This is a genomic window from Pseudomonas svalbardensis (genome assembly GCF_030053115.1).
GTDB lineage: Bacteria > Pseudomonadota > Gammaproteobacteria > Pseudomonadales > Pseudomonadaceae > Aquipseudomonas > Aquipseudomonas svalbardensis.
In genome coordinates this window covers 4,823,119-4,878,484 of sequence record NZ_CP125619.1, presented here as the reverse complement: position 1 = coordinate 4,878,484, position 55,366 = coordinate 4,823,119, and the positions used below count along the sequence as shown (strand labels likewise).

Here is a 55,366-nt window from a genome sequence, read left to right as displayed (position 1 = left end):
CCGCCGAGTTCGCCATGGGGGAAACCTTCCCGAGCGAACCAGTTCAGGTATTGGCCGGGGAGGTCGGCAATGATCCGACCCTTGTATTTGCCAAAGGGCATTTCACGGGTAATCAACAGTTCGAGCTTTTCAGGGTTCATCAATCAGTCGTCTTGATTCAAACAGTCTGGAAAATACAGGCATTCTGCATGCAGGCCAAATGACAGATCATGCAAATAAAGCGGATACAGTTTTCTTGTTAATCGATAAGTAATTGAAATATAAGGAATAACTCATCAATTCAAAGCTGGCATGCAGGATGCAACACCTATTGCATCTTTCATCAACCCGCGAGGAATTGAAAATGACCGACATGAATAAAGAAGCCATCTCTGTACTCAACGACCTGATTGAAACCAGTAAAGACGGTCAGGAAGGGTTCAAGACTTGCGCTGAAGACATCAAACACCCGGAACTCAAAGCCATTTTCGTACAGCGCTCGGCTGACTGCGCCAAGGCTGCTTCTGAATTGCAGGCCGCTGTACGTTCCATGGGTGGCGATCCGGAAACCTCTACCAGTGTCAGCGGTGACCTGCACCGTCGCTGGGTCGACGTGAAAGCGATGTTCACCGGCAAGGATGAAGAGGCCGTACTGAACGAAGCAGAACGGGGTGAAGACCATGCACTCAAGGCTTATAAAGAAGCCATCGAAAAAATCAACAAATACAACCTGGTGGGCATTCGTGACCTGGTTGAACGTCAGTACCACGGCGTGCAACGCAATCACGATCAGGTAAAAGCCCTGCGTAACCAGGCTCGCGCACGCTCGTAAGCGTTCGTTGTCTGTCAAAAACGCCAGCCAGTCTGGCGTTTTTTTGTGTCCGGGAATTAGCACTGGACGGATGTTAGTTAGCTAGCTAATAATTTGTTTATCAAGTGACTGAACCGATCCCGACTATCGTTAAATCGTCTTTCCAAGAGTCCATTACGTGCCTATCACCCTGCAGGCTTTGTTTGCGCCTGACCGCCGCGCCTTACAGTTCGCAATCAAGACCTTGATCGGTGGCGGCCTGGCGCTGTGGCTGGCATTACGCTGGGGCCTGGAGCAACCGGCATGGGCGCTGATGACGGCGTTCATCGTCGCCCAGCCCTTGTCGGGGATGGTGGTGCAGAAGGGCCTGGCGCGGCTGTTGGGGACTTTGGTCGGGACGATCATGTCAGTGGTGTTCATGGGGTTGTTTGCCCAGACGCCTTGGCTGTTTTTGTTGGCCTTGGCGTTGTGGCTGGGGTTGTGTACGGCGAGTTCGACCTTGCTGCGCAGCGCCTGGTCCTATTCGTTCGTGCTGGCGGGTTATACGGTGGCGATCATCGCGCTGCCGGCCATCACCCATCCTTTGACCGTGTTCGATCAAGCCGTGGCTCGCTGCACGGAAATCTCCCTGGGCATTCTTTGCGCCACCGCCGCCAGTGCGCTGCTCTGGCCGATGCGGGTTGAACGGCAATTGGCGGATCAGGCGCGAGCAGCGTGGCAAAGCGGCATGAACGCCGCGCGTGCGACCCTGGCTGGTGATGGTCAGGCGCGTAAAGGCTTGCTGGAAATCCTCGGGAAAATCGTCGCCGTCGATGCCCAGCGCGAGCATGCCTGGTTTGAAGGAAGCCTGGGGCGGCAACGAGCACGCGCGATCAGCGGCTTGAGCCAGAAGCTGTTGATGCTACTGCGCATCGCCCGTTCGGTACGCCGCCAGTGGAAGCAATTGGAACCCCAGGAAGCCGAGCAGCTGTTGCCCTGGATGACCGAGGTTCAAGAGGCGCTCAACAGCCCGGATACCGCGACCCTGCAAGCGCTGCGTCCAAGGTTGCTCGACGCTTCCCACGACCCGCACATCAGCTCCGCACAGAGTTACTGCCTGGCCCGTTTCACCTTGTTGCTCGATACCGCCATGGCGGCCAGCGCCGCGTTGAACGCCGTTGAGGAGGGCAAGGAAACGGTCGATCCACCGAGAACCCTGACACCACACCGTGACCTGTCATTGGCGCTGATGTTCGGTACCCGCAGTGCCCTGGCGTTTCTGGTGGTCTCGTGCTTCTGGTTGGCGACCGCCTGGCCCGCTGCCTCCGGCGCGCTGCTGTTGACGTGCGTGGTGTGTAGTTTGTTCGCCAGCCGCGAGAACGGCGCTCAGATCGGCATGAGTTTTATGCGCGGGATCTTCCTGGCAATTCCGGCTGCGTTTATCGTCGGGCAGATTCTGCTGCCACAATGGAGTGGTTTTGCATTGCTGTGCATGGGCATGGGCGTGCCGTTGTTCCTCGGCGCACTAGGCATGGCCAAACCGCAGATCGGTGCGACGGCCACCTCATTTTGTCTGCACTTCATCGTGCTGGTCTCGCCGCTCAATGTGATGAAATTTGATGTCGCGGCGTTCTTCAACAGCGCTCAATCCATCGTGGTCGGTGTCGGCGCCGCCGTGCTGGCGTTCCATTTGTTGATCCTGCGCAACCCGACGTGGCATGGCCGACGTTTGCTGGCGGCAACCCTCGACGATCTGGTGCGCCTGACCCGGCGCAATCTGCGTGGTGCCGAAAGTTGGTTTGGCGGACGCATGGCCGACCGCTTGCTGCAATTGGCGCGGCACTATCCCGAGTTGCCGGAACCGGCGCGCAGTCGCTGGGACGATGGCCTGCTCGGCCTGGACATCGGCGACGAATTGCTGCATTTGCGTTTGAGTCTGGCGGTGGCGCAGGCACCGGTCAGTGCGCCTCAGCGGCGCTATCTCGAACAGCTGGAAAAAATCCTCGAGCAAGGCCCGACCGGCAGTCGCGCTGAGGCGTTGGCGCAGCCAAGCGAAGAATTCTTGAAGACCTTGTACGCATTGCCCCCCAGCGATGCGGTGAAACTGGCTCAAGGTGCGGTGCTGCAATTGCAAAGCAGCTGGCGCGCCTGGTGCCGTCAACAGGAGCAAAGCCATGGGCTTGCGTGAGTGGTCGGTGGGTGGCGTGCTGCTCAGTCCGTTTCTGATTTATGTGCTGCTGGCGCTGCTCGTCACTGGTGCCTTGCGCATGCTTTTGCGCCTGACGCCGGTGGGCCGCTGGATCTGGCACGAAGCATTGTTTGATTGCGCCTTGTACGTCTGTGTATTGACCTTGATAACCGTCGCCCTCGGACCTTTATAAGGAGTTGAAAATGCGTACATCGATACGTGTCGCGGTGACCTTGTGCCTGGTGGTGGCGGCGATATTTGCCGGCTTCCATTTGTGGCAGTACTACATGCTCACGCCTTGGACTCGGGACGCGCGGATCCGCGCTGACGTGGTGGTGATCGCGCCGGACGTCTCGGGTTGGGTGCGTGAGCTCAAGGCTTTTGATAACCAGCAGGTCAAGGCTGGCGATTTATTGCTGAGCATTGATCGTGACCGTTTCGTAGCGGCGTTGGAGAAAGCCCAGGCGGTGGTTCAGACCCGTCAGCAGCAACTCAATCTGCGTGAGCATGAAGCCAGCCGCCGCGCTGCCCTCGGGCCGCAGGCAATCAGCGCCGAACTGCGGGAGAACGCGCAAATCAACGCCGGAGTCGCCCGTGGCGAACTGCGTGAAGCCCAGGCCGAAGCCAAGGTTGCGGAACTCAACCTCGCGCGCAGTCAGGTCCATGCGCCGCGCAATGGTCACATCACCAACCTGCGCCTGGCTGAAGGCAACTACGTGAATGCCGGGCAATCGGTGATGGCGTTGATCGACGATTCGACTTTCTATGTGCAGGCGTATTTCGAGGAAACCAAGCTGCCACGGATTCGTGTTGGCGATCCGGTGAAGATCTGGTTGATGAGCGCGGGGGAGGCGTTGCAGGGGCATGTGGAAAGCATCAGTCGCGGGATTACCGATCGCAATACCACGCCGGATGGGCAGTTGCTGGCGGAGGTGGAGCCGACGTTTAACTGGGTGAGGTTGGCGCAGCGGATTCCGGTAAGGATCAAGATTGATCAGTTGCCGGAAGGGATGAATTTGAGTTCGGGGATGACGGCGAGTGTGCAGGTGCAGGAGGGTTCACAATGATCGTTCCCACGCGGACGGTTCGACGCCTCGACGTGGGAACGATCAGTGTCAGGTATCAGCCGATGCTGATTGCCGGCAGCTTAGGCAACGTCACGGTCTGTTGCTTGCGCGGCGCCAGAATCTCCGCCTCGCCATCGACCACCAATTCATCGCGCTGGTTAAACACGCGAGTGGCAATCCGCACACGAAACTTCGGCAGCTTCTCGAGAATCTCCAGGCGCACGGTCAGTGTGTCGCCAATTTTCACCGGCTTCTGAAAGCTCATTTGCTGACCGATATAAATAGTCCCCGGCCCAGGCAACTCGCAGGCAACGGCAGCGCTGATCAGCGCACCGCTGAACATGCCGTGAGCAATGCGCTCCTTGAACATGGTGCCAGCGGCGAATTCAGCGTCCAGGTGCACCGGGTTGTGGTCGCCGGACATCGCGGCAAACAACTGAATGTCGCGCTCTTCGACCGTCTTGCTGTAGCTGGCGGTCTGGCCGACTTCAAGGGCCTCGTAAGGGGTGTTGGTAACCTGGGTCATCTGTTTCAATTCCTGTCACGAATAAATAAATTCAAAAAAAACTATTCCGCTCTGGGTGGCCGACGGTGGCTCAGCGCCTGGGCGATCCAGCTCAACACGTCATTGATCACTTCATCGCGGTTGCTCTCGTTGAACAGTTCATGCCGTGCCTGCGGGTAAACGGTTAGTTGCAGGCTTTGGCTGCCGGCAGCGCGCAGCGCATGGGCCAGATCTTTCAGACGCTTGCCTTCGCTCACCGGATCACATTCACCGCCAATGATCAGCAACGGCAGGCCCGGATCAATCTGAGCGAGATTGGACGCTTTGCTGATTTGCTGCAACCCACCGAGTAAATCGATCCACAGCTGATTGGTGCAGCGAAAGCCGCAGAGCGGGTCGTTGGCGTACAGGTCGACCTCCGCCGGGTCGCGGCTGAGCCAGTCGAACCGCGTGCGTACCGGTTTGAATTTCTTGTTGAACGAACCGAACGACAGCCATTCGATCAGCGCGCTGCGACCCTTCGGGCCCTGGCGCAAACGTTCTAACCGCGCAATCTGCCGCGCCGCGCGATAGAGCGCCACCGGTTGGAAGTTCGACCCGCTGAGAACGGCCCCATGCAGGCTGGCGCTGTGGTGCAGCAGATAAGCCTGGGCGATGTAGCTGCCCATGCTGTGACCGAGCAACACAATCGGCATTCCCGGATGTTGTTGGCCGATGTGCTGGTTGAGGCTCGCCAGGTCGCCGACCACCTTGCACCAACCGTCATCGTCGGAGAAATGGCCCAGTGTCCCGTTTTCGGCAGTTTTGCCATGTCCACGCAGGTCCGGCGCATACACACCGTAGCCCTGATCACAGAGTTTTTCCGCCAGACGGGCGTAGCGGCCACTGTGTTCCGCCATGCCATGGGCCAGCAGAATCACTGCTTTTAAAGGCGCGGCGGGCAGCCACTGGTTGACGAAGAGGCGGCTGCGGTCACTCGCGTTCAGCCAGAAAGTGTCGTGGATCATGGCGGTTCCTTTGCGCTTGGTCGTTGCATTGTATAGCGCATCCATGGCGTGCCGTCTGATCAGGTCACGCCGCTGCTGCAAGATTCACACGGTCAATGACGCCTGTTGGCATATTTGCCTGATTCGCCATAGCTGCTAGTGTCCGTAGAGCCCCGCTTTTTCGCTCTTTGTTTTGAAGAAGGACAGAAAAGCGGCCCCGGATAGGTTCAGGTAAAGAGGACAAGAACAATGCAACCTGATTTCTGGAATGACAAACGCCCGGCCGGCGTGCCCCTGGACATCGATCAAGGGGCCTATAAGTCGGTAATCGAGGTGTTCGAACGTTCCTGCAAGAAATTTGCTGACCGCCCGGCATTCAGCAACATGGGCGTAACCCTGACCTACGCCGAACTGGAACGCCACAGCGCAGCGTTCGCCGGTTACCTGCAAGCCCACACCGACCTGGTGCCCGGGGATCGCATTGCGGTGCAGATGCCCAACGTCCTGCAGTACCCGATTGCCGTGTTCGGTGCCCTGCGCGCCGGGCTGATTGTGGTCAACACCAACCCGCTGTACACCGCGCGGGAGATGCGTCATCAGTTCAAGGACTCCGGTGCCCGGGCGCTGGTGTACCTGAACATGTTCGGGCAGAAAGTCCAGGAAGTGCTGCCCGACACCGACATCCAGTACCTGATCGAAGCGAAAATGGGCGACCTGATGCCCACCGCCAAAGGCTGGCTGGTCAATACCCTGGTGAGCAAGGTCAAGAAGATGGTCCCGGCGTACTCCTTGCCGCAGGCGACTTCCTTCAAGAGCGCGCTGCGTCTGGGCCGGGGCCTGGGCATCAAGCCGCTGAACGCCAGTCTCGACGACATCGCCGTGCTGCAATACACCGGCGGCACTACCGGCCTGGCCAAAGGCGCGATGCTGACCCACGGCAATCTGGTGGCCAATATGCAGCAAGTGCGGGCATGCCTGGAGCAGTTCGGCAATGACGGCCAGCCGCTGTTGCGCGAGGGGCAAGAGGTCATGGTCGCGCCGCTGCCGCTGTACCACATCTATGCGTTCACCGCGAATTGCATGTGCATGATGGTGTCGGGCAACCACAACGTGCTGATTACCAATCCGCGGGACATCGGCGGTTTCATCAAGGAGCTGAAGAATTGGCGGTTCTCGGCCCTTTTGGGACTCAACACGCTTTTCGTCGCGCTGATGGATCACCCTGATTTCAAGACCCTGGATTTCTCCAGCCTCAAACTCACCAACTCTGGCGGCACCGCGCTGGTCAAGGCCACCGCCGAGCGTTGGGAACAGCTCACCGGTTGCCGCATCACCGAAGGCTACGGCCTGACCGAGACCTCGCCGGTGGCCTGCACCAACCCGTACGGCGACAAGTCGCGGCTCGGTACAGTCGGCCTGCCGGTGCCGGGCACCACGCTGAAGGTCATCAACGATGAAGGCGTCGAGCAGCCGCTGGGCGAGCGCGGCGAACTGTGCATCAAGGGCCCGCAGATCATGAAGGGCTACTGGCAGAAACCCGAAGCCACCGCCGAAGTGCTGGATGCCGAAGGCTGGTTCAAGTCCGGTGACATCGCGGTGATCGACCCGGACGGTTTTGTGCGCATCGTCGATCGCAAGAAAGACATGATCATCGTCTCGGGTTTCAACGTGTACCCGAACGAGATCGAAGATGTGGTCATGGCTCACCCGAAAGTCGCCAACTGTGCGGTGATCGGTGTGCCGGACGAGCGTTCGGGGGAAGCGGTGAAGCTGTTTGTGGTGGCCCGTGAAACGGGTGTCAGCCTTGAAGAGCTGAAGGCCTACTGCAAGGAAAACTTCACGGCGTACAAAGTGCCCAAGCACATTGTCTTGCGTGAGTCGTTGCCGATGACGCCGGTGGGCAAGATATTGCGGCGGGAGTTGCGTGATATCGCGTAATGAATTGTTAGCGACGCAGCATCAAAAAGGGGCGGTCAATTATGGGCGCCCCTTTTTTGTCTTCGAGGTTTGGCTGTAAGGCCTGTTCTAGAGCGTTTAATGCCTGTATAGAATTTTTGCTCTAAAAAAGACCATTGCTTGGTCTTGAGTCACGAATGTGACTGTAGAGGCTGTTTTTGGCTCTAGTCGGCCTCTGGCAAAGCTGCTACTCTCGGCGCGCTTTGTGACTTCTCGGCCTATATAAAAAGCCAGACTCACCAACAAACAGATACCAATAAAAAACATACACCAATAATAATCGCATCAAATGCGGTGATGAATTCGCGTTGCTGAGGAGTGGGCTTCCATGATCGAAGACTTTTGGAAGGATAAGTACCCTGCCGGGATTGCTGCCGACATCAATCCAGACGAGTATCCGAATATTCAGGCAGTGTTGAAGCAGTCCTGCCAACGCTTTGCCGACAAACCGGCATTCAGCAACCTGGGCAAGACAATCACCTACGGTGAACTGTACGAATTGTCCGGTGCCTTTGCCGCTTACCTGCAACAGCATACCGACTTGCAGCCGGGCGATCGAATCGCCGTGCAGCTGCCCAACGTGTTGCAGTACCCGGTCGCCGTCTTCGGTGCCATCCGCGCCGGGCTGATCGTGGTCAACACCAACCCGCTGTACACCGCGCGGGAAATGGAACACCAATTCAACGACTCCGGTGCCAAAGCCCTGGTCTGCCTGGCCAACATGGCGCACCTGGCCCAGCTCGTCGTGCCGAAAACCGGCGTCAAGCACGTGATCGTCACCGAAGTGGCCGACCTGCTGCTGCCGCTCAAGCGCCTGTTGGTCAACAGCGTCATCAAGTACGTGAAGAAGATGGTCCCGGCGTATCACTTGCCCAAGGCCATCAAGTTCAACGACGTACTGAGCAAGGGCCACGGCCAGCCAGTCGCTGAAGCCAACCCGGCCAGCGGCGACGTTGCCGTGCTGCAATACACCGGCGGCACCACCGGCGTGGCCAAGGGCGCGATGCTGACCCATCGCAACCTGGTGGCGAACATGCTGCAGTGCAAGGCACTGATGGGTTCTAACCTCAATGAAGGTTGCGAGGTCCTGATCACGCCGCTGCCGCTGTACCACATCTATGCCTTCACCTTTCATTGCATGGCGATGATGCTGATCGGCAACCACAACATCCTGATCAGCAACCCGCGCGATTTGACGGCGATGGTCAAGGAACTGTCGAAGTGGAAGTTCAGCGGTTTTGTTGGGCTGAACACGCTGTTTGTCGCCCTGTGCAACAACGAAGGCTTCCGCAAACTGGACTTCTCGGCGCTGAAAGTCACCCTGTCCGGTGGCATGGCCCTGCAACTGGCCGCGGCCGAGCGCTGGAAAGCGGTCACCGGTTGCGCCATCTGTGAAGGTTACGGCATGACCGAAACCAGTCCGGTGGCCACTGTGAACCCGATTCAGCACATCCAGATCGGCACCATCGGTATTCCGGTTCCGTCGACCCTGTGCAAAGTCATCGACGATGCCGGCGTTGAACAGCCGTTAGGCGAAATCGGCGAGCTGTGTGTGAAAGGTCCGCAAGTGATGAAGGGCTACTGGCAGCGTCAGGACGCCACCGATGAAATCCTCGACAGCGAAGGCTGGTTGAAGACCGGTGACATCGCGCTGATCCAGCCTGACGGTTACATGCGCATCGTCGATCGCAAGAAAGACATGATTCTGGTCTCCGGTTTCAACGTGTACCCGAACGAACTGGAAGACGTGCTCGCGACCCTGCCGGGCGTGCTGCAATGCGCAGCCATCGGCGTGCCGGACGAGAAGTCGGGCGAGGCGATCAAGATCTTCATCGTCGCCAAACCGGGCGTGACACTGACCAAGGAACAGGTGATGGAGCACATGCGCGCCAACGTCACCGGATACAAAGTGCCGAAAGCCGTGGAATTCCGCGATGCGCTGCCGACCACCAACGTCGGCAAGATCCTGCGCCGCGAGTTGCGCGACGAAGAGCTGAAGAAGCTCGGCGTCAAAAAGGTAAGCGCGTAACAAACAAAAGCCCCGCAGATGCGGCAATGCTGTTCACTTAAGCGGAGCAGCCTTGCGGTTAACCGGATACCGGGTTTTTGACATCTTCACCGCCCTAGGCCTCGCAGGCCTGGGGCGTTTTGCTATGAAGAGCACACCAATGCTGCCGCGAAGCTCGTCCAGGCGTCTTGGCGTGTGTGAGGGCGAGACCGCTCCGGCCATGACCACCAGATGGCTGGCGATGTGCTGACAGGCAAACTTGAAACTCACCTCGCTGGGAGCCCGCTTATGAGCTACAGCCGCCTGACTGGCTTCTCGACGCACTACGTTATAAGCCAGTAACAGCCCCCATAATTCTTGATACACCAGGTCTACAGTCTTGCTGCGAAGGGTCAAGGCATTGTCTTGCATTGAGCTTTTGATATCCCTGAAACCCAGTTCGATTTCCCATCGCTCGTGATAAAGGGTGGCGACCTGCTCAGCGCTAAAGTGCGAGGCTGGCAGGGAGGTGAAGACGGTTTTTTCTTTCCCGGCGACCTCGTAGGTGACCGCCCGTACTTGCCAGTACTCAGGCAACAGTGGGTTCTTTTTACGCGCTTGCTGCGAGACCTTCATCTGGACTAGGTAATCACCATCGCCGTAGTGTTCAATTTCCGTGCGAACAGTACCCTTACGCTCCGGGATCATCCAATGCCGGTTTTTTTCAGTACTTTGGATACTCAACAATAGGTCCGCACTGAAAAACCCTTTGTCCAGCAGGGTCACTGAGTGGTTGGGTATGCTCTCGATGAAGTCCTTGGCCAGCGGGATCTCCCCTTTGCGGTAAGGGCTGATGGCCGCGTTGGCGATGATATGAGAACGGGCGTTCATCAACGCAACAAGGCGCAGCACCGGATAAGGGGTTTGACGATCGGAGGAGGTATTGCCGGAGCCAAAATGGTCCCGCAATGACGACGTTTCCGGGGTTCGAAACAAGGCACCGTCGACGGCAAAGACTTGAAGACCGTGCCAGTCATCTTGCGGGTAGCGCTCGTATCCCCAGACATTGGCGCACTGTTGAAATAACCAAGCGACAGGCTGATTCCCCAGACGCTGGCGCGCCTGCGACAACCCGCTTTTGGCTAACAGCACCTCATTAGCAAGACCGTCGGCACAAATATTCAGTCGGCGAGCGACCTCGACTATTGGCTCACCTCTGAAAAGTGCCATCCCGACTACCAGCCAAAGGACTATGTCCGAAGGCAAGCGCCGACGTCGGATCGTGGCTTTATCCGCCAGAGCGGCCGCTGCGGTGATCCAATCATGAGGAATATGATCGGTGAACACCTCAAGGCGAGAGAGCGGTTGCTTAGCAAAATCCAAAACCGCGCTTAAATCCTGAGCAACAGACATAAAAAATCCGGAATCCTTATCAGATTCCGGATTTTCCGGCTGCCTGAGGATTAGTCAACAATCCTTAAGTGAACAGCATTGCGCAGATGCGGGGCTTTGTTTGCCTGACCGATCGTTCCCACGCTCTATTCAGAGGCGGAACTGCGCGAAATTGACGTTGGTACCCGCCGGTCGCATGTCCTGAAGGTACGAGTCCTTGTCGGCGCTCAGTTCCAGGCTCAAGGCTGCTTTACGCTTGCCTTCGTTGCGCACCACCAGGCCTTCGAGCTTCTCCCGAAGGAATACCGTCGGCACTTTCAGGTGCAGCAGTTCGTCGGTATCCGGGGTGTGCATCAACAGGTGAACCCACTCGTACTGACCAATGGCCAGGCGCGCGACCGGAATATCGAACCACCAGATGTTGCGGTTGCGGTTCAATTCGGTGAAATGGCAGTTGTTGACGCCAAGCACAGCACCGCCAAGTTCCTGGTTTCTGCGGGCAATGGCCTGCTTTTTATCGAGTTTCATAACATTCCTACGGGATTGGATCTTCAGCGCCATGGCCTGAATACGTTGCGCATTCTCGGGGGTTGGTCGGCAAACATAAAGCCCAACCTGCACTGAACGATGAAATGTTGCGGTGAAAATAAATGAAACTCCGCGCAAACGCCTCCGGTCAATCTTTGTGTAACAACTTTCCCCGTTGAATTGTTCACAGGAGAAACACCATGAGCAGCACTGGCGATAAAGTAAAAGGCATGGCCAACGAAGCCGCCGGCAACGTCAAGCAAGGCGTCGGCAAGGCCACCGGTAGCGACAAAATGCGTGCCGAAGGCGTCGTGCAGGAAAAGAAAGGCGAAGCCCAGCAAGCGGTCGGCAAGGCCAAGGACGCGATCAAGAAAGGCGTCGACAAGGCTTGATTCGGCCTTTGATGAGCAACATGAACGGCCATCCACGGATGGCCGTTTTTGTGTCAGCCTGAACTTGCGCACGGAAATTGTTTCAAACTCGCCAAGTAGGCTACTTTGATGTAGAAAACGGCCCCTGAGTCGCCAGACTTCGACCAAATTTGCGGCGAAAGGAGACGCTAATGTTTTTCCCACACATGAAAGGTCTGCGCCTGCACCGTGTGATGGTGCGCACGATCACCGAGTTCGTCGACGACGAGATGTCGACCTATGCCTCGGCGTTGGCCTATCAGATGCTGTTCTCGCTGTTCCCCTTCATTCTGTTCCTGATCGCCCTGATCGGTTTCCTGCACCTGCCGGACTTCTTCTCCTGGCTGCGCCTGCAATCGGAACTGGTGCTGCCGCCCCAGGCGCTGGAACAGGTGAACCCGGTCATCGACCAGCTCCAGCAATCCAAGGGTGGCTTGCTGTCGGTCGGTATCGTGATTGCCCTGTGGACCGCGTCCGCCGGTGTGCGGCTGATGATGAGCGCGATGAACGCCGCCTACGACGTGGTCGAAGGTCGGCCGGCGTGGAAGCGTTTCCCACTGTCGATTTTCTACACCATCGGCATCGCCGGCATGCTGCTGGTCGCCGCCGCGCTGATGGTGCTCGGGCCGCAGGTGATGGGCTGGATCGCCTCCCAAGTCGGCCTTGAGGACTTCATCGTGACCCTCTGGACCATCGTGCGCTGGCCGGTGGTCGTGATTCTGTTGATGATGGCGGTGGCGCTGATTTATTACGTCATGCCCGACGTCAAACAAGAGTTTCGCTTCATCACCCCGGGCTCGGTGCTGGCGGTGGTGGTGTGGATCATTGCGTCGCTGGGTTTCGGCCTGTACGTCAAGATGTTCGCCAACTACAACGCCATGTATGGCAGTATCGGCGCGATCATCGTGCTGTTGCTGTACTTCTACATTTCCGCCGCAGTGCTGTTGCTCGGCGCAGAGATGAATGCGGTGATCGAGCACATGTCGACCGAAGGCAAGAATGATGGCGAAAAAGTCCCCGGCGAGCTCGATCACGAACCCAAACAACACGTTTCCGGGCTGGGTCGGGATCACTCGATCAAGCCGACCACTGACGAAGTCATCAAATGATCCGTGAAATTCTGAAAATGGGCGACGAGCGCCTGCTGCGCATTGCCCCGCCGGTGCCCGCCGAAATGTTCGACAGCCCCGAGCTGTGGCAACTGATCGACGACATGTTCCAGACCATGGAAAGCGTCGGCGGGGTCGGCCTGGCCGCACCGCAGATCGGCATCGACCTGCAACTGGTGATCTTCGGTTTCGAGCACAGCGAACGCTACCCGGACGCCGAAGCCGTGCCGCAGACGATTCTGATCAACCCGCTGATCACGCCGTTGAGCCCGACGCTGGAAGAGGGTTTCGAAGGCTGCCTGTCGGTGCCCGGTCTGCGCGGCGCGGTGGATCGCTATCAGCACATTCGGTACGAAGGTTTCGACCCCAAGGGCAATCCGATCGTGCGCGTTGCCGAAGGCTTCCATGCGCGGGTTGTGCAGCATGAATGCGATCACCTGATCGGCCGGTTATACCCCTCGCGCATCAGTGACTTCAGCAAATTCGGGTTTACCGAAGTAATGTTCCCGGATCTCGATCCGAACGCCGACGACTGACGCCTTCCTGAATCATCCAGAGGCTTCCAAACCCATGGCGATCATCGGTTTGCTCCGCGCATAACGGCTCAAGCGTTCCGCCATGGCGTAGGGCAATGGCGGATCGAAGGTAAAACCGCGACGTTCATAAAACCCGCGCAAGTCCGGATGACAAAACAGCCACACCGGGCCTTCAAGCTCCTTGAGCGCCTCGGCGATCAGCGCCGCAGCGATGCCCTGTTCACGGCAGGCCGGATCGACAAACAAACCCGTCAGCCAATGCCCGTCCGCCACCGGTCGCAAACACAGTGCGCCAATGATCTCCTCGCGCCTGGCCACCCAGAGTTGAGCGTCGCGGACGGCTTTCATCGATGATTGGTGCGCGCGATAAAACTTGTTCATCAAGGGCCACAAAGGCTCGGCGAGCAAGGTGTACTGGGTGTTGGGCATGGTCTTCGACTGTCGGTGCGCAAAGCGGGCGATTATAAAAGAACGCGAGCGCGGGGATAGGTGTATACCTGAGCTCACATCCCGTATGAGTGGAGTACGTATCATGGCCAAAGGCATGGATTCAAAAAAAGCGGCAAAGAAAAAACCGGCAAAAACCGCCGATGAAAAGCGTGCGGACAAGAAGGCCAAGAAGGTGGATGTGTTCGGGCATTGATCCGACGCACTGTAGAAATGGAGTAGATCATTCCGGTTGAGTCCGGAATGATCGGGTCAAAGGTTTTATGACTGTGCGTTTATGGAACATATCTCAGACGAAATTCGTCTATTTTTGAATTGCCATTCGAATACCCATATGCATCACCCAATTGGAAATACAGTGCCATAGGCGAGGCGGGGGAAGTGTTTTTTGAAGGGAAGGTTATGGAATGAGTTCTCCATGTGCTTGACGCTGGAATAGTTGCGTTGTGAATGACAACGTCGTCTCGTGTGACGTACAGCGTTGTGGCAATAGGGTATTGGTATTTAAAGCTCAATTCGTAAACTTCACCAATTTCGATGTCGTCGTAGCTTTTAGTAAATATCAAATAGTTATAAACATTGGTCGATTGAACAAAGTACTCACCCTGCTCCAATACGATCTGAGACGGATAAGAAGGGTCTGGAACCCAGCCATCCCAATTGAACCGATCGAAAGTTGTTAGTTTGTCCAACCCCGCCCTGACCGTATAAACCCTGGCCTGACACTCCACCGCATCATTCACCGTAGCCTCTTTAAACAACCCCACCTTCAAAACAATCGCCAGCTTCGAATCCGCCTTGCATTCACGCAGCCACTGCACCTCGGTCGTATAACTCAGTCCCGCCCCCTGATCATGTGGCGTGCCCACGAACTGATCTCTGGAGCGCGTCGTTCCGTCGGTGTTACTTTCCACATAACTTACCCAAATCGGACGGCCGGAGCGCTGGAACGGCCACTTGTCGCTCAGCACCTTGGTGTTGTCCTTGATTGAACCGATTTCCAGAAGTTCTCCGACGAACCCCTCGATCAACGGTCTCGGCATGTTCTGCTGCAACAACGCGCCAATGCTCAGGTCCAGGGTTTTCGACGGCGTTTCCTGCCCCAACCGAATCACTTTGTAGCTGATATTCACCACAGTTTTCAGATTGGCGCCGGTAATGACGGCAGGAACATTGAAATCCACAGATGCCTGACCGTTGACCATCTTGCGTTCCGGAATCGTCGAGCCATCTCCCGGACGTCCGTGAACAGTCAGCTCGATGGCGTCATCCGGTTCGAACGTCGAGGTGATCACGCGAACGGTGAATCCGTCCTGATAGCGGTTCGGGTCGAGAATGCGACCCGGCGCCTCTAACACGGTTGGCTCCAGCAGCGTCGGCAGCGGGGTGCCAATGCGCACTTCGCGGTAATCAGAGTAAATCACCCTCCTGTCACGCGTCAGGTTGTAGAACATCCGGATGGTATGCCCCTGATTGAGGTCGACGTAGTGGCGGGCCAGCGGGATGCGGATGGCCCTGGCGGACGATCCGGGCGTCAGTTCGAACTTGCCCTGAGTGCTGGCCGCCTGGTTCTGGCCCTGGAAATACCACAAGCCTTTATCCTTGGTGACGGTCAGGATCAGCGGTATCTGAAAAATCACTTGGCGATCTGGGACTGGATCGAACACGCCTTCTGGCGTTGTGCCTTCCAGAATCGGCGCCGGCAAGTCTTTCCTCGGCTCGCCGACGGTCAGTTTCAACGCATCGGACGTTCGCACGCTGGCGGTGTGTACCTCATACAGAACCGTGATGTTCAGCCCGTCGAAACGATCGAGATCTGCTTTCTGGATATCCCGGAAAATCGGCAGGCTGGGCGGTAAGTCACCCACCAGTTGCGCGTCCTCATACAGCTCGGTACTGCCGCCGGGCCGCACGGCGGTGATGAATAGAATCACCAGATCGTTGGAGGTACGCCCAGGGTAGGACGGGATAGTGGCGGTGGCTTTGCTCAGGTTCGGCGGCAAATAGTTGCCGTTGGCCTTGTCGATGGTGGGGGCGAGCACGGTATTGAGCGGACCGACGACGCGCACGAAGGTCTCTTTCGAATAGAGCCGATCTTTGTCGGTCTGCACCTCGTAGGAAACGGTGGCCTTGCCGAAGGAAATGGCTTTGACGTTTTCATAGCTGACAAAGACTTCACAAGTCTTGCCGGGGACATCGACAGAAATCTCGATTGTCTGCGAGATCGGTGTGCCGTCAACAGTTTCGCCTGCCCAGGTCAGGTAGATTCGGCTCCCTGGTGTGTAATCGTCAGAATTGGTTTGTACCTCGACCTTCACGTCCTCACCGTTCAAGGCCTTGAGGTCGATCTCGCCGGTGGGGTGGGCTTTTGCGACAAAGGGTCTGACCAGTCCCGAGTTATCCAGATTGACATTCACGTAGGAGGGCGTTGACCACGGGCCGTTTTCATCAGGCAGGTTATTGGCTTCGTCAATCGGTTTGAACATGACCGGCAGCTTGTTCGAGCTGCCGGCGTTTTCGATGACGGTCCGGCTGACGAAGATCTTGATCGGGTTGCTCTTGGGGGCTTCGGCCTGTTCTTTGGTAACGACATGGCGTAGCGACTCGGTGCCCCACTTCAATTCGATTCTGTCGCGTACCCGCAAGAACGGGTAGGGCTCAATCGTCACCCAGGTGCCCGTCTCGGGGCGCTTTGCGTCGATGCCGCTCTTGGCCACGTCGGGCTCCAGGGTCTGATGCAGTTCCGAATGACTGATGGGGTCCGAGTTTTTGTCGACACCGCCGGGGCGAGTCAATAAAACCAGGACCGTTTGAAGCGGAGAGTTCTCGGTTGAGCCGCTGAAACGCGTAACCCGGTAGTGAACGTTCTCATACGTCCTGGAGATAAAATTCGACCGAGGGATAGTGAAGAGAATGCGCCCGTCGGGATTATCGACGTCTTCCTTGCGGATGAACTTGTAAGCGTCGGCACGATCCTGGGACGTAAAAAACAGTTCGACGGTGTCACCTGCCTCAATATTCAGGTAATTGTCAATTGCGCACAGTGCGCCGCTCCTGAGTTGATCAATGCCCAAGGCGAAGTCGGCGTCTACCACGTTTTCAATCATGCCGCCAACCCTCAGCCGTGCCAGCGCTGCCGAGGCGGAGGTGTCGAACAAGCTGAATGCACTGAGTTCATTCAATTTTTTTGATGGGGGAATGTAAAGGCTCATGTCTTGGCTCCTGTCGAGTCATGATTTGGCGTCGACGGAGTCGACGTGGAAACATGAGGCGCTTGGCCAAGGTTCCACCGCTACTGTCAGAAATTACAGTTCCGACGGATGGTTAAGCACTGACGAAATAATCTGCAAGATTCATCAGCGTCGTTGCACAGAAGGGGAAGATTCCCGTTCCGAGCAACGCCATGCCCCATTACTTCGATACCGCCCACCGTGAAGAAATCGAAACCCTGCGCCAACGCCTGACCGCTCGCACCGAGTGGCCGACTTGGCTGTTGCTGGTCGGCGTGTACGCTGGTTGGTTCAGCATTGTTTTGGGGAGCCATCGGCTGGGGCTCTGGTGGAGCACTGTGCTGTTGATTCCGTTGGTGGTGCTCTGGTTGTCGGTGCAGCACGAATTGCTTCACGGTCACCCCACTCGCTGGACATCACTGAACAAGATCCTCGGCTACGCGCCGTTCGCCGTCTGGTATCCCTACACCCTGTATCGCGACAGCCATTTGTTGCATCACCGCGATGAAGACTTGACCCTGCCCGGTCGCGATCCTGAAAGCCGTTACCTGAGTGCCGAGCAGTGGCAGGGCAGTTCACTGTTCAAACAGAGTCTGCACTGGCTGAACAAAACCGTGCTCGGACGCTTCGCCCTCGGTGCACCGCTGGCCTTGCTGGCGCTGGCCCGAGAAGAGTGCCAACGTCTGAAAGCAGGTGAGCGGCAGGCCTGGTTGATGTGGTTGAGCCACGGCACGCTGACCCTGCTGATGTTGCTGTTTATCGCCCACTACAGCGTGCTGCCGGTGTGGCATTACCTGTTGCTGATCAGCGTGCCGGCGCTATCGATTGCGATGATTCGCTCCTACTATGAACACCGTCCCCGCGCCGAGCCCGAGCAAAGGACGGTCATCAATGAAGCCGCCTGGCCGTGGCGCTGGCTGTTTCTCAACCTCAATCTGCATTTGGTGCATCACGATTTGCCAGGGCTGCCCTGGTACGACTTGCCCCGCGCCTACCGCGCGCGTCGCGAGCAATGGCTGACGCGAATGCTCGAGCGACTGGGTGCCACCCGCCGCAACGCCGAGGGCCTTTCGCTGATGGACCTCTGGCTGTCCCCGTACTTGCTGCTGACGGCGCAGCTTGCCGGCCTTTCGCGACAGTCCCGGGGTGATCAATGGCGAAGACTCCAACAGCGGCATGAACCTGTTGCGTCACCGACTGGCGCTGTTGCAGCGAGAGGGGCAGTTCTTCGCCAGTGTCGGTATCAGCGGCAGCCACCGCGAAAGCCTGCGCGGGTTGCGTGAAGAAACAGCGAACCTGGCGGCCATCGACAGCGTCACCTTTGCCTATCTGGCGCGGCACGCCGAAGAAGAAGTGGCCGGCCTGCGGGTCATCGCGCGAAGTGCATTCAGTCCGACCTTGCCGTTTATCACCGCTGCGACCGTCACCGATGAACAGGCCGAGGCGCTGCGGCAGGTGATGAACACGACGTTGCAGGAATTGCCCGAAGTCAGCGAAATCCTCGGTCTGCAAGAGGTATTGCCGGCCAGCGAAAGCGACTATCAAATCGTTCTCGACTATCAGCAAGAGGCTGAGGCGTTGGGGTTTGGGCGATTACGGTAGGCGGTGTTTGATGTTTAATTCTAAAATTGAATATAAAAATGCTTTTTGAATTTTATTAAAGAATAAGGCTCCTTGCTAGGATCGCGTCACCGGATCACCGGATCACCGGACATTCAGCGACCCCTAACCCTTGGAGCCTTCAATCTGCTGAACCAGACGCTCGGCCAGCTGAGGGAAAAGCGCCTGCAACCGCGTCAGGTGGCAGAAGCGTTTTTGCGCGATCAGCCGCAGGTGTGGAAGGCGTGGGTGCCGGGGGAAGTGGCGACCAAGGTCAGTGGGAGTTTGTGATTTCTGTCTGATGTTTTGTAGCGATCAATAGATTGCTATCGCGGGCAAGCTTTGCTCCTACAGAGCGAACGACCTGAATCCTGTAGGAGCAAGGCTTGCCCGCGATTGATCTAATGCCCTACGCCATCTCCGCCGCCAACGCTGCCTTCACGGCTGGCCGCTGATCAACCCGCGCCTGAAACCGCGCCAACGCCGGCCACTCATTCAAATTGATGGCAAACAGGTGCGACCAGCGCAACACAGTAAACAAATACGCATCGGCAATGCTGAACCCGTCAGCCATCAAATAGTCCTGGCGCTCCAGCGTCTGACACAACACCGCAAACCGCTTGAACAGCTTCGCCTTGATCAGCGCTTTGACCTCATCCGGGAACTGCGAACTGAACAGCCAGCCCAGCCCGCCATGAATCTCGGTCGAAACGAAATTCAGCCATTCCTGCAACCGCACCCGCTCGAATGTCCCGCTCAAGGGTGCCAGGTTCGCTTCGGGGCGCAGGTCTGCCAGGTATTGCAGGATCACCGGGCCTTCGGTCAGCACTTGGCCATTGTCCAGTTGCAATGCCGCGACGTAACCCTTGGGGTTGATGGCGAGGAAGTCCTTGCCGCTGGCGGTTCGCTTGGTGGTGTTGTCGACGCGGATCAATTCGAACGGCAGATCCAGTTCACGCAGGACGATATGCGGCGCCAGCGAGCAGGCGTGTGGTGCGTAATACAACTTCATCGGCAGGGCTCTGGCTGGGGATTTGCGCCAGTGTCATAGTGCGCGGCACCCTCGGTAAAATTAATCTTTCAGAAAACCGCCATAAGGAAAGCTACTGTCATGATGAATCTGATGCACTGGCGAATGGTGGTGGCGGTGGCTGACACGGGCAACATTACCCGGGCTGCCGAGCGGGTCGGCATGACCCAGTCCGGTGCCAGCCAGGCCTTGGCGTTGATTGAAGAAACCCTGGGCGTTCAACTGTTCAGTCGAGAGAATCGCCAGACTTTGCCGACGGCAATCGGCCTGTCTGTGATCGAACACGCGAGAACCATGCTCGGTGCTCTGGAAACCATTCGCAGTACTGTCGATTCCACCAAAGACATTCAGCGCGGGACGATTCGCCTGGCCAGTTTCCCCATGGTGTTGGCGACTTTCCTGCCGCCGCTGCTGCGTCAGTTCAATCGGCTTTATCCCGGCATTCAGGTGGTCGCGCTGGAGGTCAGCGACGATGAAGTGGAAACGCTGCTCGGCGCCGGGGTGGTGGATGTCGGCGTGGTGTTGAACCCGGCAACTGAGCGCAATGCCGGTCGCTTGGGACGTGATACCTGGATGGCGGTGGTGCCTGGCGGCCATCCCTTGGCTCGTCGTTCGCATGAAGAGGGCGTCTCCCTGGCTGAGTTGGCGGAGCAACCTTTTGTACTGGCCACGGGCGGTTGTTCGACCAACGCTCGCAGCCTGGCGGGGGATGCCGGACTGCAACTGCTTGATGTGCGGGTCGAGGTCCGTGAATGGAGCAGTGCGTTCACCCTGGTGCGGGAAAACATCGGCGTGACGCTGGTGCCGGAGATGACACTTCCGAGCCAACTTCAGGGGCTGCGCGTGGTGCCGGTCAAACCGCGTATCGATCGAGAGTTTGCCTTGGTGGCCGCTGCGAACAAGCCGCCCTCGGCGGCGGTGCAGGCGCTGATGAGTCTGCTTGCCGAGAAATGACTCATACCGATGCTGAACCGATTTTGTCCTCAATACTGGCCGACTAGTGGCCTTGCTTACCTGCCTCGCCTGTCTATGCTGACTCCTAACTAACTATGTCGACCGCCATGAGAAGGCCGTCATACAGGTTAAAAGTGTGCGCAACCCAAGGCACCGACGCTGAACAACACGGAGCTGTCCTTTCAATGGAATGTCTTATCAGAACGTTAGGGCTGGCCCGATTCCGGGCTATCAAGAGAAGGATGTCTTGATAAGAGCGTTGCGGCATGGACTCTCCGATTAAACATCATTGATCACCTGACCAAGTCCTTCCTGTGGAGGGATGCGTGTGCCTGTTCCTTGGAACGTAGTGGTGGAGCTGTTGAAAGACCAAAGAACTTTCATCAAACAAAAGACCGCGCTGAAGGTGATACGACTATGTTTAACCGACGTCACAAGACCGACCTGCTGAAAATCGAACGATTCAGTTGCGCGCTGACCGAGGCTAACGCGAAGTTGGCCGCGGTCAGTCGCTCGATGGCAATGATTGAGTTCACCCCCGAAGGGATCGTGCTCGATGCCAACGACAACTTTTGCAGTGCCATGGGTTACAGCGCTGAAGAAGTGCGCGGTAAGCATCACCGGATCTTTTGCGAAGAAGCGTTTTATCGAAGCGAAGCCTACGCCAAGTTGTGGCGTGACCTGGCCCGTGGCGAACCGATTAGCGGGACCTTTTTACGCTTGAACAGGAGCGGCAAGGAGATCTGGCTCGAAGCCAGCTATATGCCGGTGTTCGGCGCTGATCGTCAGGTTCGGAGTGTGATCAAAGTCGCCACTGACATCTCGGCCAGGACCTACAAGGAACACGAAAACGAGAGCATGCTCGCGGCGATCGGTCGCTCCATGGCCGTGATCGAATTCACCCCGGATGGCAAGGTCATCACCGCCAACGACAACTTCTTGAAGACGATGCATTACTCGCTCAACGAAGTGGTTGGCCAGCACCATAGCCTGTTTTGTCATCGTGCCGACGCTGAATCTCAGGCCTACAAAGCGTTTTGGGCCTCGCTCAATCGCGGCGAATATCACACGCACCGTTTCGAGCGCAAAGATAAGCACGGTCATACGGTTTTCCTGGAGGCCTCCTACAACCCGCTGTTCGACACCAAGGGGCGGTTGTACAAAGTGGTCAAGTTCGCCAGCGACATCACCCAGCAAGTCACCACCCTGCAAACCGCCGCGGAATCGGCCCACAGCACTTCGGTACAAAACGACGCCTGCGCGCAGAAAGGCTCCCAGGTGGTGCAGCAAACGGTGCAGACCATCCAGGACATTTCCAAAGACTTGAACGAAGCGGCGCTGAGCATTGATGCCGTCAGCAAACAGTCCGACATCATCGGCACCATCGTCCAGACCATTCGTGGCATTGCCGATCAAACCAACCTGCTGGCACTCAACGCCGCCATCGAAGCGGCCCGGGCCGGGGAGCATGGACGCGGGTTTGCGGTGGTCGCCGACGAGGTTCGCAGCCTGGCTGCACGCACCAGTCAGGCGACGCTGGAGATTGTCGAAGTGGTGCGCAGGAACCATGACTTGTCGTTGAGCGCGGTGTCGAGCATGCAATCGAGTTTGAGTCGCACCGGGTTAGGCGTGGAACTGGCGAACGAAGCGGGGGAGGTGATCCTGGAGATTCAGCAAGGGTCGCGGCATGTGGTGGATGCGATCAGTCAGTTTAATTCGACGTTGCAGATTAACTGACTGCTCGTGAGATTTGCCCCTCGGGAAGCTCACGCTTTAGAGGGGCAGTCTAAAGGCGAATCAACGAGCTTCGATATCGAATATCCCTTCTACAATATTCAAAGTTTCTTTTTCGCCCCCGCTTGGTTGGCCAGTAGCCGTGAGGCTAAATGTGCCGCTGCAATTGCCTTTGTCGACGGTAATCATCAATTCTCCCTCATCGACAATGAACCCAAGCCGGCCATAAATGAAATTAGCATTACTATCGGTAAGTTGGATTGTATAAGTACCATCTCCGCGCTCAGGCTCGATGATGAGATTAAAATAGCGGCCGCCCTCGATGATGTCGTTGAAGTGAATGGAACTTATCTTTTTCGGAAAGAGCGAGCGGTACTCAATTCGAAAGAACGAGCCATTAAAGGCTGGCGCCACTTCGCTACCATCCTTCATGAATTTTGCGGTGCAGGTTCCCTGAAAACTTTGTAGTGACTGGTTTTCGGTAACGGTTGTAGTTGTAGACATGTGAGTCTCCATTCTCTTGATCGTTAGTGCGAGCAATGATTGCCGCAACAGGTTGATGATTTACCTGTCCCTAACGACTGTCTACTGTCAGAAATAACAGGTAAGAGGCCTTAGTCAGGTAAAGCCGATGAGCGGTCATCGAGCCAAAAAAGAAAAGGGTCCCGAGAAGGGCAATGCTGTTCACTTAAGGATTGTTGACTAATCCTCAGGCAGCCGGAAAATCCGGAATCTGATAAGGATTCCGGATTTTTTATGTCTGTTGCTCAGGATTTAAGCGCGGTTTTGGATTTTGCTAAGCAACCGCTCTCTCGCCTTGAGGTGTTCACCGATCATATTCCTCATGATTGGATCACCGCAGCGGCCGCTCTGGCGGATAAAGCCACGATCCGACGTCGGCGCTTGCCTTCGGACATAGTCCTTTGGCTGGTAGTCGGGATGGCACTTTTCAGAGGTGAGCCAATAGTCGAGGTCGCTCGCCGACTGAATATTTGTGCCGACGGTCTTGCTAATGAGGTGCTGTTAGCCAAAAGCGGGTTGTCGCAGGCGCGCCAGCGTCTGGGGAATCAGCCTGTCGCTTGGTTATTTCAACAGTGCGCCAATGTCTGGGGATACGAGCGCTACCCGCAAGATGACTGGCACGGTCTTCAAGTCTTTGCCGTCGACGGTGCCTTGTTTCGAACCCCGGAAACGTCGTCATTGCGGGACCATTTTGGCTCCGGCAATACCTCCTCCGATCGTCAAACCCCTTATCCGGTGCTGCGCCTTGTTGCGTTGATGAACGCCCGTTCTCATATCATCGCCAACGCGGCCATCAGCCCTTACCGCAAAGGGGAGATCCCGCTGGCCAAGGACTTCATCGAGAGCATACCCAACCACTCAGTGACCCTGCTGGACAAAGGGTTTTTCAGTGCGGACCTATTGTTGAGTATCCAAAGTACTGAAAAAAACCGGCATTGGATGATCCCGGAGCGTAAGGGTACTGTTCGCACGGAAATTGAACACTACGGCGATGGTGATTACCTAGTCCAGATGAAGGTCTCGCAGCAAGCGCGTAAAAAGAACCCACTGTTGCCTGAGTACTGGCAAGTACGGGCGGTCACCTACGAGGTCGCCGGGAAAGAAAAAACCGTCTTCACCTCCCTGCCAGCCTCGCACTTTAGCGCTGAGCAGGTCGCCACCCTTTATCACGAGCGATGGGAAATCGAACTGGGTTTCAGGGATATCAAAAGCTCAATGCAAGACAATGCCTTGACCCTTCGCAGCAAGACTGTAGATCTGGTGTATCAAGAATTATGGGGGCTGTTACTGGCTTATAACGTAGTGCGTCGAGAAGCCAGTCAGGCGGCTGTAGCTCATAAGCGGGCTCCCAGCGAGGTGAGTTTCAAGTTTGCTTGTCAGCACATCGCCAGCCATCTGGTGGTCATGGCCGGAGCGGTCTCGCCCTCACACACGCCAAGACGCCTGGACGAGCTTCGCGGCAGCATTGGTGTGCTCTTCATAGTAAAACGCCCCAGGCCTGCGAGGCCTAGGGCGGTGAAGATGTCAAAAACCCGGTATCCGGTTAACCGCAAGGCTGCTCCGCTTAAGTGAACAGCATTGCCCGAGAAGGGACCCTTTTTGGGTGTATCGATCGCGTTAAAGCGAAGCGAGAAACTTATCGACCACTTGCGTGTCATTAGCCTTTTCAGTGGCGCCGTTTTCTTTGTCGGCCTGCGCCATTTTCATCTTGTCCTGGATGCGCTCGGCGATCTCTTTGCCAATGGCCAGTTGTTGCTCCGGCGGCATGGCTTTCAATTGATCTTCGGTAATGCCCAGCTCTTTCAGGATGCTGTCGCGCAGCCGCTGTTCCGGCGTTTTGCTCATGTAGTCCTTGAAGTCGGTCATGGCCGCGCTGTCGGTGGACTTGGTTTTGCTATCGTCCGGGACAGAGGCTTGCAGGGCCACGCGGGTTTTGGCGAACGCCTCATCGACGTTGTCGCTGATCCGGGTCGCTTCGCTGACCTGTTGCGTGGCGATTTGGGTGGCGGAGTCCTGGACCTGCTTAGTGGTCTGCGCGTTTTGCGCCTGCACATTGTTTTGCAGGGCTTGCGTCATGGCGGCTTGCAGGCCGCCCTGAAGTCCGGCGGCAGCGTCCGTGATCGGTTCGTCGCCGGGGCGCTTGGGGAGGGGCGCCACCAGGTTTTGTTTTGCACTGACCAACATGATGAATGAGACCTTGTAGGTATTTGCGGTGCAGTGCTTTCAGCAAATAGTGTGCCTAGTTAAAAATATTAATAAATTCAATTGGTTGTGTTTTTTCCTTCGCGCGAGTGACGGATGACTAGGCTCAACCTTTGCCGCCGGGCGGCAGAGGTCGACCGCACGGTGGGTCAGCGATGGGCGATGTTTTCCAGTGCCAGGTTGCGGGTTCGCGGGCCGATTTGTAGCGCGGGAACCGCTCAAGGCAAGCCGTTGCAGCCGTGTTTCAAAAATCCCGGGCGTTGTGCCAGCCGTTGGAAATACTCGTCAATGGCCGGGTAATCGGGGCGCTCCATCGGTGTCATCAGCCAGCGGTTGACTGACAGTCCGATGACGATGTCCGCCAGTGTGAAGTGCGGCCCGGCGACATACGCTTTGGTGGCCGCGAGCTGATGCTCGAGGATGCCCATTTTCTGATTCCAGCCGTGTACACCGGCGGCAATGTGATGCGGGTCCCGGAATTCCGGATCTTTGCGTACCAATGCCGTGAACGCATAGCTCCAGGAGGCATTGAGTTCGGTGGCTTGCCAATCCATCCACTGCTCTACCCGAGCGCGGGCCGCCGGTTCGTGGGGTAGCAGATCGGTGTTGTGGTGTTTACCGGCCAGATAGCGGCAGATGGTGTTGGACTCCCACAGCACGCCGGCCTCATCGATGATCACGGGCACCAGTGCGTTGGGATTGAGCCTGAGAAACTCCGGCGTGTGGGTCGACGCATAACCGCCGCCCCAGTCTTCACGTTCGTAGGCAACACCCAGTTCCTCACAGGTCCACAGGACTTTTCTGACGTTGATGGACGAGGCTTTTCCCAGAATCTTCAGTGCATGTTCCATTGAGCTACTCCGTTAGCGATTTGACGCTTCAGGAATCTAACAGACATTCAGCGTTTTCAAACCGGATCTGGCAGCGCCGAAGTTGGCAAACCAAACGTGCGATCAAACAACCAGTTGAAGGCGAAGGTGTAGCACGGGATGAAAATGATCAGCGCCGCGTCCAGCAGAAAGGCTTGCACCAGGCTGATGTTCATCCACCAGGCGATCAACGGGATGAGGAACACTATCAAGGTTAGTTGAAAACCCACGGCATGGGCGATGCGCCGTTTAACGGTGCGGGTTCGCGAAGGCTGGCGGCTTTCCCAGCGCTCGAACAGCGTGGTGTAGATGAAATTCCAGGTCACCGCGATGGTGGTAATGATCACTGCCAACGGGCCAGTGCTGCCGGGCGAGGTGCCGGACAACAACGCCAGACCCAGGGCCGAGAAGGTCATGCCGATGACCTCGTAAAGCGACACGTAGAGCAGTTTTCGTTTAACGCCTTGCATGGGAATTTGCCTCTTTCTGCGAACTTGAAGCCAGGAGCACTGGCGAAGGCGGCGAAAGATAGCTTCAATAGGCGTGACAGAAAAAGTCGGTAGCTTTCAGTTTTATTGATAGGAAGAGGAATGAATTTCAACAGTGACAGCATCGAGTTGTTCCTCGCGGTGATCGAGCGCGGCTCGTTTTCCGCTGCCGCTCGGGCGCTGGGTAAAGTGCCGTCGGCGGTGAGCATGGGCATCGCCAACCTGGAAGCCGAACTCGGTTATCCCCTGTTTGATCGCAGCCATCGCGAGCCGGTGCCGACGGCGATGGCCAGCGCATTGGTGCCGCATGCGCGACTGATTGCCGAGCAGCTCAAACAGCTGCAAGTGCATGCGGTCGAGTTGTCGCTGGGGCTTGAAAGCAAGTTGTCAATCGGGGTCGTGGCGGACATCGACAAGGGCCGCGTGATGGCGGCGATCAAGGTCATCGCCGAGCGTCATCCTCTACTGGACATCGAAATGCTCAGCGCGCCGCAGGATGATGTGCTGGCGATGCTCCACAGTGGCCGGGTCAGCGTTTGCCTGGCGTTCGCCGGGCTGAGCATGAACGTGCTGGAGCGGTTCCAGTTCGTTGGCACCGAACGGATGATCGCCACACTGGCGGCGGACAATCCGCTGTTTCAAGGCCAGGATGTGTATCTCGAAGATTTGGTCCACGTACGGCAAATCATCGTCGCCAGTCGCGACCTGCCGATCAGTGAAACCCGGCCGCTGGTGGCCGAGTCTTACTGGCGTACCGACACCTTGGCCATGGCGCTGGAAATGGTCGAGGCCGGATTGGGCTGGGGTAATTTTCCACTGTCGGTGGTCCAGCCGTTGCTCGATGCCGGAAGGCACAAGCGCCTGAGCTTCCGCAACATTGAGAACGGACTGGTGCTGCCGGTGCATGCGGTGTGGCTCAAGAGCCAGCCATTGCAGAAAGGGGCGTTGGCATTTGTGGAGTTGATGGGGCGTTGATGCTCGGACAGGGTGACTTTTGTTCGAATAGTCACTAAGTTGCTGGCCACTTGTCTGTTTTGGACAGGGCTATCAAAGGAGTGACGGCGCGTGAACAAGGGAATGTTCAAATGGGGTTATGTGGCGGGTTTGTTGGCGCCGATTTGGCTGCTGGTCGGTGTGGTGACTACCGGCAGGCTTTATCCCGGTTACAGCCATCTCAATCAGGCGATGAGTGAGCTGGGTGCAATCGGGGCACCGACTCATGGGGTGTCGCCGCTGATCAATAATTTTCCGTTGGGTGTGTTGTTTATCGTCTTCGGTCTGGCCGCGTTCGCGACCCTCCATACCTCGAAACTCGCTCGACTGAGCGCCGTGCTGATCGTGCTGCACGGTGTTGCCAGTTTCGGTACCGGGTATTTTTCCTGCGATATCGGCTGTGGTCTGGCAAATCCCTCCGACAGTCAGAAGCTGCATAACCTTTCGGGTCTGGTGATGTTTCTGACGCTGTTGATCGCCAATGCGCTATGGATCTATCTAGCGTCGCGAGTACTGGGCTTGAAGTGGTTCGCCTGGTTCTCCCTGGTGTGCACCCTTGGAGCGTTGTCGGTGCTGCCTTTGATGGGACAGGCCGTTGAGGCGGGGCAGGGGTTCGGTTTGTATCAGCGGATCAACTATGGCGTGTCGATCCTTTGGGTTGGCGTGTTTGCCGGGGTGCTGATAAGCCGTCGCGCTTAGTAACCGATCGTTCCCACGCAGCGTGGGAACGATCAAAGCGTCAGGTACTCTCGCGCACCTTCAACTCAAACCCCATGTCCTGCACCGGTTTTGCAACCGTATTACCAGCCATCAACGTCAACATCTGCTCCGCCGCGCGCCGGCCGATGGCTTCTCGCGGGGTGCTGATGCTGCTCAGGCGCGGCACCATGTGCGCCGAGGCCGGCAGGTCGTTGAAGCCGAGGATCGCCACTTGTTCGGGGATTTTGATCCCGCAGCGCATGGCTTCGAGCAGTGCGCCCTGGGCCAGGTCGTCGTTGCCGAAGAAGATCGCATCGACATCGGGATGACTGGCGAGCAGTTGCAGGAACAGTTCGCCACCGAGACCGACGGAGGAGGCGCGCGGGGTCAGCACTTCCAGATCCGGGTCATATAAACCGGCCTTTTGCAGGGCTTTGCGGAAACCTTCGCCGCGCAGCAAGGTGCGTTGATCGAGTTGCGCGCCGATGTAGGCCAGACGCTTACGACCGCGTGACAGCAAATGCCCGGCCGCTGTCTCGCCGGCCGCGAGTTGCGAAAAGCCCACGCAATTGAGCCCGGCGGCGCTGTCCAGTTCCATCATGTACACGCACGGAATGTTGCTGGCCTCGATCATCCGGCGCGAGCTTTCGGTGCGGTCGAAACCGGTCAGCAGCAAACCGCGAGGCTGATACGCCATGTAGTTGCGCAGCAGGTTTTCTTCTTCATCACGTGAGTAATGGAAGTTCCCGATCAGCACTTCGAAGCCTTTTGGGCGCAAAACCTGATGAATGGCTTCCAGCGTATCAATGAACAATAAGTTGGACAGCGACGGCACCAAAACCACCACCGAATGGCTCTGGGCCGAGGCTAACGCGCGGGCGGCGGGGTTGACCACGTAGTTGAGTTCAAGCGCCGCTTTCTGCACTTTTTCCACCAGTTCGGTGGCCACCGTGCTGACCCCGCGCAGGGCGCGAGAGGCGGTGATCGGGCTGACACCGGCCAGGCGTGCGACTTCGTTCAAAGTGGGGCGGCCAGTGGTGCGCGTATTTTTATCGTTTTTAGGGGAGATCATCGGACGGCTTGCCAAACAAAATTCGAGGCACTAAGGTAGCGCTGTCTCGACGCCGCTGCAAATGCGTGAGCGGGGTTTGCCTGATCCCCGTTTTTTGGCGTCGGGAACGAACATGCTGCAACCCACAAAAATGACAAGAAGGCGTCGGCAACTTCTGCTTTTTCTAGTGTCATAACTGGCAAAGGTAGCGCTGTCTGCGCGCTGAGGTGTTACATGAATCATCCCATCACCGCCCTGGTCATCATGGGCGTTGCCGGTTGCGGCAAGACTTGCGTCAGCGAGGCCTTGTGCCAACTCAGCGGCGCGACCGCCATTGAAGGCGACACTTTCCACCCTGCCGCCAATATCGAAAAGATGAGCGCAGGTATCCCCCTGAACGACGACGACCGTGCCGGCTGGCTCGACAGCCTGTGCGATGAATTGCGCCGCATTGACGCCAAGGGCGAACGTCCGGTGCTGACCTGCTCGGCCCTCAAACACATATACCGCGAACGTCTGCGCAGTGCCTTGCCAGGCCTGGGCTTCGTGTTCCTTGAGCTGACCCCTGAAGTTGCCGCCGATCGTGTCTCCCATCGACCGGGCCACTTTATGCCGTCGACGTTGATCGACAGCCAGTTCGCCACCCTTGAATCGCCTGTTGGCGAGCCCCTGACCCTGGCTCTGGACGCTTCGAACCACAGCGTCGACCAATTGGCGAAGCAAGCTCATGACTGGTGGCAGGCTCATGGCCTGAAACACACCGTATGAGTTTTGCCAGAAGAGATAGCGCTGTCCTGATGGCTTGTGAATTCCCCGCTTTAATAACAACAACAACCAGGAGACACCCCTAATGTTTGGCATGTCCCACGAGACGTTCCTGCTGCTAGACGCAGTGGTCACGGTGATCGGGCTTATCGTCCTGATCACCAAGTTCAAGTTTCACCCGTTCATTGCCCTGATCATCGCCGCAGCCTTTCTCGGACTGACTTCCGGCATGCCAATCGGCACCATCATCAAGGCGTTCCAGGACGGCTTCGGTGGGGTGCTCGGGTTCGTCGGGATCATCCTCGCGCTGGGCACGATGCTCGGCAAAATGATGGCCGAGTCGGGCGGGGCGGATCAGATTGCCCAAACCCTGATTCGCGCGTTCGGCAAGGACAAGGTGCAGTGGGCGATGATGTTCGCGGCCTTTCTGGTCGGTATTCCGCTGTTCTTCGAAATCGGCTTCGTGCTACTGATTCCGCTGGTGTTCATCGTGGCCCGGCGTACCGGCGTGTCGATCATCAAGATCGGTATCCCGCTGCTGGCCGGTCTGTCCGCCGTGCACGGTCTGGTTCCTCCGCACCCGGGCCCGTTGCTGGCCATCGGCGTGTTCGGTGCCGACATTGGTAAAACCATTCTCTACGGCCTGATCGTTGCGCTGCCGACGGCCATCATCGCCGGCCCGATCTACGGCACGTTCATTGCCAAGTACATTCCGGGTCATCCTAACCAGGAACTGGTCGATCAACTGGCGCGTGATAACGATTCTGCCGATCTCCCGAGCTTCGCCATCACCTTGATCACCGTGCTGTCGCCGGTGTTCCTGATGCTGCTTAAGACCTTTGCCGATGTGGTGCTGCCGGACGGCAACTTCTTCCGCACTTTCATGGACCTGATCGGTCACCCGATCTCGGCACTCCTGCTGGCGTTGCTGTTGTCGCTGTACACCTTCGGCTACAAGCAGGGCGTAGGTTCCAGCCAGATTCTCAAATGGCTGGACGCGAGCCTTGCGCCAACCGCCGCAATCATCCTGATCATCGGTGCCGGTGGTGGCTTCAAGCAGATGCTGGTGACCAGCGGCGTTGGTAATGTCATCGGCAACATGGCGGTGGAAGCGCAGATCTCGCCAATCCTTCTGGCGTGGCTGGTGGCGGCGGTGATCCGTATCGCGACCGGTTCAGCCACCGTGGCGACCATTACCGGCGCCGGCATTGTGGTGCCGGTGGTGGGGATGATTCCGGGTGTGAACCGTGAGTTGCTGGTGCTGGCCACCGGTGCCGGTTCGCTGATCCTGTCTCACGTCAACGACGCCGGTTTCTGGTTGGTGAAGCAATACTTCAACATGACCGTGGCGGAAACCTTCAAGACCTGGACGGCGATGGAAACCATCCTGTCCATCGTTGCGCTGGGCTTTATCCTGCTGTTGTCGCTGTTCGTTTAAACACCGCAAAACCAAATGTGGGAGCGAGCCTACTCGCGAATGCGGTGTGTCAATCAACATCAACGTTGACTGACACGCCCCCTTCGCGAGCAGGCTCGCTCCCACAGTGTTATGTGTCAGGCGTTGGTTTTGCTGATCAGCCCATCCGCCCGGAACATCCCGCGAATCCCGCGTATGGCCTGGCGAATCCGGTCCTGGTTTTCGATCAGCGCGAAGCGCACGTGATCATCCCCATACTCACCAAACCCTACGCCCGGCGAGACGCAAACCTTGGCCTCGGCCAGCAGTTTCTTGGCGAACTCCAGCGAGCCCATGTGCGCATAAGCCTCGGGAATCTTCGCCCAGACATACATCGACGCTTTCGGATTCTCGACCATCCAGCCCAGTTCATGCAGGCCTTTGACCAGCACGTTGCGACGCTGACGATACTGCTCGGCAATGTCTTTGACGCACTGCTGATCACCTTCCAGCGCCGCAATCGCCGCGACTTGCAGCGGGGTGAACGTGCCGTAGTCGTGATAACTCTTGATCCGCGCCAGGGCATTGACCAGTTCGGCATTACCGACCATGAAACCGATGCGCCAGCCCGCCATGTTGTAGCTCTTGGACAGGGTGAAAAACTCCACCGCGATGTCCTTGGCGCCTGGCACTTGCATGATCGACGGGGCTTTCCAGCCGTCGTAGACGATGTCGGCGTAAGCCAGGTCATGCACCACCAAAACGTCGTACTGCTTGGCGAGGGCGATCACCCGCTCGAAGAAATCCAGTTCCACGCACTGGGCGGTGGGGTTGGACGGGAAGCCGAGGATCATCATTTTCGGTTTTGGAATCGAGCCGCGAATGGCGCTTTCCAGTTCGGCGAAGAAGTCCACGCCCGGAATCAACGGCACCGAACGCACCTGAGCGCCGGCAATCACCGCGCCGTAGATGTGAATCGGGTAGCTCGGGTTCGGCACCAAAACGGTGTCGCCCTGGTCGAGGGTGGCCAGCATCAAATGCGCCAGGCCTTCCTTGGAACCGATGGTGACGATGGCTTCGCTTTCCGGGTCGATGTCGACCTCGTAGCGATCCTTGTACCAATTGGAAATCGCCCGGCGCAGACGCGGAATGCCCTTGGACGTCGAGTAGCCGTGAGTGTCTTCGCGCTGGGCGACGGTGACGAGTTTTTCGACGATGTGCGGCGGTGTCGGGCCGTCGGGGTTGCCCATGCTGAAGTCGATGATGTCTTCGCCACGACGACGGGCGGCCATCTTCAGCTCGGCAGTGATGTTGAATACGTAAGGGGGGAGTCGATCTATGCGCGCAAAGCGGCGCGGCGAACCTTGGTTAGCCATTGTTGCCTCGGGTAACGTGAGCGCCCGGAACCGTCCGAGCGACGCTGGTCACTGCGGTGACCTGTGGCGGAATGTAAGTGCTGATGTGGCAAACTGTCCAGCGACTATGTAAACAAATTTGTCCGAAGGAAATCGGTTGATGGAATTTACCAGTGGCTTCTTGCTGAGCCTTTCGTTGTGCCTGGACATCGGCGTGGCCAACATCGCGATGATCACGTTGGCGATGCAGCGTGGCTATTTTCAAGGCTTCGCGCTGGGTTTGGGGACGTGTGTCGGCGACCTGATCTACGCCGTGCTGGCCTTGGCCGGGATGACCGTTTTGCTGCAATACGAAACCGTGCGCTGGGTGCTGTGGATCGGAGGGTCGGCGCTGTTGTTGTACTTCGCGGCGAAGATGATCTATTCGGCGATTCACCATGAGGCGGTATTGGCGCAGGCCGAAGACGTGGGTCAGAACTCTCATCGGCGCGAGTTTTTCCGCGGGATCTTCCTCGCCATGTCGTCTCCCAGCGCCATTCTCTGGTTCGCGGCGGTGGGCGGCACATTGATCGCTCGTTCCGGTGGCGGTGGCACGCTCAGTTCGGCGTTGTTTCTCGGCGGATTTCTGTGCGCCGGGTTGCTCTGGTGTGTCGCCTTGTGCTTCGCAGCGAGTCACGGCGGCAAGTTACTGGGTGACAAACTGCTGCGTTACTCCTATTTGGCATCGGCAGCGATCTTCTGCTATTTCGCGGTCTACGTGATCCTATCGGGGTATAACGAGTTCGTCGGCTCGGGTGCCGTCGAACAGTTGCATGCACTGTAACTGGGCGAATTCGGTTTGGGTTCTATACTCCCAGCCGAACCCACTTTTTTGTTCCAGGAGTTGAGTCATGGATGAGCAAACAGGCGTCGAAGCCGCCAAGCCACGCTTCGAGCACGGGCACTTCCTGCTCATTGCAGGGCTTGGTGGACGATTTACCGCAGACACGACTAAAGGCATTCCCGATCTCTGGGAGAAATTCATTCCCGAGATGGGCAAAATTCCCGGTCAAAAAAACGAAGTGACCTACGGCATCTGTTGCAATCCGGATGGCAAGGGCGGCTTCGAATACATCGCCGGCGTTGAAATCAGCAAGCTCGACGACCTGCCCGAAAAGTACCGCTGGGTTGAGGTTCAACCTCAGCATTACGCGGTGTTCGAGCACAAGGGCTCTCTCGATCAGTTGCCCCAGACCTTCCAGTACATCTGGAAAACCTGGCTGCCGCAGTCCGGTTATCAGGCGGCGGACGCGCCGGAATTCGAACGCTACAGCGAAGACTTCAACCCGACGCTCAACACCGGTGTGCTGGAAATCTGGCTGCCGCTCAAATCGTAATGAGCCTAGCCCGGGACGGGCACTTCACAGTGCCCGTTCGTGACTGTCGTTGGCCCCTCGCATCACCTCCCGCATACCGCTCGTTTCGCTCGTTCTATACGCCGTCTTAATACCGCTGCCCCCAATCAGTGTCCGTCCTTGATACCCCCTCACTTACCCTGCAAGGCGCAGATGAGAGCGTGAATTCAGTGCGTTTTTTGTACTGACGCTCTCAGCCGGTACCCGATTGCGGGTGTCCTTTCGTTTTGTCAGGGGGAGCTGTCTTGTTAACACTCGAGTTCATTTACATCGCCAGCGGCCTGTGTGCCGCCTTGTTGTTTGCCTACCTGGGTTACGCCCTTATCCGTGCAGAGAAGTTTTGATGGCCGCAGTCATTGCGGCACAGGCTTTTTTATCAGCCCGCCAGGGCGGTCTTGAGAAAGGAAATCGGCAATGTACGACCTGATTTTTATGGGGGTTAGCGTGGTTTTTTTTGCTGCGACAGCCATGGTCATCGTCGCCATGGGCAAGCTTTGAACGGAGCATCGACATGTTGAGCACTATGCTGGAATTTGCGGTGATTCTCGGGTTGATGACCGGACTCGCCGTGTTGATGGGTAAGTGGCTGACGCTGGTATTTACCGGGCGTAAACATGCCTTGGCGGAGCGCGCTACTTATCGTCTGCTGGGGATCGATACGGCCGAAACGATGGGCTGGGCACGTTATGGCTCGGCCCTGCTGCTATCTAATGCGGCGATGATGTTGCTGGGATACATCGTGTTGCGCCTGCAAGTTTTCATGCCGCTCAACCCCTTGGGGCTGAACGCGCAAACCCCTGATCTTGCGTTCAACACCGCAGCGTCTTTTATCACCAACACCAACTGGCAGGCTTATTCAGGTGAAACCAGCCTATCCAACTTCAGCCAGATGGCGGTCATCACCTTCCTGATGTTCGTCGGCGCAACGTCCGGCGTTGTGGCAGCGGCGGGTTTCATTCGCGGCCTTAGTCGGTCGAACTCCGCTGATATCGGCAACTACTGGGTGGACTTCACTCGCACGCTGTACCGGGTGATGCTGCCACTGTGTTTTGGCATGGCGCTGGTTTATGTCTGGCAAGGCATGCCGCAAACCCTGAATTCCCAGGCACTGGCCACCACTCTGGAAGGTGCACAGCAGCAATTGATCGTCGGCGCGGTGGCGAGTTTCGAGTCGATCAAACACATCGGCACCAACGGCGGCGGCTTCTTCAGCATGAACGCCGCACACCCGTTCGAGAACCCGACTCCGCTGACCAACATGCTGCATATCCTCAGCATGCTACTGATCCCGTCGGCGCTGACGTACACCTTCGGCAGCATGCTGATGCGTCGGCGTCAGGGTTGGGTGTTCTTCGGCACGTTCCTGGTGATGTTCGTCGGCTTTCTGAGCATCGTTTACACGGCTGAACAAAGTGGCAACCCGCTGCTGACCCGGGTGGGCGCGGACCAAGTACTGTCGGCCACCCAGAGTGGCGGCAACATGGAAGGCAAGGAACTGCGCTTCGGGATTGCCGACACCAGCCTGTTCGTGACCACCACCACTGGCGCAACCACCGGCTCGGTGAACGCCATGCATGACTCGCTGACGCCCATGGGCGGCTTCGTACCGTTGGCGCAGATGATGCTCAATTGCGTGTTCGGTGGCGACGGTGTGGGCTTTATCAACCTGATCCAGTACGCGTTGCTGACGGTGTTTCTGGTGGGGATGATGATCGGTCGCAGCCCCGAGTTCCTCGGCAAGAAGATCGAGGCACGGGAGATCAAGCTGGTGATGCTGTCAGTGCTGGCGCACCCCATTTGTATTCTTGGCTTCACGGCCCTGGCGGCACTCTGGCCAGACACCATGAACAGCCTCAACAACCAGGGGCCCCATGGCTTCAGCGAGGTGCTTTATGCCTACACCTCGGGCACTGCCAACAACGGTTCGGCGTTCGCCGGATTGAACGCCAATACGCCGTTCTTCAACACCACAATCGGTCTTGCCATGTTGCTCGGACGCTTCTTCACCATGCTGCCGATGCTCGCCGTCGCAGGTTCCTTGGCGATGAAAAAGAACATCCCGGCCGGTGCCGGCACCATTCCGACCGCCACACCACTGTTCATGTTCCTGGTGGTGTTCGTGGTGCTGGTGGTGGGCGGCCTGACTTTCCTGCCGGCGCTCGCGCTCGGCCCGCTGGTCGAGCAACTGCAGTTGCTGTCTGGCCAGACCTACAAGTAAGGGGGCTGTGATGACTCAAGTACAAACACAAACCAAGATGCAATTTCTGTTTGTCGGCCTGTTGCGCCCGGTGCTGATTTCGGCGGCGTTTTTCATGCTGCTGACCGGGCTGGCGTATCCGTTGTTCACCACACTGGTGGCCAACGTGCTGTTCCCGTTTCAGGCCCAGGGCAGCCTGGTTGAACGGGATGGGTTAGTGATCGGTTCGGCGGTGATCGGCCAGCATTTCACCCGGCCCGAGTATTTCCAGGGGCGTGCGAGCATGACCCTCGGCGCAGATCCACTGGATCCGAGCAAAAGCGTGGCGCAGCCGTATAACGCAGGTTCCAGTGGCGCCAGCAACCTTGGCCCTACCAGCCAGAAGTTGATCGATGCTGTGGCCGTGCGGGTCGAAGCCTACCGCCGGCAGAACGGCCTGGCGGCAGATGCGCAGGTGCCGGTGGATGCGGTCACCTCGTCGGCTTCAGGCCTGGATCCGCACATTTCGGTGGCCAACGCACAGATTCAGGCGGCGCGCGTCGCACGTCTGCGCCACCTGCCGCCAGCCGATCTGTTGAAGCTGGTGAATACCCACACCGAACAACGCACCTTCGGCCTGCTCGGCGAACCCCGAGTCAATGTGCTGCAACTCAACCTCGCGCTGGATGCTCTGGCGCCTGCGCATCAGCCACCCCTTGCGGCCAGTGAGTAAGAGAAACAACCATGAGTAAGCAAGCTCGTTTGCCTTTGTTCGACCGTGGGTTGTTGCTCACGGCGTGCCTGGATGCCTTCAAGAAATTGCTGCCCCAGGCGCAGTGGAAGAACCCGGTGATGTTTGTGGTGTACCTGGGCAGCATTCTCACCACGCTGTTGTGGTTTCAATCACTGGGCGGCAAGGGTGAAGCCTCCAGTGGCTTCATTCTCAGCATCACGTTGTGGCTGTGGTTCACCGTGCTGTTCGCCAACTTCGCCGAAGCCCTGGCCGAGGGGCGCAGTCGGGCCCAGGCGGCCAGCTTGCGCGGGATGAAGCGCCAGACCCTGGCCAAGCTGTTGAAGCAACCCCGGCATGGCTCCGCCTGGATGCCGATGCCTTCCGGCGAACTGCTCAAGGACAATGTGGTGTTGATCGAGGCTGGCGATCTGGTGCCCCTCGATGGCGTGGTGATCGAAGGCGTGGCGTCGGTTGATGAAAGCGCGATTACCGGAGAATCGGCACCGGTGATTCGCGAGGCGGGCGGCGACTTTTCATCGGTAACCGGTGGGACAAAAGTGCTGTCGGACTGGCTGGTGGTGCGCATCAGTGTCAACCCGGGCGAGTCATTTCTGGATCGCATGATTTCCATGGTCGAATCCGCGAAACGCCAGAAGACTCCCAACGAGGTGGCGCTGAACATTCTGCTGGTGGGCCTGACATTTTTGTTTCTGCTGGTGATCGTGACCCTGGGCCCGTACTCGATGTTCGCGGTGGGCATGAGCGGAGGTGACGTGGTCAGCGCAACAGTACTGGTGGCGCTACTGGTTTGCCTGATCCCCACGACCATTGGCGGTCTGTTGTCGGCGATCGGTGTGGCGGGCATGAGCCGGATGATGTCGGCCAACGTCATTGCCACCTCCGGGCGAGCCGTGGAAGCGGCTGGCGACATTGACGTCCTGCTGCTGGACAAGACCGGCACCATCACGCTGGGTAACCGCCAGGCCAGCAGTTTCCTGCCGGCGCCCGGGGTTAAGGAGTCGGAACTGGCCGACGCTGCGCAACTGGCCTCGCTGGCCGACGAAACGCCGGAGGGGCGCAGTATCGTGGTGCTTGCCAAGCAGAAGTTCGACCTGCGGGCGCGGGACCTCAATGCCCTGGGTGCGAGCTTCGTGCATTTCACCGCGCAAACCCGCATGAGCGGCGTCGATCTGGCCGGTGGCCGGAGCATCCGCAAGGGTGCGGCAGATGCCATTCGCCTGCACATCGAGGCGCTGGGCGGCAGCTTCCCGTCCGCGTTGCAGGCCAGGGTCGATGAAGTCTCCCGTCGTGGCAGCACACCGCTGGTCGTGTGTGATGGCCAACAGGCATTGGGCGTGGTGGAACTCAAGGACGTGGTCAAGGGGGGGATCAAGGAGCGCTTTGCCGAACTGCGGCGCATGGGGATCAAGACAGTCATGATCACCGGCGACAACCGCCTGACGGCGGCAGCGATTGCCGTGGAAGCCGGGGTTGACGATTTTCTCGCCGAGGCTCGGCCGGAAGACAAGCTGCAACTGATCCGCGACTACCAGGCCCAGGGCAAGCTGGTGGCCATGACCGGAGACGGCACCAACGATGCGCCGGCACTGGCTCAGGCAGACGTGGCGGTGGCCATGAACAGTGGTACTCAGGCCGCCAAGGAAGCGGGCAACATGGTCGATCTGGACAGCAACCCGACCAAGCTGATCGAGGTGGTGGAAGTCGGCAAACAGATGCTCATGACGCGCGGCGCGTTGACCACCTTCAGCGTGGCCAACGATGTGGCCAAGTATTTTGCTATCGTACCGGCCGCATTCGTCGCGACCTACCCGCAACTGGGCGCACTGAACGTGATGCACCTGAGCAGCCCGAACTCGGCGATTCTCAGCGCGGTGATCTTCAATGCCCTGATCATCGTGTTTCTGATCCCGCTGGCGCTCAAGGGCGTGACTTACCGAGCCATCGGCGCGGCGGCGTTGCTCAATCGCAACCTGCTGATCTATGGCCTGGGTGGCGTGCTGGTACCGTTCGCGGGGATCAAGGTGATCGACATGCTGTTGACCGGGCTCGGCCTGGTTTGAAAGGACTGACTGCACGGCGCCGTGTATGGCGCCGTGCAGTTCAAAAGGATTGCCATGCCCGTTATTGATACGTTCACCGCTTCACGAGACGGCCGCCCTGATCCCGACACGCTGTTGGAGAAGCTGAAACAGGACGAACAGGCCGCCCTGCGTGGGAAACTGCGCATCTATTTCGGTTCCAACGCCGGGGTGGGGAAAACCTGCGCGATGCTCACCGCGGCCCAACGCGAAGTGACCCAGGGCCGTGACCTGGTGGCTGGCGTGATAGAAACCCATGGCCGCCGGGAAACCGCCGAACTGCTCGCTGGCCTGGAATTGCTGCCGCGTTATAACGTGATGCATCGCGAGTGTGCCCTCAGCGAGTTCGATCTGGATGCCGCGCTGGCGCGGCGTCCGGCGGTGCTGCTGGTGGATGAACTGGCCCACAGCAATGTTCCCGGTTCGCGTCACCCCAAGCGCTGGCAGGATGTCGAAGAACTGCTGCGCGCCGGCATCGACGTCTGGACCACCCTCAATGTCCAGCACCTGGAAAGTCTCAACGATATCGTCAGCGGGATCATCGGCATCCGGGTGCGCGAGACCGTGCCCGACCATCTGTTCGACGGTGCCCATGAAGTGGTGGTGATCGACCTGCCACCCGATGACCTGCTGCGCCGTCTCAAGGAAGGCAAGGTCTACCTGCCGCCCCAGGCCGAGCGCGCGTCCCGGCATTTCTTTCGCAAGGGCAACCTGCTGGCCTTGCGCGAGCTGGCGTTGCGGCGTACCGCTGATCGCGTCGATGCACAGATGCGCGACTATCGCCGCGAGCGATCCATCAATTCCCTTTGGCCCGCGCGCGAGCGTTTACTGGTTGGCGTGGCAGGGCACCCTTCGGATGAACGTCTGGTTCGTGAAGCGGCGCGTCTGGCACAAAAACTTGAGGCGGACTGGATTGTCGTTCATGTGCCTTCGGTGCAGCGACGTGGCGCGGGTGCGCACCGCTATGCCGCCGCCATGAAGACCTTGGCACTGGCCGCCGAATTCGGTGCCGACACTGCCACGCTCTCGGGCATGGACGTGGCCGAGGCTTTGGTGGCGTTTGCTCGTGAGCACAACGCCAACCGGCTGGTGCTCGGGCATTACCCGCGCAAGGTCTGGCAGTTTTGGCACCAGTCGGTCAGTGACCGCATCAGCCGTCGCCATCCCGAGATCGATCAGATTGTCATCGCCCATGGCCCACTGCCTATCGTGGTTGCGGTGGCGGTGAATACAGATACAGCGCTTCCGCCCAGCAGGGTTCCGGCTTATCTGTGGGCCAGCCTGGCCTGTTTTGCCGCCACGGCGGTGGCCGCGTTGCTGTTGCAGGTGTTTGACCTGGCCAACGTGGTCATGCTGTTTTTGCTCACGGTGGTGCTGGTCGCCCTGCGCTTTGGGCGAGGGCCGGGTGTCTGGGCGGCGATGCTGGCGGTGCTGTGTTTTGATTTCTTCTTCGTCCAGCCACGCTGGTCGTTTACGGTCAACGACACCCAGTACTTCTTTACCTTCGCCCTGATGCTGGGTATTGCGTTGATCACCGGGCAGCTCACGGCACGCTTGCGTCACGAAGCCCGCACCGCTGCCAGCCGTGAACGGCGCGCGACTTCGTTGGCCAGGTTGGCTCGCGACTTGTCGGCGGCACTGACGGTGGAGCAGATCACGGAGGTGGCGCTGCGCACCTTCAGCGGCGTATTTGAAGCGCGGGTCGGGCTGACACTGCCGGACGCCGCCGACAGTGTCCACGCTTGTGGCGCGGGTGCATTTGCGATCGATGAAAACATTGCTCAATGGGTTTACGACCATGGCCAACCCGCCGGCCAGGGCACCGATACGCTGGCCGCCGCTCAGGGCCGGTATTTGCCGTTGAAGGCGCCAATGCGCGTGCGCGGAGTGTTGGTGCTCGCGCTGGCTGAGCCCGAGCGGTTGAACGGGCCTGAAGAGCAGCGCTTGCTCGAGGCCTGCATGAGCCAACTGGCGATAGCGCTGGAACGGGTGCATTTCGTCGAAGTGGCGCAAAGCACCCTGGTGCAGATGGAGGGCGAGCGCATGCGCAATACCCTGCTGGCTGCGATCTCTCATGACCTGCGCACGCCGCTGACCACCATAATCGGCGCGGCAGACGCAGCAGCGCCCCATGCGCCGCCCGGACCGCTGACCCAGTTGCTGGGCGGTATTCGCGATCAGGCCAGCTCCATGCAGCGGTTGATCGAAAACCTGTTGGACATGGCCCGAATGCAGGAACGCGGTGTGCGCCTCAACCGGCAATGGCACTCACTGGAGGAAATTGTCGGCAGTGCTTTGCGTCAACTGCGCGAGCCATTGGCGCGGCATGTGGTGCGCACCGCCCTGTCGCCACTGTTGCCGTTGGTGGAAGTCGATGCGCTGTTGATCGAGCGCGTGCTGGTCAACCTGCTGGACAACGCCGCCAAGTACACCCCGGCCGGAACGCTGGTACAGGTTGTGGCCCGGCAAGAGGAGGACAGCATTGTGTTGGAGGTGATCGACGCCGGTCCCGGTTGTCCTCAGGGCAGCACGCCTCAGAGTTTGTTCGAACCGTTCACCCGGGGTCAGCAGGAGTCGGCCGTTGCCGGCATCGGCCTTGGGCTGGCGTTGGCAAAACGGATTGTCCAGGCCCATGGCGCAACGATCGAGGCTCAGCCTCAGGCCATCTCGGGCATCCGCTTTGTCATCACTTTACCGGCGGGTCATCCGCCTTCCATGGAATCGCTATGACGACCAGTGCACGCATCCTCATTGTCGAGGACGAGGCCAACATCCGCCGTTTCATCGGTATCGCGCTGCAGGACGAAGGTTTTCAGGTGTTCGAGGCCGACAACGTCAAACGCGCCCTGATCCACGCCGCCAGCCGTCAACCGGATCTGGTGATTGTCGATCTGGGCTTGCCCGACGGTGACGGCAAACAATTGATCAGTGAGTTGCGGGGCTGGATGACGGTGCCGATTCTGGTGCTGTCGGCCCGTGATCGTGAAGAGGAAAAAGTGGCGGCACTGGATGCGGGGGCGGACGATTATCTGGTCAAGCCCTTCGGCGTGCCCGAGTTACTCGCGCGTATCCGCGCCCAGTTGCGTCGGCATGTGCAAAACGGCACCGCCGCGGTCACCAGCAAGGTGACATTCGGCATGATCGAGGTGGACATGGCCACGCACGAGGTCCGGCGCGAAAACCAACCGGTCCATCTAACTCCCATCGAGTATCGCTTGCTTTGCGCGCTGATTCGCGGACAAAGCCGGGTCATGACCCATCGCCAGCTACTGTTGGAAGTGTGGGGCCTGGATTACGTCGATCGTGCTCACTATCTGCGGGTGCACATGGCGCACTTGCGGCAAAAACTGGAGGCCGATGCGGCCCAGCCGCAGCATTTCATCACCGAATTGCAGGTGGGATATCGCTTGGTGGGGCTGTAAAGCACGGCGAACGCTGGTCGCAGCGCCTGGCCGTGTGTCGCTCACTTGTCTTTCTTGATCCGGCGTTCGTGCAGGAAATCGATGTACAGCGTGATGAAACCGAACGAGGTAATGCTGAACAACACGAGTAGGCCGATTTGAGTCGAGCTCATGATCAAAGTCCTGGGGGGGGGATGAGGAGCGCTCAACCTGCCGTGGCTGGGCGTCATCAATCGTCGAGACACAGATAGATAATACGAACCCGGGGCCTTGGGTAGCGGTTATATGAAAGCTTTACGGCGCCGTCCTTGAACCCTATGCACTTCATACGAGGGGTGGGTATCGGGCGTTCGAGGGCAAGCAAGTATTGCTAGAATCGGCGAGCGTTATCCTGTCATCTCACTTGCCCCAAGGTCTGCGCTGCGCCATGAACTCGTCGAACCCTGTCATCCGAAACGCCCTGCCTACTGATCTGGACAGCTGTTACGCCATCGAAACCGTTGCCTACGAAGGCGACGAAGCCGCCACCCGCGAAAAAATCGCCACGCGCATTGCCACTTGGCCCGAAGGTTTCATCGTGGCCGAAGTCGATGGCGTTGTAGCCGGTTTCATCAATTCCGGTGCGGCGTTTCAGGTAGAAATGTCGGACGAGGCGTTCAAGGAACTGATCGGCCACGACCCGGCCGGCCCGCACGTGGTCATCATGTCGGTGGTGGTGCACCCGGATTTTCAGGGGCAGGGGCTGGCGAAACGGTTGATGGGCGAATTCATCGAGCGGATGCGCGCGTTGGGCAAGACCAGCATCCATCTGATGTGCAAGGAGCGGCACATTCCGCTGTATGCCGGGTTCGGGTTTGCCTACATCAAGCCTTCAGCGTCTGACCATGGCGGGATGGCGTGGCATGAGATGGTGTTGGAGTTGGGAAAAGAGCAAATGAATTCTTGAGATAAGTTTTTTAATGGCCTAAATTCAGACCTTGTTGCATTGGCCATCCTGTTCGGGTGGTGAGCAGAGGAATGAATGATGCGAGTTGAAACTATCAGTTTTGTTAAAAAGAATGCGGCAGCGCTGGATCTTTCTGAGCCGATGCTCGTCACTCAGAATGGCGTTCCGGCTTATGTGATCGAATCCTACGAGGAGCGTAAGCGGCGAGACGAGGCCATCGCGCTGATCAAACTTCTATCGTTCTCCTCTCGCGACAAAGAGCAGGGGAAACTGATTTCTGCCGACACTTTGCTGGCCAGACTGGAGCAGCGGCGTCAATTGCAGCAAGACGATAACGATGCCTGAGGCCTTCAGGGTAGAGTTTGCGACGGCTGCGGAGCATGGGGTTATTTCGCTGGAGCACCATCTCACGCAGCAATGCGGTCGAAAAAAAGCGGCAGAGATGGTTGATCAGTTGGTGATGCAGATCGTTACAGTTCTGAGCAGTCAGGCCCATGTTTACGGTGTTTGTCAGGAAGCAGCGTCGCTTGGGGTCACTCATTTTCGTGAGTACTTGCCCATGGGGCAGCGGGTCTTGTATGAGGTGTTCCCGAGTGAAAACCTTGTAGTGGTCGCTTTGGTTATCGGCCAGCGTCAAAGTATCGAGAAACAGTTGCTCGATTACTGTCTTCTCCTCTAACAGCTAGCCAAATCCCAAAAGGGTTGCCTCCAGGCAACCCTTTTTTCGTGTTTGATCAGTAGAGGCTATCGCGCACCCTGACCGGCGCTTCCCGGTCATACGTCTCGGCATCGAACTGCCCATCGTTCAACCGCTTGTGAAAGGCACCCGCCGTCGGCAGCGCCGAGCGTTCGAGGTGCTTTTGCGGGTTCCATAAATCCGAACGAACGATGGCTTTGGAGCAGTGGAAGTACGCCGCTTCGACCGTCACCAGCATCACCGTGCGCGCCGGTTTGCCATTGACCGCAAAGCTCTCCAGCAACCCAGGTTCGGCGCTGATCTTTGCCGTGCCGTTAACCCGCAACGTTTCGCCAATCCCGGGAATGATGAACAGCAGCGATACCCGCGAGTCGAGTACGACGTTACGCAGCGTGTCGATGCGGTTGTTGCCCGGCCGATCCGGGATCGCCAGGGTGCGTTCATCAATGATCCGCACGAAACCCGGCGTGTCGCCCCGCGGCGAACCGTCCATCCCGTCAGGCCCCACCGAGCTGACGATCACCAGCGGCGAGGCGCGGACCATCGCCTGATAATCCTCGTTCAAAAAAGGGATTTGCTTGCGCACGGCGCGATCGTGGGGCTGGCCGTAGAGGGCTTCCAGTTCTTCGATGCTGTTGAGCATAACCACCTCACAAAATCAGACCCATGCGCCGTTCGTAACCGATCCGGCCCCTGTAGGCTTCGCCGCTGTCGACCCAGCCGAATTTTGCGTAAAGCGCGATGGCCGATGCGTTATCCGCATCCACTGACAATTCCAGCCCCTTTATCTCCGGAAACGCCTGACGGGCCACGTCGGGCAGGGCTTGCAGACAGGCCTTGCCATAGCCTTTGCCCTGAGCCCGTTGATCGACTTGCAGTGCGTGAAGGGTCGCGCTGTGTTCATTGGCCCACGCCGGCAGCACGGGCGGGCGCTTGAGCAGCAGAAAGGCCACGGGAACCTCCTCGACCAGTAGCGCAAATCCTTTGACGCCGGGGCCGGGTTTGGACAGCAAGGTGTGCAACGCACCGTGAATGTCGCCGGAGAACCTGATTTGTTCTTTGTGAACTTCAATGGCCTCGACCTGCTGGCGCTGAAGCGCGTTCAGGCTGTCGTAAGGCACGAGTCGGGCTGTCACTGGAGTGTCCTTTTTCCAACAAAATGTGTTTCGGATTCTAACGAGTTTGCGTCCATGGATTATTTTTATTTGGACTGTCGATTTGGCTTTTCACCAGACGACTAAGGGTGTCTTCACAACAAAAACCACGGAGAAACACCATGAACGCTACCCACGAAATCCAGACCCTGATCGATACCTATCGTCAGGCGGTCATCGCCAAGGATGTCGAGAAACTCATGCCCCTGTATGCCGAGGACATCGTCTCCTACGACGCGGTCAAGGCCCTGCAATTTCGGGGCAAGGCTGCCTACCGCGCGCATTGGCAGGAATGCATGGAAATGTGCCAGGGCGCGCACAAGTTCGACTTCGACCATATGAACATCGTGGCAGACGAGCACATCGCCTTCGCCCATTGGCTGGCCCATTGCGGCGGCACCAACGAGAAGGGCGAGACCCAGGCCTGCTGGATGCGCGTGACCGCCTGCTATCGGCGCGACGATGGGCAATGGCGCATCGTCCACGAACACTGGTCGGCCCCGTTCGACATGATGAGCGGCACGGTGCTGTTCAACCTGGAACCCTGAACGTCAGGCCGATTCGTCGGGAATGTCGCGTAAGCGTCAATCAGCAGCCATAGTTGATCCGTTCGATTCAGGAGAGCCCCATGAAGTATTTATGCCTGGTCTACAGCAACGAGCACGAGTTGCACTCGCTGCCCGAAAGCCCGAATGACGCTGAATGCATGGCCTATGCTGAGGCGATCCAGGGCAGCGGCCGAATGGTCGCCGCCGAGGCGCTGGAATCGGTGCAGACCGCGACCACGGTGCGGATGCGCAACGGGAAGATGTCGATCACCGACGGCCCGTTCGCCGAAACCAAGGAGCAATTGGCTGGCTTTTACCTGATCGATGCCAAAGACCTCAATGAAGCCATCCAGGTCGCCGGCAACATCCCGGCGGCCCGGGTCGGCTGTGTCGAGGTGCGTCCCGTTCGCCAGTTGAATTCCGGCGCCTGATGTCTGTCGAGTCGGTACGGGCGCAGGTCGAGCAGGTTTATCGCGAAGAGTCACGGCGGATTCTGGCGACCCTGATCCGTTTGCTCGGCGATTTCGACCTCGCCGAAGAAGCCTTGCACGAGGCGTTTTTCGTCGCGGTCGAGCGCTGGCAGCGTGACGGCGTGCCGGACAATCCGCGTACCTGGCTCGTGTCCACGGGGCGCTTCAAGGCCATTGATGTGTTGCGGCGGCGCGCACGCTTCATCGCGTCGCAACCGATGTTGATCGCTCAACTGGAGTCGCTGGAGCAGGCCGACTGGAGTGATGAAGACGTGGAAGACGATCGCCTGCGCCTGATCTTCACCTGTTGCCACCCGGCACTTGCGGCGGACGCCCAGGTGCCGTTGACGCTTCGGGAAGTCTGCGACCTGACCACGGAAGAAATCGCCCGGGCGTTCCTGTCGTCGCCAGCGACTATCGCCCAGCGCATCGTACGTGCGAAGGCGAAAATCCGTGACGCGAAAATTCCTTATCAGGTGCCGACCCTGGCGGAGTTGCCCGAGCGCCTGGACAGCGTGCTGCGGGTGATTTACCTGGTGTTCAACGAAGGCTATTCCGCATCCATGGGCGCGGAACTGACCCGTGAGGATTTGACCCGCGAGGCGATTCGGCTCGGTCGTTTGTTGATGGAACTGCTGCCCGAACCCGAGGTGATGGGGCTGCTGGCGCTGATGCTGTTGCACGAGTCCCGACGCCCGGCCCGGACGTCGGCGAGCGGAGAGTTGATCGTGCTGGATGAGCAGGACCGTTCGTTGTGGGACGCCGAGATGATTGCTGAAGGTTGCGCACTGGTGGAGCGTGCACTGACAACCCGGCGCTTCGGGCCTTACTGCCTGCAAGCGGCGATTGCGGCGTCGCATGCCGAAGCGCCCACGGCGGCGGAAACGGACTGGCTGGAGATTGTGGGTCTGTATGACGTGCTGTTGCGGGCGGCGCCTTCGCCAGTGATCGAACTGAACCGTGCGGCGGCGATCTCCAAGCGGGATGGACCGCTGGCGGGGCTGAAGTTGATTGAAGGGATTCTGGCGCGGGGTGAGTTGCTGGATTACCACTTGGCGCACGCGGCGCGGGCGGAGTTTTGTCGACAGTTGGGAAGGGTTGAGGAGGCGCGGACGGCTTATGAGCGGGCGTTGGAGTTGACGCAGCAAGTGCCGGAGCGGCGGTTTATCGAGGCCCGGTTGCGGGAGTTGGATCGACCCCTCACCCTAACCCTCTCCCCAGAGGGGCGAGGGAACTGACCGAGTCGATATTTAGATATTCTGCGACCGGGGAAATTGAGTTGAACTCAGAATTTGAAAAGCACCGAGATCTGCTCCCTTTCCCCCCTCTCCCCCGTGGGGAGAGGGCTGGGGTGAGGGGTGGCCCTCAAGCGCCGCTATTCCAGCATTTTGCCTAACAACCAACTCCCCGCCGGCCCTGGCGGATGCAGCCGCGACCACAGTGCATCGACGAACACCGGTTTTGGCCAGCCGCGCACGTCCAGTTCCTGCAACGTCCCTGGCCCGAACCGCTCCACCAGCCACCGCGGCAACGGCGCCCAGCCGAATCCGCCCTGGGCCATTTCCAGCAGCATCAGATAACTCGGCGCCGACCAGACGCGTCCCTTCGCACGGCTTTCATACGGATTGACGATCGTCGCCAGACGCAGCTCCCGGTGTTGTTGCAACACGTCTTGATCGATGTGGTTCAGCGCCGCCAACGGATGCTCGCGGGACACGAACAGGGCAATCTCGGTCCGTTCTTCCACGGTCGAACTGACCAGGTCCGGCGGGTAACTGTCTTGTTTTTCGGCGAAGGCCACATGCGCCCGACCCCGTTGTACCAATGCCACCAAGTCATCGCATTCGGCGATCAGGCATTCAAGTTCCAGGTCCGGATAACGCTGCTCGAAGGCGCTGAGCGCCGCTTCGAATCGGTCGGACTGATACGTGTCGGAAATCGCCACGGTCAGTTTTGGCTCGACCCCTTGGGACAGTTGGCTGGCGGTCATTTCCAGTCGGCTGGTGGCGGCCAGGATTTCCTCGGCCCGTTGCAGCATCACGTGCCCGGCCGGGGTCAGGCTCGGTTTGCGGCTGCTGCGGTCGAACAGTGTCAGGTTCAAGTCGATTTCAAGGCTGGCCACGGCGGCGCTGATGGTCGACTGACTGCGGCCCAATTTGCGCGCCGCGGCGGAAAACGAGCCTTGAGTCGCTGCCTGAACGAAGGCCTGCAACACTTCTTGAGAGGCCATGAACTATCGCCTTGATCGATGGTTATTGGTTATGAAGTATCGGTGTGAAGAAGGATCATGGCAACCACAGTCACTCAGAGGAGTCTGGCCATGAGCGCCAACAAATCCATCACTGAACGTATTTTCCAGGCCGTCGGTTTCGAATTGCTGGCCATCCTGATCTGTACCCCGTTGCTGGCCTGGATCATGGACAAGCCGATGCTCGATATGGGCGTCGTGACCATGGCTATCGCGGCACTTGCCCTGGCCTGGAACGTGGTCTTCAACGGATTGTTCGACCGTGCGCTCAAACACTACAACCTCGTGCACAACGCGTGGGTACGTGTTGTCCATGCGCTGTTGTTCGAAGGCGGTCTGGTCGCGGTGGGTGTGCCGTTGATTGCCTGGTGGCTGAAGGTCAGCCTGTGGCAAGCGTTCGTGCTGGATATCGGCGTGTTGCTGTTTTTCCTGCCGTACACCTACGTCTACCACTGGGCGTATGACGTGGTACGGGAGCGGTTTGTCATGCGTCAGTCTTACGAAGCTTAAAAGCAAAGATCGCAGCCTCGTTTCACTCGACAGCTCCTACAGGGATCGCATTCCAATGTAGGAGCTGTCGAGTGAAACGAGGTTGCGATCTTTTGATCTTAATAATCCTGGCGCTTGCGAAACGCCCAACGCCCGGCGATCACGGTAAACGTCGCGACCAACGCCACCAGAATCCAGAACCCTTCCGGGTCGCCGGAAAGCGGCACCCCTCCGACGTTCATGCCAAAGAACCCGGCGATGATGTTGATCGGTAACGCCAGCACCGTCACCACGGTCAGGGTGAACAGCGTGCGGTTGCTCTGTTCGTTGAGGTTGGCGGCGATTTCTTCCTGCAACAGTTTGATCCGCTCGCCCAAAGCCGTGAGGTCGTTGATGATCAGCGCGAACTCCTCGGTGGACTTGCGCAGCTCCTTGACGTCTTCCTTCTGCAACCATTGCGGTGGGCGATTGAGCAGGCGCAGCAATGAGCCCGGTTCCAGCGCCAACAAGCGTTGCAGACGCACCAGCACTCGACGATTGGCACCCAGCTCAGCCCGGTTGGTCGACAGCCGCGAGGAAAGCAACTCATCTTCGATCTGATCGACGCTGAGGCTGGTCTTGCGCACGATCTGGGTCAGCACTTCGCCCTGATCGCGCAGTAGATGCACCAGCAATTCCAGCGGCGAGCGAAAATATTCACCGGCCTTCACCGAGGAACGCAGCTTGTCCACCGAGTGCAGCGGTTGCAGGCGTGCGCTGATGATCAGACGACTGCGGGCGCAGACCCACAGCGTCGAGACATCCGAGGAAACCATGCTGCTGAGGTTGAACACCACGTCGTTGACCACCGCCAGCAACGCCGAATCCACATGCTCGATGCGCGTCGAACGTGAACCCTCATGCAGCGCTTCGAAAAACTCGTCCGGCAACTCCAGATGGCTCTTCATCCAGCGCTCGCAGGCGGCGTGGGCGAGGTTCAGGTGCAACCAGAGAAATTCGTCGCTGTCGCCGGGCTGTTGCAGGCATTGCAACGCCTTGGCCGAATCGAGCTCGCGGCCGCGCTCGCCGGGGCGAAAACTGAAACCGTACAGCAGACCGAACAGGTCCGTGTCGCGATGACTTTGGTCGATGCTGTGGTTCATGAGGTCTCACTGTGAGGAGGCGCCTGTCGCGGGTTTCACAGGTTCACTTGAGCCGCATCATTGCAAGGATTTTTGACCGCCTTGTGACAGTCTAGTGGCGCTGAAAATTCACTCTACCGGTGGTCGGAAGCGTTAAAGAAAGGCTCTGGCACGCCGATGATGTTGATGTTGAACTTCGCGGTGCGGTCTTGGGCCAGCGTCGCTGACAGGGATGTCCGGACACCTTGCACGCCTGCCGGGCGTGCCTTATCCCTGTCATGAGATCACTCGATGTTTTTGCAAAAATCCCTGAGAGCACAAATCCTTGCCTTGTTGAGCGGCAGCCTGTTGGCCATGTTGCTGATTGCCCTGGCCTGCTTTCACTTTCTGTCCAGCGGTGTTCAGAACTACGCGAATCTGATCGAAGGCCCGCTGCATACCTCGCAATTGATCGATGAAGCCAACCTGCAATTCAAGGTTCAGGTTCAGGAGTGGAAAAACGTCCTGCTACGCGGCAAGCAGCCTGCGGATCTGGACAAATACTGGAAGCAATTCGAAGACCGTCAGCGCGATGTGCAGGGCATCCTCGGTGAACTGGCCGGGCAGAAGGGTATCCAGCCGTCACTCAAGACTCGCATCGAACGCCTGAGGGACGAACATCGCCTGTTGGGCGCGGCCTATCAGAAGGGCCGTGACGCCTACGTGGCGGCAGGCGCCAACCCAACGGTTGGCGACACGGCGGTCAAAGGTGTGGACCGCGCGACCAGCGATCAGATGAGTGAGTTGGTCAGCGAATTGCGCAAGCAGGGTGCCGAGCAATCGAGGCTGATCAGCGCCGACGCTGACCGCACCGTGTTGCTGGGGATCATTGTGATGCTCGCCTCGGGTCTATTGATCGGGTTATTTAGCCTGTGGCTGGTCAACCGCAACCTGGTGGAACCGATTCGCAAACTGATCGAGTACGTGGCGCAACTCAGTCAGGGTCGTTTCGCCGAACGCGTGGCCAGTTCCCGTCAGGACGAACTGGGCAAACTGGCGATGGCCGCCAATACCCTGCGCGATTTTCTTGCCGAAACCTTCAACCGTTTGCAGCGCAGCGCCTCGGATCTGGACAGCGCCAGCGGTGAGCTGAATTCCATCGCCACCCTGATGGCCAGCGGCACTAACGAGCAGTTCAACCGCACCGATCAGGTGGCCACGGCGATGACCGAAATGTCCGCTACCGCGCAAGAAGTCGCACGCCACGCTGCCGATGCGGCACGTGCCGCCGACGATGCCGACCAGTCCGCCCAGCAGGGCGAAAAGGTCATGCAGGGCACCATTCACACCATCACCCAAATGCGCAGCGAAATTGCCAATACCGCCACGGTCATCCGTCGTCTGGAAACTGACAGCGGGCGCATCGGCAAGGTGCTGGAAGTGATTCGCGGCATCGCCGAGCAGACCAATCTGCTGGCGCTCAACGCAGCCATTGAAGCGGCCCGTGCCGGCGAAGCAGGGCGCGGTTTCGCCGTGGTGGCCGATGAAGTCCGCAGCCTGGCTCAGCGCACGGCGGCGTCGATCATCGAGATCAACCAGATCATTCAAACGGTGCAGACCGGTGCGGTGAACGCCGCTCAGGCAATTGAAAGCGGTCAGTCGCGCAGTGAGGAAAGTGTCGAGCAAGTGACTCAGGCCGGCGCCATGCTGGAGCGCATCACCCTTGCCGTGGAAGCCATCCGCGACATGAACCGCCAGATCGCCACCGCCGCCGAAGAGCAGACCTCGGTGGCCGAAGACATCTCGCGCAACCTCACCGAAATCACCAGCATCGCCAGCACCAATCTGGACAATGTGCAGCGCACGGAAGCGGCCAGCCACAACCTGCACGGGTTGTCGGGGCAGTTGAATGAAGTGACGGCGCGCTTAAGCGCGTAACGGGAAGGGCTGTGTACCGGTTTGCTTACCGAGTCGGTACACAGTCGATCTCAAGTCCGCAGTGTCGATGTCGATGACCACGGTAATCTACTTTCGGTTCCTTGGTCAGTACGACCGCTTAACTCCGTGCTGGAAGACTGAAGGTAAACGTCGTGCCCTGTTGCTCGGTCGATACCACGTCCAGTTTCCCCCCATGGGACTGCGCAATCTGACTGGCAATGTACAACCCCAACCCGAGGCCGGCCTGCGGTGTTCCGCTGGCCGGTCGCGAGTAGGGCCGGAACAGATGGGGCAGCGCATCCTCGGCAATCAGCCCCTGATTTTTCACGCTCAGCACAAACTGTCCTTCATTGATCTGCGCGCTGATATCGATCGAGCCGTCGGGATCGCCATGAGCAACCGCGTTCGCCACCAGATTGGAGAGTAACTGCGCGACCCGCTCGCGATCGCAATGAACGCTGCGCAGGTCACCGATGGACGATTGAATGGTGCGGTCGGGATGGACGCTCTGAACCTCTGAAATCACATGCCGCAATGCATCCTCGAGATCCGGGCACGGTTCAATGTTCACGGGAATGCCACGGCCCAAAGAGCCGCGAGCGAAATCCAGAACGTCATCGACCAGTTTGGTCGCACGACCGGCGCTGGTGAGGATGTGCCGGGCCCGTTGCTGATTCGCCGGATCGGGTAGTTTGCGCAGGAGCATTTCGGCGCCGGCGCTAATGGCGAACAAGGGGTTGCGCAGATCATGTCCGAGCACGGCAATGAACTGCTCGCGTAGTTTGGCGGTTTCCCGTTCCTGCCTCAGCGCTGCTTCGGTCTTTTGCAGATTTTCTTCGGCCTCGATCTGCAGCGCCAGCATCCGGGCGAAGGATTCCATGGTGCTCTGGATCGTGCTGGATTTGAGGGGGGCAGGATTGGGGTCAAGGGCGCAGATGGTGCCGAAAAAGCGTCCGTCGGTGCGGAAAATCGGCACGGCGATATAGCTTTCGAACTGATAGAGGCGAGGGGTGTGGTGATCGCGGTAAAGCGGGTCTTCACTGGCCTTGTCGATGACCACCGAATGATGCGCCTGACGAATTTCGTGGCACAGGGTCGTGACAAGGTCCAGCTCACCGCCGACCTGCAAACCGAAATTCAGCTGGTCGAGCACCGCACACGCTGTCCACGACTCTTCGGTGACCCGAGCTACGGCGGCAAAGCGCAGGCCTGTCAGTTCACGGATCACTTGAAGAATCGCCGGCACCGCACTGATCCGAGCGATCGTGGCGATGTCTGCTGCCGCTGCTTGCCCCATTTCAATCCATCTCTGCATGAACAGTGTGGTGGGATTCTAGCGGGCTGATGCTGCGTTGGTGCGATTTGATTGCTTGAATTTGACGTGCAAAAAAGCCGCACGATCCGAAGATCGTGCGGCTTGGTGTTTGTGCATCAGGTGTCTTGCTTGTCGCTCAGGACTTTACCGGTGGCGGCATCAAAATCCACGTCCCACTCTTTTCCGTCAGCGGTTTTCAGTTCGACTTCGTATTCATAGTTGTTGAAATGGTTATCCAGATCCGTGTCGGTGATGGTCGCACCTGGATGCAACTTCAGAGCAGCCTGGTTCATTTCTTCCAATGGCTTGATCTTGCCGCTTTTGACCAGCTCAGGGATCTGGTCGACGCGAACATCGGCCTGGGCCAGGCCAGCGGTGAGGGTCAGGGCAGCGGCAGTGAACAGGGCAGTCAGGGTTTTCATGAGGTTCTATCCTTGGGTGATCTGTTTAAGTGGGATCAGGTTAACCGGCGCAACTTAATCCACCCTTAATTCTCCGAACGCGACTGAGTGAAGATCGTTCCCTCGTTCATCAGTACCCGTTGTTCTGCAACAACTGCGCAACACTGGCCGCCGCCGGGCGCTTGTAGAACTTGAGCAGTTCGCTGGCGCGGTTGGTGAAGATGCCGTCGACGCCGGCGTCCATGACTTTCTGGTAATCCACGGCATCGTCGATGGTGTACACGTGCACCAACAAGCCCTGATCGTGGGTGTATTGGTTCATCCAGGGTTGCACCAGGTCCGAGTAACTCTGATCACCACCCTTGGTCAGCGCGGCAGAAGGGCCGGTGCCGATCGCGCCCTGGGCTTTGGCGTACTCGACCCATTGCTGGAATTCGGCTTTGTCTTTCGGTTGCTGTTTGGCGTAGTAAGTGGCTTTGTCCTTGTCGCCGGACTCGGCAAACGTCACCTTGGATTTCGGTTCAATACTGCCTTCACCGACCCACAGCAGGAGGATTTTCGGCACTTTCGGCATTTCCTTCTCGAGCAGTTCGAGGCTGCTCTTCTCGAAGGTTTGCAGCACGACTTTACCTTTGCCCTGGCCAACCGCCAGATCGCTCTTCGCCAGTTTCGAGCCGGCCGGGCTCAACCAACCGCGATCCTGGAGTTTTTCCTTGAGGTCGCGCTCGATCCCGGGAAACTGCTTCGGTTCTTTGGTTTCGATGTACAGACCGGGCTTGTGCAGCGGATTGCCTTGGGCAATGTCGATGATTTCGTCGAGGGTCAGAACTTTCAGACCGACGTACGCAGGACGCGCGCGATCCGGGTAGGCAGCGTTGAACCAGCTCCCGGCATCGAGGGTTTTCAGCTCGGCGATAGTGAACTCGTTGGCCGGGCGGTCCTTGCGCTCAGGGAATTTACTGGCGACGTCGGTGGTGCGTTGCAGGTTGTCATCGTGCAGGGCGAACAGCACGCCATCCTTGCTGCGTTGCACGTCCATTTCCAGGTAGTCGGCACCCAGATCGCGGGCCAGTTTGTAGGCGGCGGCGGTGGATTCCGGTGCATCGAACGACGCGCCACGGTGGGCGATCACGGCCGGATGCGGGATGCCCGTGCGGGTTGCCAGTGCGGTGGGGCTTGGCTCGCTGGCGGCCTGTGCCTGGCCGAGGCCCAGCATCAGACTCAGCAACAGGGCGCTCTTGGTGAAGGTAACAGGCATGGTCGAGGTCCTTTCGCAGATTTTCAAAGACGTATCTTTTAACAACTGAGCGCCGCTTGCGCTATCGCCAGACCGACATAAACGTGTTTAAAGCAGATTTTTTCAGCGCTTTTGTGCGCTTCTTTGCAGTACTCTTGGCCCCGGCAGTTACCCCGACAGAGGGAACGCCCATTCGCTTGCCCTGCGTGTAAACCATCGATCACCGGTCCTTTGCGACCTTCTGTGAGGTTTA

General features: G+C 58.3%; 54 protein-coding genes and 4 pseudogenes (1 of these 58 cut by a window edge). 37 read left to right on the top strand and 21 right to left on the bottom strand.

Annotated elements, in window-relative coordinates:
* Positions 1 to 140, bottom strand: the 5' portion of a protein-coding gene (locus QFX16_RS22580) for a DUF3820 family protein (protein WP_007949456.1). Its footprint begins 97 nt before the window's first position; only the first 140 of its 237 coding nucleotides appear in the window; the start codon lies at positions 138 to 140; its stop codon lies beyond the left edge, outside the window.
* 203 nt (positions 141 to 343) lie between these two features.
* On the opposite strand from QFX16_RS22580, the gene QFX16_RS22575 reads away from it, so the two are divergent.
* The 4 genes from QFX16_RS22575 (at position 344) to QFX16_RS22560 (ending at position 4,024) form a co-directional block, all read left to right on the top strand.
* Positions 344 to 811, top strand: coding sequence for a ferritin-like domain-containing protein (locus QFX16_RS22575; protein WP_283181410.1), 468 nt, complete (start codon positions 344 to 346; stop codon positions 809 to 811).
* A gap of 157 nt (positions 812 to 968) precedes the next feature.
* A complete protein-coding gene (locus tag QFX16_RS22570; RefSeq protein ID WP_283181409.1) occupies positions 969 to 2,957 on the top strand; it encodes an FUSC family protein in 1,989 nt (662 codons plus the stop codon).
* A complete protein-coding gene (locus QFX16_RS22565) occupies positions 2,944 to 3,150 on the top strand; it encodes a DUF1656 domain-containing protein (RefSeq protein WP_283181408.1) in 207 nt (68 codons plus the stop codon). The genes QFX16_RS22570 and QFX16_RS22565 overlap by 14 nt, the downstream gene beginning before the upstream one ends.
* Before the next feature lie 10 nt (positions 3,151 to 3,160).
* Positions 3,161 to 4,024 (top strand): efflux RND transporter periplasmic adaptor subunit, encoded by an 864-nt coding sequence (locus tag QFX16_RS22560; protein ID WP_283181407.1) that lies wholly within the window; start codon positions 3,161 to 3,163, stop codon positions 4,022 to 4,024.
* Between the two features lie 55 nt (positions 4,025 to 4,079).
* Here QFX16_RS22560 and QFX16_RS22555 read toward each other — a convergent pair whose 3' ends face one another.
* Positions 4,080 to 4,550 (bottom strand): MaoC family dehydratase, encoded by a 471-nt coding sequence (locus QFX16_RS22555; RefSeq protein ID WP_046049496.1) that lies wholly within the window; start codon positions 4,548 to 4,550, stop codon positions 4,080 to 4,082.
* Between the two features lie 41 nt (positions 4,551 to 4,591).
* Entirely contained in the window at positions 4,592 to 5,536 is a 945-nt protein-coding gene (locus tag QFX16_RS22550) for an alpha/beta hydrolase (RefSeq protein ID WP_283181406.1), read from the bottom strand.
* Between the two features lie 228 nt (positions 5,537 to 5,764).
* Here QFX16_RS22550 and fadD2 point away from each other — a divergent pair, with 228 nt between their 5' ends.
* Both fadD2 and fadD1 read left to right on the top strand, forming a co-directional pair.
* On the top strand, positions 5,765 to 7,453 hold the full coding sequence (gene fadD2 / locus QFX16_RS22545; protein ID WP_283181405.1) for a long-chain-fatty-acid--CoA ligase FadD2: 1,689 nt from the start codon (positions 5,765 to 5,767) through the stop codon (positions 7,451 to 7,453).
* Positions 7,454 to 7,799: 346 nt separating this feature from the next.
* Complete coding sequence (fadD1, locus tag QFX16_RS22540; protein ID WP_283181404.1) at positions 7,800 to 9,500, top strand: long-chain-fatty-acid--CoA ligase FadD1; 1,701 nt, start codon at positions 7,800 to 7,802, stop codon at positions 9,498 to 9,500.
* A gap of 33 nt (positions 9,501 to 9,533) precedes the next feature.
* Here the strand turns inward: fadD1 and QFX16_RS22535 are convergent, their stop codons facing one another.
* Both QFX16_RS22535 and QFX16_RS22530 read right to left on the bottom strand, forming a co-directional pair.
* Complete coding sequence (locus QFX16_RS22535; protein WP_283180397.1) at positions 9,534 to 10,871, bottom strand: IS4 family transposase; 1,338 nt, start codon at positions 10,869 to 10,871, stop codon at positions 9,534 to 9,536.
* A 129-nt stretch (positions 10,872 to 11,000) separates the two neighbouring features.
* Positions 11,001 to 11,378 carry a hypothetical protein gene (locus QFX16_RS22530; protein WP_033056806.1) on the bottom strand — a complete coding sequence of 126 codons (378 nt, stop codon included), beginning with the start codon at positions 11,376 to 11,378 and terminating at the stop codon, positions 11,001 to 11,003.
* A 200-nt stretch (positions 11,379 to 11,578) separates the two neighbouring features.
* Here QFX16_RS22530 and QFX16_RS22525 point away from each other — a divergent pair, with 200 nt between their 5' ends.
* From QFX16_RS22525 to def, 3 genes are all read left to right on the top strand, one after another.
* Entirely contained in the window at positions 11,579 to 11,770 is a 192-nt protein-coding gene (locus QFX16_RS22525) for a CsbD family protein (protein ID WP_283181403.1), read from the top strand.
* 170 nt (positions 11,771 to 11,940) lie between these two features.
* Complete coding sequence (locus QFX16_RS22520; RefSeq protein WP_283181402.1) at positions 11,941 to 12,897, top strand: YihY/virulence factor BrkB family protein; 957 nt, start codon at positions 11,941 to 11,943, stop codon at positions 12,895 to 12,897.
* Positions 12,894 to 13,433 (top strand): peptide deformylase, encoded by a 540-nt coding sequence (gene def, locus QFX16_RS22515; RefSeq protein ID WP_283181401.1) that lies wholly within the window; start codon positions 12,894 to 12,896, stop codon positions 13,431 to 13,433. The genes QFX16_RS22520 and def overlap by 4 nt, the downstream gene beginning before the upstream one ends.
* Before the next feature lie 12 nt (positions 13,434 to 13,445).
* Here the strand turns inward: def and QFX16_RS22510 are convergent, their stop codons facing one another.
* Positions 13,446 to 13,862: a GNAT family N-acetyltransferase gene (locus QFX16_RS22510; protein ID WP_283181400.1), complete on the bottom strand. Its 417-nt coding sequence runs from the start codon at positions 13,860 to 13,862 to the stop codon at positions 13,446 to 13,448.
* A gap of 293 nt (positions 13,863 to 14,155) precedes the next feature.
* Positions 14,156 to 17,092, bottom strand: coding sequence for a hypothetical protein (locus QFX16_RS22505; protein ID WP_283181399.1), 2,937 nt, complete (start codon positions 17,090 to 17,092; stop codon positions 14,156 to 14,158).
* Positions 17,093 to 17,283: 191 nt separating this feature from the next.
* Between QFX16_RS22505 and QFX16_RS22500 the strand changes: the two are divergent.
* The 3 genes and pseudogenes from QFX16_RS22500 to QFX16_RS22490 all read left to right on the top strand — a co-directional run.
* Positions 17,284 to 18,135, top strand: a pseudogene (locus tag QFX16_RS22500) (fatty acid desaturase); the annotation flags it as partial.
* Positions 18,136 to 18,286: 151 nt separating this feature from the next.
* Positions 18,287 to 18,712 (top strand): PhnD/SsuA/transferrin family substrate-binding protein, encoded by a 426-nt coding sequence (locus QFX16_RS22495; RefSeq protein ID WP_439900096.1) that lies wholly within the window; start codon positions 18,287 to 18,289, stop codon positions 18,710 to 18,712.
* A 141-nt stretch (positions 18,713 to 18,853) separates the two neighbouring features.
* Positions 18,854 to 19,000, top strand: a pseudogene (locus tag QFX16_RS22490) (ABC transporter substrate-binding protein); the annotation flags it as partial.
* A gap of 118 nt (positions 19,001 to 19,118) precedes the next feature.
* On the opposite strand, the gene gstA reads toward QFX16_RS22490, so the two are convergent.
* On the bottom strand, positions 19,119 to 19,721 hold the full coding sequence (gene gstA, locus QFX16_RS22485) for a glutathione transferase GstA (protein ID WP_283181398.1): 603 nt from the start codon (positions 19,719 to 19,721) through the stop codon (positions 19,119 to 19,121).
* A gap of 99 nt (positions 19,722 to 19,820) precedes the next feature.
* Here gstA and QFX16_RS22480 point away from each other — a divergent pair, with 99 nt between their 5' ends.
* The 3 genes and pseudogenes from QFX16_RS22480 (at position 19,821) to QFX16_RS29840 (ending at position 22,430) form a co-directional block, all read left to right on the top strand.
* A complete protein-coding gene (locus QFX16_RS22480; RefSeq protein ID WP_283181397.1) occupies positions 19,821 to 20,693 on the top strand; it encodes a LysR family transcriptional regulator in 873 nt (290 codons plus the stop codon).
* 417 nt (positions 20,694 to 21,110) lie between these two features.
* Positions 21,111 to 21,887, top strand: a pseudogene (locus QFX16_RS29845) (PAS domain-containing protein); the annotation flags it as partial.
* 84 nt (positions 21,888 to 21,971) lie between these two features.
* Positions 21,972 to 22,430, top strand: coding sequence for a methyl-accepting chemotaxis protein (locus tag QFX16_RS29840; protein ID WP_439900141.1), 459 nt, complete (start codon positions 21,972 to 21,974; stop codon positions 22,428 to 22,430).
* 60 nt (positions 22,431 to 22,490) lie between these two features.
* Here QFX16_RS29840 and QFX16_RS22470 read toward each other — a convergent pair whose 3' ends face one another.
* Positions 22,491 to 22,931: a hypothetical protein gene (locus tag QFX16_RS22470; RefSeq protein ID WP_283181395.1), complete on the bottom strand. Its 441-nt coding sequence runs from the start codon at positions 22,929 to 22,931 to the stop codon at positions 22,491 to 22,493.
* 252 nt (positions 22,932 to 23,183) lie between these two features.
* Between QFX16_RS22470 and QFX16_RS22465 the strand changes: the two genes are divergently transcribed.
* Positions 23,184 to 24,521, top strand: coding sequence for an IS4 family transposase (locus QFX16_RS22465; protein ID WP_283181394.1), 1,338 nt, complete (start codon positions 23,184 to 23,186; stop codon positions 24,519 to 24,521).
* Positions 24,522 to 24,566: 45 nt separating this feature from the next.
* Here the strand turns inward: QFX16_RS22465 and QFX16_RS22460 are convergent, their stop codons facing one another.
* The 3 genes from QFX16_RS22460 to QFX16_RS22450 form a co-directional block, all read right to left on the bottom strand.
* Positions 24,567 to 25,133: a hypothetical protein gene (locus tag QFX16_RS22460; RefSeq protein WP_283181393.1), complete on the bottom strand. Its 567-nt coding sequence runs from the start codon at positions 25,131 to 25,133 to the stop codon at positions 24,567 to 24,569.
* Positions 25,134 to 25,369: 236 nt separating this feature from the next.
* Positions 25,370 to 26,002, bottom strand: a complete 633-nt coding sequence (locus QFX16_RS22455; RefSeq protein WP_046049512.1) for a glutathione S-transferase family protein — start codon at positions 26,000 to 26,002, stop codon at positions 25,370 to 25,372.
* Positions 26,003 to 26,058: 56 nt separating this feature from the next.
* A complete protein-coding gene (locus QFX16_RS22450) occupies positions 26,059 to 26,490 on the bottom strand; it encodes a PACE efflux transporter (protein ID WP_046049513.1) in 432 nt (143 codons plus the stop codon).
* A 120-nt stretch (positions 26,491 to 26,610) separates the two neighbouring features.
* On the opposite strand from QFX16_RS22450, the gene QFX16_RS22445 reads away from it, so the two are divergent.
* Positions 26,611 to 27,483: a LysR family transcriptional regulator gene (locus QFX16_RS22445; protein WP_283181392.1), complete on the top strand. Its 873-nt coding sequence runs from the start codon at positions 26,611 to 26,613 to the stop codon at positions 27,481 to 27,483.
* Positions 27,484 to 27,585: 102 nt separating this feature from the next.
* Positions 27,586 to 28,200 (top strand): DUF998 domain-containing protein, encoded by a 615-nt coding sequence (locus tag QFX16_RS22440; RefSeq protein WP_439900140.1) that lies wholly within the window; start codon positions 27,586 to 27,588, stop codon positions 28,198 to 28,200.
* Positions 28,201 to 28,240: 40 nt separating this feature from the next.
* Here the strand turns inward: QFX16_RS22440 and gntR are convergent, their stop codons facing one another.
* On the bottom strand, positions 28,241 to 29,272 hold the full coding sequence (gntR, locus tag QFX16_RS22435; protein ID WP_283181390.1) for an HTH-type transcriptional regulator GntR: 1,032 nt from the start codon (positions 29,270 to 29,272) through the stop codon (positions 28,241 to 28,243).
* A 213-nt stretch (positions 29,273 to 29,485) separates the two neighbouring features.
* Between gntR and QFX16_RS22430 the strand changes: the two genes are divergently transcribed.
* Together QFX16_RS22430 and QFX16_RS22425 are read left to right on the top strand one after the other, a co-directional pair.
* The gene (locus QFX16_RS22430; RefSeq protein ID WP_283181389.1) at positions 29,486 to 30,019 is read left to right on the top strand and encodes a gluconokinase; all 534 of its coding nucleotides are present in this window, start codon (positions 29,486 to 29,488) and stop codon (positions 30,017 to 30,019) included.
* Between the two features lie 82 nt (positions 30,020 to 30,101).
* Positions 30,102 to 31,454, top strand: a complete 1,353-nt coding sequence (locus tag QFX16_RS22425) for a GntP family permease (RefSeq protein WP_282377250.1) — start codon at positions 30,102 to 30,104, stop codon at positions 31,452 to 31,454.
* Positions 31,455 to 31,570: 116 nt separating this feature from the next.
* Here QFX16_RS22425 and alaC read toward each other — a convergent pair whose 3' ends face one another.
* Positions 31,571 to 32,788: an alanine transaminase gene (alaC, locus tag QFX16_RS22420; protein ID WP_283181388.1), complete on the bottom strand. Its 1,218-nt coding sequence runs from the start codon at positions 32,786 to 32,788 to the stop codon at positions 31,571 to 31,573.
* Between the two features lie 139 nt (positions 32,789 to 32,927).
* On the opposite strand from alaC, the gene QFX16_RS22415 reads away from it, so the two are divergent.
* The 11 genes from QFX16_RS22415 (at position 32,928) to QFX16_RS22365 (ending at position 44,195) form a co-directional block, all read left to right on the top strand.
* The gene (locus QFX16_RS22415; protein ID WP_283181387.1) at positions 32,928 to 33,590 is read left to right on the top strand and encodes a LysE family translocator; all 663 of its coding nucleotides are present in this window, start codon (positions 32,928 to 32,930) and stop codon (positions 33,588 to 33,590) included.
* Between the two features lie 67 nt (positions 33,591 to 33,657).
* A complete protein-coding gene (locus QFX16_RS22410; RefSeq protein ID WP_283181386.1) occupies positions 33,658 to 34,143 on the top strand; it encodes a GyrI-like domain-containing protein in 486 nt (161 codons plus the stop codon).
* A gap of 263 nt (positions 34,144 to 34,406) precedes the next feature.
* A complete protein-coding gene (kdpF, locus tag QFX16_RS22405) occupies positions 34,407 to 34,505 on the top strand; it encodes a K(+)-transporting ATPase subunit F (protein WP_095130908.1) in 99 nt (32 codons plus the stop codon).
* A gap of 167 nt (positions 34,506 to 34,672) precedes the next feature.
* The gene (gene kdpA, locus QFX16_RS22400; RefSeq protein WP_283181385.1) at positions 34,673 to 36,379 is read left to right on the top strand and encodes a potassium-transporting ATPase subunit KdpA; all 1,707 of its coding nucleotides are present in this window, start codon (positions 34,673 to 34,675) and stop codon (positions 36,377 to 36,379) included.
* Positions 36,380 to 36,389: 10 nt separating this feature from the next.
* Positions 36,390 to 37,070, top strand: a complete 681-nt coding sequence (kdpC, locus tag QFX16_RS22395; RefSeq protein WP_283181384.1) for a K(+)-transporting ATPase subunit C — start codon at positions 36,390 to 36,392, stop codon at positions 37,068 to 37,070.
* A gap of 11 nt (positions 37,071 to 37,081) precedes the next feature.
* Positions 37,082 to 39,151, top strand: coding sequence for a potassium-transporting ATPase subunit KdpB (gene kdpB, locus QFX16_RS22390; protein WP_283181383.1), 2,070 nt, complete (start codon positions 37,082 to 37,084; stop codon positions 39,149 to 39,151).
* Positions 39,152 to 39,205: 54 nt separating this feature from the next.
* Complete coding sequence (locus tag QFX16_RS22385; protein WP_283181382.1) at positions 39,206 to 41,899, top strand: DUF4118 domain-containing protein; 2,694 nt, start codon at positions 39,206 to 39,208, stop codon at positions 41,897 to 41,899.
* Positions 41,896 to 42,591 (top strand): response regulator, encoded by a 696-nt coding sequence (locus QFX16_RS22380; protein WP_283181381.1) that lies wholly within the window; start codon positions 41,896 to 41,898, stop codon positions 42,589 to 42,591. Before QFX16_RS22385 ends, QFX16_RS22380 begins: the two co-directional genes overlap by 4 nt.
* Positions 42,592 to 42,997: 406 nt before the next feature.
* Positions 42,998 to 43,516 (top strand): GNAT family N-acetyltransferase, encoded by a 519-nt coding sequence (locus QFX16_RS22375; RefSeq protein ID WP_283181380.1) that lies wholly within the window; start codon positions 42,998 to 43,000, stop codon positions 43,514 to 43,516.
* Between the two features lie 78 nt (positions 43,517 to 43,594).
* Positions 43,595 to 43,861, top strand: coding sequence for a type II toxin-antitoxin system Phd/YefM family antitoxin (locus QFX16_RS22370; RefSeq protein WP_283184619.1), 267 nt, complete (start codon positions 43,595 to 43,597; stop codon positions 43,859 to 43,861).
* Positions 43,854 to 44,195, top strand: a complete 342-nt coding sequence (locus tag QFX16_RS22365) for a type II toxin-antitoxin system RelE/ParE family toxin (RefSeq protein ID WP_283181379.1) — start codon at positions 43,854 to 43,856, stop codon at positions 44,193 to 44,195. The genes QFX16_RS22370 and QFX16_RS22365 overlap by 8 nt, the downstream gene beginning before the upstream one ends.
* Positions 44,196 to 44,250: 55 nt before the next feature.
* On the opposite strand, the gene QFX16_RS22360 is transcribed toward QFX16_RS22365, so the two are convergent.
* Together QFX16_RS22360 and QFX16_RS22355 are read right to left on the bottom strand one after the other, a co-directional pair.
* Entirely contained in the window at positions 44,251 to 44,856 is a 606-nt protein-coding gene (locus tag QFX16_RS22360) for a pyridoxamine 5'-phosphate oxidase family protein (protein ID WP_283181378.1), read from the bottom strand.
* 7 nt (positions 44,857 to 44,863) lie between these two features.
* A complete protein-coding gene (locus QFX16_RS22355) occupies positions 44,864 to 45,349 on the bottom strand; it encodes a GNAT family N-acetyltransferase (RefSeq protein WP_283181377.1) in 486 nt (161 codons plus the stop codon).
* 140 nt (positions 45,350 to 45,489) lie between these two features.
* Here QFX16_RS22355 and QFX16_RS22350 point away from each other — a divergent pair, with 140 nt between their 5' ends.
* The 3 genes from QFX16_RS22350 (at position 45,490) to QFX16_RS22340 (ending at position 47,623) form a co-directional block, all read left to right on the top strand.
* Positions 45,490 to 45,915, top strand: coding sequence for a YybH family protein (locus tag QFX16_RS22350; protein WP_008151160.1), 426 nt, complete (start codon positions 45,490 to 45,492; stop codon positions 45,913 to 45,915).
* Between the two features lie 80 nt (positions 45,916 to 45,995).
* The gene (locus tag QFX16_RS22345) at positions 45,996 to 46,346 is read left to right on the top strand and encodes a YciI family protein (RefSeq protein WP_283181376.1); all 351 of its coding nucleotides are present in this window, start codon (positions 45,996 to 45,998) and stop codon (positions 46,344 to 46,346) included.
* On the top strand, positions 46,346 to 47,623 hold the full coding sequence (locus QFX16_RS22340; RefSeq protein WP_283181375.1) for an RNA polymerase sigma factor: 1,278 nt from the start codon (positions 46,346 to 46,348) through the stop codon (positions 47,621 to 47,623). The genes QFX16_RS22345 and QFX16_RS22340 overlap by 1 nt, the downstream gene beginning before the upstream one ends.
* 137 nt (positions 47,624 to 47,760) lie before the next feature.
* Here the strand turns inward: QFX16_RS22340 and QFX16_RS22335 are convergent, their stop codons facing one another.
* Complete coding sequence (locus QFX16_RS22335) at positions 47,761 to 48,615, bottom strand: LysR family transcriptional regulator (protein ID WP_033056778.1); 855 nt, start codon at positions 48,613 to 48,615, stop codon at positions 47,761 to 47,763.
* 90 nt (positions 48,616 to 48,705) lie between these two features.
* Here QFX16_RS22335 and QFX16_RS22330 point away from each other — a divergent pair, with 90 nt between their 5' ends.
* Positions 48,706 to 49,143, top strand: coding sequence for a multidrug/biocide efflux PACE transporter (locus QFX16_RS22330; protein WP_283181374.1), 438 nt, complete (start codon positions 48,706 to 48,708; stop codon positions 49,141 to 49,143).
* A 98-nt stretch (positions 49,144 to 49,241) separates the two neighbouring features.
* On the opposite strand, the gene QFX16_RS22325 is transcribed toward QFX16_RS22330, so the two are convergent.
* A complete protein-coding gene (locus tag QFX16_RS22325; RefSeq protein WP_283181373.1) occupies positions 49,242 to 50,264 on the bottom strand; it encodes a transporter in 1,023 nt (340 codons plus the stop codon).
* A 270-nt stretch (positions 50,265 to 50,534) separates the two neighbouring features.
* On the opposite strand from QFX16_RS22325, the pseudogene QFX16_RS29835 reads away from it, so the two are divergent.
* Positions 50,535 to 51,227 (top strand): annotated as a pseudogene (locus QFX16_RS29835) (methyl-accepting chemotaxis protein); the annotation flags it as partial.
* Positions 51,228 to 51,281: 54 nt separating this feature from the next.
* Positions 51,282 to 52,160: a methyl-accepting chemotaxis protein gene (locus QFX16_RS29830; protein ID WP_439900139.1), complete on the top strand. Its 879-nt coding sequence runs from the start codon at positions 51,282 to 51,284 to the stop codon at positions 52,158 to 52,160.
* Positions 52,161 to 52,278: 118 nt separating this feature from the next.
* On the opposite strand, the gene QFX16_RS22315 is transcribed toward QFX16_RS29830, so the two are convergent.
* The 3 genes from QFX16_RS22315 to QFX16_RS22305 all read right to left on the bottom strand — a co-directional run bounded on the left by QFX16_RS22315 (position 52,279) and on the right by QFX16_RS22305 (position 55,134).
* The gene (locus QFX16_RS22315; protein WP_283184618.1) at positions 52,279 to 53,457 is read right to left on the bottom strand and encodes a GAF domain-containing sensor histidine kinase; all 1,179 of its coding nucleotides are present in this window, start codon (positions 53,455 to 53,457) and stop codon (positions 52,279 to 52,281) included.
* A gap of 134 nt (positions 53,458 to 53,591) precedes the next feature.
* Positions 53,592 to 53,897: a PepSY domain-containing protein gene (locus QFX16_RS22310; RefSeq protein WP_283181371.1), complete on the bottom strand. Its 306-nt coding sequence runs from the start codon at positions 53,895 to 53,897 to the stop codon at positions 53,592 to 53,594.
* A 109-nt stretch (positions 53,898 to 54,006) separates the two neighbouring features.
* Entirely contained in the window at positions 54,007 to 55,134 is a 1,128-nt protein-coding gene (locus tag QFX16_RS22305; RefSeq protein ID WP_283181370.1) for a glycerophosphodiester phosphodiesterase, read from the bottom strand.
* Positions 55,135 to 55,366: the final 232 nt, after the last annotated feature.

Excerpts from the sequence above, each read along its gene's own strand:
- QFX16_RS22465 (WP_283181394.1), top strand. The coding sequence starts at position 23,184 with ATGTCTGTTGCTCAGGATTTAAGCGCGGTTTTGGATTTTGCTAAGCAA.
- kdpB (WP_283181383.1), top strand. The coding sequence starts at position 37,082 with ATGAGTAAGCAAGCTCGTTTGCCTTTGTTCGACCGTGGGTTGTTGCTC.
- QFX16_RS22520 (WP_283181402.1), top strand. The coding sequence starts at position 11,941 with ATGTTTTTCCCACACATGAAAGGTCTGCGCCTGCACCGTGTGATGGTG.
- QFX16_RS22530 (WP_033056806.1), bottom strand. The coding sequence starts at position 11,378 with ATGAAACTCGATAAAAAGCAGGCCATTGCCCGCAGAAACCAGGAACTT.
- QFX16_RS22440 (WP_439900140.1), top strand. The coding sequence starts at position 27,586 with ATGTTCAAATGGGGTTATGTGGCGGGTTTGTTGGCGCCGATTTGGCTG.
- QFX16_RS22495 (WP_439900096.1), top strand. The coding sequence starts at position 18,287 with ATGAACCTGTTGCGTCACCGACTGGCGCTGTTGCAGCGAGAGGGGCAG.
- QFX16_RS22460 (WP_283181393.1), bottom strand. The coding sequence starts at position 25,133 with ATGTTGGTCAGTGCAAAACAAAACCTGGTGGCGCCCCTCCCCAAGCGC.
- kdpA (WP_283181385.1), top strand. The coding sequence starts at position 34,673 with ATGTTGAGCACTATGCTGGAATTTGCGGTGATTCTCGGGTTGATGACC.
- QFX16_RS22560 (WP_283181407.1), top strand. The coding sequence starts at position 3,161 with ATGCGTACATCGATACGTGTCGCGGTGACCTTGTGCCTGGTGGTGGCG.
- QFX16_RS22425 (WP_282377250.1), top strand. The coding sequence starts at position 30,102 with ATGTTTGGCATGTCCCACGAGACGTTCCTGCTGCTAGACGCAGTGGTC.
- QFX16_RS22340 (WP_283181375.1), top strand. The coding sequence starts at position 46,346 with ATGTCTGTCGAGTCGGTACGGGCGCAGGTCGAGCAGGTTTATCGCGAA.
- QFX16_RS22330 (WP_283181374.1), top strand. The coding sequence starts at position 48,706 with ATGAGCGCCAACAAATCCATCACTGAACGTATTTTCCAGGCCGTCGGT.
- QFX16_RS22385 (WP_283181382.1), top strand. The coding sequence starts at position 39,206 with ATGCCCGTTATTGATACGTTCACCGCTTCACGAGACGGCCGCCCTGAT.
- QFX16_RS22470 (WP_283181395.1), bottom strand. The coding sequence starts at position 22,931 with ATGTCTACAACTACAACCGTTACCGAAAACCAGTCACTACAAAGTTTT.
- QFX16_RS22565 (WP_283181408.1), top strand. The coding sequence starts at position 2,944 with ATGGGCTTGCGTGAGTGGTCGGTGGGTGGCGTGCTGCTCAGTCCGTTT.
- QFX16_RS22380 (WP_283181381.1), top strand. The coding sequence starts at position 41,896 with ATGACGACCAGTGCACGCATCCTCATTGTCGAGGACGAGGCCAACATC.
- QFX16_RS22365 (WP_283181379.1), top strand. The coding sequence starts at position 43,854 with ATGCCTGAGGCCTTCAGGGTAGAGTTTGCGACGGCTGCGGAGCATGGG.
- fadD1 (WP_283181404.1), top strand. The coding sequence starts at position 7,800 with ATGATCGAAGACTTTTGGAAGGATAAGTACCCTGCCGGGATTGCTGCC.
- kdpC (WP_283181384.1), top strand. The coding sequence starts at position 36,390 with ATGACTCAAGTACAAACACAAACCAAGATGCAATTTCTGTTTGTCGGC.
- QFX16_RS22375 (WP_283181380.1), top strand. The coding sequence starts at position 42,998 with ATGAACTCGTCGAACCCTGTCATCCGAAACGCCCTGCCTACTGATCTG.
- QFX16_RS22310 (WP_283181371.1), bottom strand. The coding sequence starts at position 53,897 with ATGAAAACCCTGACTGCCCTGTTCACTGCCGCTGCCCTGACCCTCACC.
- QFX16_RS22370 (WP_283184619.1), top strand. The coding sequence starts at position 43,595 with ATGCGAGTTGAAACTATCAGTTTTGTTAAAAAGAATGCGGCAGCGCTG.
- QFX16_RS22315 (WP_283184618.1), bottom strand. The coding sequence starts at position 53,457 with ATGGGGCAAGCAGCGGCAGCAGACATCGCCACGATCGCTCGGATCAGT.
- QFX16_RS22455 (WP_046049512.1), bottom strand. The coding sequence starts at position 26,002 with ATGGAACATGCACTGAAGATTCTGGGAAAAGCCTCGTCCATCAACGTC.
- QFX16_RS29830 (WP_439900139.1), top strand. The coding sequence starts at position 51,282 with ATGGCCGCCAATACCCTGCGCGATTTTCTTGCCGAAACCTTCAACCGT.
- QFX16_RS22555 (WP_046049496.1), bottom strand. The coding sequence starts at position 4,550 with ATGACCCAGGTTACCAACACCCCTTACGAGGCCCTTGAAGTCGGCCAG.
- QFX16_RS22510 (WP_283181400.1), bottom strand. The coding sequence starts at position 13,862 with ATGCCCAACACCCAGTACACCTTGCTCGCCGAGCCTTTGTGGCCCTTG.
- QFX16_RS22305 (WP_283181370.1), bottom strand. The coding sequence starts at position 55,134 with ATGCCTGTTACCTTCACCAAGAGCGCCCTGTTGCTGAGTCTGATGCTG.
- QFX16_RS22410 (WP_283181386.1), top strand. The coding sequence starts at position 33,658 with ATGGATGAGCAAACAGGCGTCGAAGCCGCCAAGCCACGCTTCGAGCAC.
- QFX16_RS22360 (WP_283181378.1), bottom strand. The coding sequence starts at position 44,856 with ATGCTCAACAGCATCGAAGAACTGGAAGCCCTCTACGGCCAGCCCCAC.
- QFX16_RS22350 (WP_008151160.1), top strand. The coding sequence starts at position 45,490 with ATGAACGCTACCCACGAAATCCAGACCCTGATCGATACCTATCGTCAG.
- QFX16_RS22480 (WP_283181397.1), top strand. The coding sequence starts at position 19,821 with ATGATGAATCTGATGCACTGGCGAATGGTGGTGGCGGTGGCTGACACG.
- def (WP_283181401.1), top strand. The coding sequence starts at position 12,894 with ATGATCCGTGAAATTCTGAAAATGGGCGACGAGCGCCTGCTGCGCATT.
- alaC (WP_283181388.1), bottom strand. The coding sequence starts at position 32,788 with ATGGCTAACCAAGGTTCGCCGCGCCGCTTTGCGCGCATAGATCGACTC.
- QFX16_RS22535 (WP_283180397.1), bottom strand. The coding sequence starts at position 10,871 with ATGTCTGTTGCTCAGGATTTAAGCGCGGTTTTGGATTTTGCTAAGCAA.
- QFX16_RS22445 (WP_283181392.1), top strand. The coding sequence starts at position 26,611 with ATGAATTTCAACAGTGACAGCATCGAGTTGTTCCTCGCGGTGATCGAG.
- QFX16_RS22335 (WP_033056778.1), bottom strand. The coding sequence starts at position 48,615 with ATGGCCTCTCAAGAAGTGTTGCAGGCCTTCGTTCAGGCAGCGACTCAA.
- QFX16_RS22415 (WP_283181387.1), top strand. The coding sequence starts at position 32,928 with ATGGAATTTACCAGTGGCTTCTTGCTGAGCCTTTCGTTGTGCCTGGAC.
- QFX16_RS22575 (WP_283181410.1), top strand. The coding sequence starts at position 344 with ATGACCGACATGAATAAAGAAGCCATCTCTGTACTCAACGACCTGATT.
- gntR (WP_283181390.1), bottom strand. The coding sequence starts at position 29,272 with ATGATCTCCCCTAAAAACGATAAAAATACGCGCACCACTGGCCGCCCC.
- QFX16_RS22525 (WP_283181403.1), top strand. The coding sequence starts at position 11,579 with ATGAGCAGCACTGGCGATAAAGTAAAAGGCATGGCCAACGAAGCCGCC.
- QFX16_RS22345 (WP_283181376.1), top strand. The coding sequence starts at position 45,996 with ATGAAGTATTTATGCCTGGTCTACAGCAACGAGCACGAGTTGCACTCG.
- QFX16_RS22430 (WP_283181389.1), top strand. The coding sequence starts at position 29,486 with ATGAATCATCCCATCACCGCCCTGGTCATCATGGGCGTTGCCGGTTGC.
- fadD2 (WP_283181405.1), top strand. The coding sequence starts at position 5,765 with ATGCAACCTGATTTCTGGAATGACAAACGCCCGGCCGGCGTGCCCCTG.
- QFX16_RS22550 (WP_283181406.1), bottom strand. The coding sequence starts at position 5,536 with ATGATCCACGACACTTTCTGGCTGAACGCGAGTGACCGCAGCCGCCTC.
- QFX16_RS22450 (WP_046049513.1), bottom strand. The coding sequence starts at position 26,490 with ATGCAAGGCGTTAAACGAAAACTGCTCTACGTGTCGCTTTACGAGGTC.
- QFX16_RS22505 (WP_283181399.1), bottom strand. The coding sequence starts at position 17,092 with ATGAGCCTTTACATTCCCCCATCAAAAAAATTGAATGAACTCAGTGCA.
- QFX16_RS22325 (WP_283181373.1), bottom strand. The coding sequence starts at position 50,264 with ATGAACCACAGCATCGACCAAAGTCATCGCGACACGGACCTGTTCGGT.
- gstA (WP_283181398.1), bottom strand. The coding sequence starts at position 19,721 with ATGAAGTTGTATTACGCACCACACGCCTGCTCGCTGGCGCCGCATATC.